The organism is Polyangium sp. y55x31, assembly GCF_029946505.1.
Lineage (GTDB): Bacteria > Myxococcota_A > Polyangia > Polyangiales > Polyangiaceae > Polyangium.
In genome coordinates this window covers 1-57,671 of sequence record NZ_JARZHG010000047.1, presented here as the reverse complement: position 1 = coordinate 57,671, position 57,671 = coordinate 1, and the positions used below count along the sequence as shown (strand labels likewise).

At 70.0% G+C, this 57,671-nt stretch carries 46 protein-coding genes (1 of these 46 running past the window's edge); 26 read left to right on the top strand and 20 right to left on the bottom strand.

Features of this window, described 5'->3' with window-relative positions; genetic code table 11:
* The 5 genes from QHF84_RS44180 to QHF84_RS44160 all read left to right on the top strand — a co-directional run.
* Positions 1-315, top strand: the 3' portion of a protein-coding gene (locus QHF84_RS44180; RefSeq protein ID WP_281319629.1) for a metal-dependent hydrolase. Its footprint begins 501 nt before the window's first position; only the last 315 of its 816 coding nucleotides appear in the window; its start codon lies beyond the left edge, outside the window; the stop codon is at positions 313-315.
* Positions 312-959, top strand: coding sequence for a hypothetical protein (locus QHF84_RS44175; protein ID WP_281319628.1), 648 nt, complete (start codon positions 312-314; stop codon positions 957-959). Before QHF84_RS44180 ends, QHF84_RS44175 begins: the two co-directional genes overlap by 4 nt.
* Positions 959-2,566 carry a hypothetical protein gene (locus tag QHF84_RS44170; RefSeq protein WP_281319627.1) on the top strand — a complete coding sequence of 536 codons (1,608 nt, stop codon included), beginning with the start codon at positions 959-961 and terminating at the stop codon, positions 2,564-2,566. The genes QHF84_RS44175 and QHF84_RS44170 overlap by 1 nt, the downstream gene beginning before the upstream one ends.
* A gap of 9 nt (positions 2,567-2,575) precedes the next feature.
* Positions 2,576-3,064 (top strand): hypothetical protein, encoded by a 489-nt coding sequence (locus tag QHF84_RS44165; protein WP_281319626.1) that lies wholly within the window; start codon positions 2,576-2,578, stop codon positions 3,062-3,064.
* Between the two features lie 127 nt (positions 3,065-3,191).
* Positions 3,192-3,620, top strand: coding sequence for a hypothetical protein (locus QHF84_RS44160; protein ID WP_281319625.1), 429 nt, complete (start codon positions 3,192-3,194; stop codon positions 3,618-3,620).
* A 51-nt stretch (positions 3,621-3,671) separates the two neighbouring features.
* On the opposite strand, the gene QHF84_RS44155 is transcribed toward QHF84_RS44160, so the two are convergent.
* From QHF84_RS44155 to QHF84_RS44145, 3 genes are read right to left on the bottom strand one after another with little or no spacing between them, the layout of a single operon-like run.
* Entirely contained in the window at positions 3,672-4,997 is a 1,326-nt protein-coding gene (locus tag QHF84_RS44155; RefSeq protein WP_281319624.1) for a hypothetical protein, read from the bottom strand.
* A gap of 56 nt (positions 4,998-5,053) precedes the next feature.
* Positions 5,054-6,373 carry a hypothetical protein gene (locus QHF84_RS44150; RefSeq protein ID WP_281319623.1) on the bottom strand — a complete coding sequence of 440 codons (1,320 nt, stop codon included), beginning with the start codon at positions 6,371-6,373 and terminating at the stop codon, positions 5,054-5,056.
* A 43-nt stretch (positions 6,374-6,416) separates the two neighbouring features.
* The gene (locus QHF84_RS44145; protein ID WP_281319622.1) at positions 6,417-7,190 is read right to left on the bottom strand and encodes a dienelactone hydrolase family protein; all 774 of its coding nucleotides are present in this window, start codon (positions 7,188-7,190) and stop codon (positions 6,417-6,419) included.
* Between the two features lie 56 nt (positions 7,191-7,246).
* Here QHF84_RS44145 and QHF84_RS44140 point away from each other — a divergent pair, with 56 nt between their 5' ends.
* A complete protein-coding gene (locus QHF84_RS44140) occupies positions 7,247-7,729 on the top strand; it encodes a hypothetical protein (RefSeq protein WP_281319621.1) in 483 nt (160 codons plus the stop codon).
* On the opposite strand, the gene QHF84_RS44135 is transcribed toward QHF84_RS44140, so the two are convergent.
* Positions 7,719-9,020, bottom strand: coding sequence for a hypothetical protein (locus QHF84_RS44135; protein WP_281319620.1), 1,302 nt, complete (start codon positions 9,018-9,020; stop codon positions 7,719-7,721). The two genes, QHF84_RS44140 and QHF84_RS44135, sit on opposite strands and share 11 nt — an antisense overlap.
* A gap of 63 nt (positions 9,021-9,083) precedes the next feature.
* Positions 9,084-10,427, bottom strand: coding sequence for a malic enzyme-like NAD(P)-binding protein (locus tag QHF84_RS44130; protein WP_281319619.1), 1,344 nt, complete (start codon positions 10,425-10,427; stop codon positions 9,084-9,086).
* A 487-nt stretch (positions 10,428-10,914) separates the two neighbouring features.
* On the opposite strand from QHF84_RS44130, the gene QHF84_RS44125 reads away from it, so the two are divergent.
* Positions 10,915-11,652: a hypothetical protein gene (locus QHF84_RS44125; RefSeq protein WP_281319618.1), complete on the top strand. Its 738-nt coding sequence runs from the start codon at positions 10,915-10,917 to the stop codon at positions 11,650-11,652.
* Between the two features lie 43 nt (positions 11,653-11,695).
* Here QHF84_RS44125 and QHF84_RS44120 read toward each other — a convergent pair whose 3' ends face one another.
* Entirely contained in the window at positions 11,696-12,988 is a 1,293-nt protein-coding gene (locus QHF84_RS44120) for a matrixin family metalloprotease (RefSeq protein ID WP_281319617.1), read from the bottom strand.
* Between the two features lie 1,116 nt (positions 12,989-14,104).
* On the opposite strand from QHF84_RS44120, the gene QHF84_RS44115 reads away from it, so the two are divergent.
* Positions 14,105-14,272, top strand: coding sequence for a hypothetical protein (locus tag QHF84_RS44115; protein ID WP_281319616.1), 168 nt, complete (start codon positions 14,105-14,107; stop codon positions 14,270-14,272).
* A gap of 274 nt (positions 14,273-14,546) precedes the next feature.
* On the opposite strand, the gene QHF84_RS44110 is transcribed toward QHF84_RS44115, so the two are convergent.
* The 3 genes from QHF84_RS44110 to QHF84_RS44100 form a co-directional block, all read right to left on the bottom strand.
* Positions 14,547-15,728, bottom strand: coding sequence for a hypothetical protein (locus tag QHF84_RS44110; RefSeq protein ID WP_281319615.1), 1,182 nt, complete (start codon positions 15,726-15,728; stop codon positions 14,547-14,549).
* 302 nt (positions 15,729-16,030) lie between these two features.
* A complete protein-coding gene (locus QHF84_RS44105) occupies positions 16,031-16,522 on the bottom strand; it encodes a hypothetical protein (RefSeq protein WP_281319614.1) in 492 nt (163 codons plus the stop codon).
* A gap of 1 nt (position 16,523) precedes the next feature.
* Positions 16,524-19,976 carry a hypothetical protein gene (locus QHF84_RS44100; RefSeq protein ID WP_281319613.1) on the bottom strand — a complete coding sequence of 1,151 codons (3,453 nt, stop codon included), beginning with the start codon at positions 19,974-19,976 and terminating at the stop codon, positions 16,524-16,526.
* A 130-nt stretch (positions 19,977-20,106) separates the two neighbouring features.
* Here QHF84_RS44100 and QHF84_RS44095 point away from each other — a divergent pair, with 130 nt between their 5' ends.
* From QHF84_RS44095 to QHF84_RS44075, 5 genes are read left to right on the top strand one after another with little or no spacing between them, the layout of a single operon-like run.
* Entirely contained in the window at positions 20,107-21,957 is a 1,851-nt protein-coding gene (locus tag QHF84_RS44095) for a hypothetical protein (protein ID WP_281319612.1), read from the top strand.
* Between the two features lie 30 nt (positions 21,958-21,987).
* Positions 21,988-23,013: an AAA family ATPase gene (locus QHF84_RS44090; RefSeq protein WP_281319611.1), complete on the top strand. Its 1,026-nt coding sequence runs from the start codon at positions 21,988-21,990 to the stop codon at positions 23,011-23,013.
* Positions 23,010-25,112, top strand: coding sequence for a hypothetical protein (locus tag QHF84_RS44085; protein WP_281319610.1), 2,103 nt, complete (start codon positions 23,010-23,012; stop codon positions 25,110-25,112). Before QHF84_RS44090 ends, QHF84_RS44085 begins: the two co-directional genes overlap by 4 nt.
* Positions 25,109-26,332 carry an ATP-binding cassette domain-containing protein gene (locus QHF84_RS44080; RefSeq protein WP_281319609.1) on the top strand — a complete coding sequence of 408 codons (1,224 nt, stop codon included), beginning with the start codon at positions 25,109-25,111 and terminating at the stop codon, positions 26,330-26,332. Before QHF84_RS44085 ends, QHF84_RS44080 begins: the two co-directional genes overlap by 4 nt.
* Positions 26,329-28,047 carry an ABC transporter permease gene (locus tag QHF84_RS44075; protein WP_281319608.1) on the top strand — a complete coding sequence of 573 codons (1,719 nt, stop codon included), beginning with the start codon at positions 26,329-26,331 and terminating at the stop codon, positions 28,045-28,047. The genes QHF84_RS44080 and QHF84_RS44075 overlap by 4 nt, the downstream gene beginning before the upstream one ends.
* Positions 28,048-28,067: 20 nt before the next feature.
* Here QHF84_RS44075 and QHF84_RS44070 read toward each other — a convergent pair whose 3' ends face one another.
* Entirely contained in the window at positions 28,068-30,080 is a 2,013-nt protein-coding gene (locus tag QHF84_RS44070; protein ID WP_281319607.1) for a von Willebrand factor type A domain-containing protein, read from the bottom strand.
* The gene (locus QHF84_RS44065) at positions 30,077-30,604 is read right to left on the bottom strand and encodes a sigma-70 family RNA polymerase sigma factor (protein ID WP_281319606.1); all 528 of its coding nucleotides are present in this window, start codon (positions 30,602-30,604) and stop codon (positions 30,077-30,079) included. The genes QHF84_RS44070 and QHF84_RS44065 overlap by 4 nt, the downstream gene beginning before the upstream one ends.
* 128 nt (positions 30,605-30,732) lie before the next feature.
* Here QHF84_RS44065 and lepB point away from each other — a divergent pair, with 128 nt between their 5' ends.
* Positions 30,733-31,512 (top strand): signal peptidase I, encoded by a 780-nt coding sequence (gene lepB / locus QHF84_RS44060; protein WP_281319605.1) that lies wholly within the window; start codon positions 30,733-30,735, stop codon positions 31,510-31,512.
* Here lepB and QHF84_RS44055 read toward each other — a convergent pair.
* Positions 31,509-32,051, bottom strand: a complete 543-nt coding sequence (locus tag QHF84_RS44055) for an MYXO-CTERM sorting domain-containing protein (protein ID WP_281319604.1) — start codon at positions 32,049-32,051, stop codon at positions 31,509-31,511. The two genes, lepB and QHF84_RS44055, sit on opposite strands and share 4 nt — an antisense overlap.
* Before the next feature lie 105 nt (positions 32,052-32,156).
* On the opposite strand from QHF84_RS44055, the gene QHF84_RS44050 reads away from it, so the two are divergent.
* From QHF84_RS44050 to QHF84_RS44035, 4 genes are read left to right on the top strand one after another with little or no spacing between them, the layout of a single operon-like run.
* Positions 32,157-32,714: an NADAR family protein gene (locus tag QHF84_RS44050; protein WP_281319603.1), complete on the top strand. Its 558-nt coding sequence runs from the start codon at positions 32,157-32,159 to the stop codon at positions 32,712-32,714.
* A 30-nt stretch (positions 32,715-32,744) separates the two neighbouring features.
* Positions 32,745-34,265 (top strand): serine/threonine-protein kinase, encoded by a 1,521-nt coding sequence (locus QHF84_RS44045; protein WP_281319602.1) that lies wholly within the window; start codon positions 32,745-32,747, stop codon positions 34,263-34,265.
* Entirely contained in the window at positions 34,262-35,278 is a 1,017-nt protein-coding gene (locus QHF84_RS44040; protein ID WP_281319601.1) for a hypothetical protein, read from the top strand. Before QHF84_RS44045 ends, QHF84_RS44040 begins: the two co-directional genes overlap by 4 nt.
* Positions 35,278-36,576, top strand: coding sequence for a hypothetical protein (locus tag QHF84_RS44035; RefSeq protein WP_281319600.1), 1,299 nt, complete (start codon positions 35,278-35,280; stop codon positions 36,574-36,576). Before QHF84_RS44040 ends, QHF84_RS44035 begins: the two co-directional genes overlap by 1 nt.
* Positions 36,577-36,593: 17 nt before the next feature.
* On the opposite strand, the gene QHF84_RS44030 is transcribed toward QHF84_RS44035, so the two are convergent.
* The gene (locus QHF84_RS44030) at positions 36,594-37,172 is read right to left on the bottom strand and encodes a 2OG-Fe(II) oxygenase (protein WP_281319599.1); all 579 of its coding nucleotides are present in this window, start codon (positions 37,170-37,172) and stop codon (positions 36,594-36,596) included.
* 106 nt (positions 37,173-37,278) lie between these two features.
* Between QHF84_RS44030 and QHF84_RS44025 the strand changes: the two genes are divergently transcribed.
* Both QHF84_RS44025 and QHF84_RS44020 read left to right on the top strand, forming a co-directional pair.
* Positions 37,279-39,891, top strand: coding sequence for an AAA family ATPase (locus tag QHF84_RS44025; RefSeq protein WP_281319598.1), 2,613 nt, complete (start codon positions 37,279-37,281; stop codon positions 39,889-39,891).
* Between the two features lie 273 nt (positions 39,892-40,164).
* On the top strand, positions 40,165-41,589 hold the full coding sequence (locus tag QHF84_RS44020) for a serine hydrolase domain-containing protein (RefSeq protein WP_281319597.1): 1,425 nt from the start codon (positions 40,165-40,167) through the stop codon (positions 41,587-41,589).
* A 64-nt stretch (positions 41,590-41,653) separates the two neighbouring features.
* On the opposite strand, the gene QHF84_RS44015 is transcribed toward QHF84_RS44020, so the two are convergent.
* Complete coding sequence (locus QHF84_RS44015) at positions 41,654-44,314, bottom strand: hypothetical protein (RefSeq protein WP_281319596.1); 2,661 nt, start codon at positions 44,312-44,314, stop codon at positions 41,654-41,656.
* Between the two features lie 265 nt (positions 44,315-44,579).
* Here QHF84_RS44015 and QHF84_RS44010 point away from each other — a divergent pair, with 265 nt between their 5' ends.
* From QHF84_RS44010 to QHF84_RS44000, 3 genes are read left to right on the top strand one after another with little or no spacing between them, the layout of a single operon-like run.
* Complete coding sequence (locus QHF84_RS44010) at positions 44,580-45,476, top strand: DUF58 domain-containing protein (RefSeq protein WP_281319595.1); 897 nt, start codon at positions 44,580-44,582, stop codon at positions 45,474-45,476.
* Entirely contained in the window at positions 45,477-47,471 is a 1,995-nt protein-coding gene (locus QHF84_RS44005) for a VWA domain-containing protein (protein ID WP_281319594.1), read from the top strand.
* Complete coding sequence (locus tag QHF84_RS44000) at positions 47,468-50,611, top strand: VWA domain-containing protein (RefSeq protein WP_281319593.1); 3,144 nt, start codon at positions 47,468-47,470, stop codon at positions 50,609-50,611. The genes QHF84_RS44005 and QHF84_RS44000 overlap by 4 nt, the downstream gene beginning before the upstream one ends.
* A 10-nt stretch (positions 50,612-50,621) precedes the next feature.
* Here QHF84_RS44000 and QHF84_RS43995 read toward each other — a convergent pair whose 3' ends face one another.
* Positions 50,622-51,722, bottom strand: a complete 1,101-nt coding sequence (locus QHF84_RS43995) for a CehA/McbA family metallohydrolase (protein WP_281319592.1) — start codon at positions 51,720-51,722, stop codon at positions 50,622-50,624.
* A 59-nt stretch (positions 51,723-51,781) separates the two neighbouring features.
* Positions 51,782-52,312 carry a hypothetical protein gene (locus QHF84_RS43990; protein ID WP_281319591.1) on the bottom strand — a complete coding sequence of 177 codons (531 nt, stop codon included), beginning with the start codon at positions 52,310-52,312 and terminating at the stop codon, positions 51,782-51,784.
* Between the two features lie 152 nt (positions 52,313-52,464).
* Here QHF84_RS43990 and QHF84_RS43985 point away from each other — a divergent pair, with 152 nt between their 5' ends.
* Positions 52,465-53,052, top strand: coding sequence for a hypothetical protein (locus tag QHF84_RS43985; RefSeq protein WP_281319590.1), 588 nt, complete (start codon positions 52,465-52,467; stop codon positions 53,050-53,052).
* Here the strand turns inward: QHF84_RS43985 and QHF84_RS43980 are convergent.
* From QHF84_RS43980 to cysT, 3 genes are read right to left on the bottom strand one after another with little or no spacing between them, the layout of a single operon-like run.
* The gene (locus tag QHF84_RS43980; RefSeq protein WP_348652935.1) at positions 53,049-54,125 is read right to left on the bottom strand and encodes a sulfate/molybdate ABC transporter ATP-binding protein; all 1,077 of its coding nucleotides are present in this window, start codon (positions 54,123-54,125) and stop codon (positions 53,049-53,051) included. The two genes, QHF84_RS43985 and QHF84_RS43980, sit on opposite strands and share 4 nt — an antisense overlap.
* Positions 54,126-54,131: 6 nt before the next feature.
* Positions 54,132-54,968 carry a sulfate ABC transporter permease subunit gene (locus QHF84_RS43975; RefSeq protein ID WP_281319588.1) on the bottom strand — a complete coding sequence of 279 codons (837 nt, stop codon included), beginning with the start codon at positions 54,966-54,968 and terminating at the stop codon, positions 54,132-54,134.
* Entirely contained in the window at positions 54,961-55,803 is an 843-nt protein-coding gene (cysT, locus tag QHF84_RS43970) for a sulfate ABC transporter permease subunit CysT (RefSeq protein WP_281319587.1), read from the bottom strand. Before cysT ends, QHF84_RS43975 begins: the two co-directional genes overlap by 8 nt.
* A 391-nt stretch (positions 55,804-56,194) precedes the next feature.
* Here cysT and QHF84_RS43965 point away from each other — a divergent pair, with 391 nt between their 5' ends.
* Positions 56,195-56,431 carry a hypothetical protein gene (locus tag QHF84_RS43965; RefSeq protein WP_136927744.1) on the top strand — a complete coding sequence of 79 codons (237 nt, stop codon included), beginning with the start codon at positions 56,195-56,197 and terminating at the stop codon, positions 56,429-56,431.
* 5 nt (positions 56,432-56,436) lie between these two features.
* On the opposite strand, the gene QHF84_RS43960 is transcribed toward QHF84_RS43965, so the two are convergent.
* Positions 56,437-56,880: a universal stress protein gene (locus tag QHF84_RS43960; protein ID WP_281319586.1), complete on the bottom strand. Its 444-nt coding sequence runs from the start codon at positions 56,878-56,880 to the stop codon at positions 56,437-56,439.
* A gap of 406 nt (positions 56,881-57,286) precedes the next feature.
* Here QHF84_RS43960 and QHF84_RS43955 point away from each other — a divergent pair.
* The coding region (locus QHF84_RS43955) for an RNA-binding protein (protein ID WP_281319585.1) at positions 57,287-57,671 on the top strand (385 nt) is incomplete at its 3' end.

Sequence of the window (57,671 nt, the reverse complement as noted above, 5' to 3'; positions counted from 1 at the left end):
GAGCACCGCGCCGTCGCATTCGACGTCCTCGGCACCGTCGCGCCGAGCTACGGCCTGCGGGTCGCCGGCATGGCCCTCGCCGCCTCCACGCTCGCGGCATTCTGGATCGCCGGGACGCTCGTGCTCCTCGATCAGGACCGCCGCCGCGGCGACGTCGATCTCCTGGCCGAGCTGCGCAAGCTTCGCGAGCATCCGATCGGCCAGCGTGTGTTTTTGCGGGGCATCAAGTCCTATCTCCGGCGTGATTTTCATCCGCTCGAAGCCGAGATCGACGGCCTCGCGCGGCAATGGCTCGAAGCGAAGGGCATGGCATGACGTTGCCCGTCGAATCCGGCCCGCGGATCGAACGACGCGTCCTCTCGATCGACAGCGCGTACGACGAGGACACGGTCGAGATCCAGCGGATGCGGGATTCGCTTTATGCGGGCCTCGGCAGTCGCGTCGTGCGCTTCGGGCGCACGCTCACGGAGCGCAGCACCGTCCTCGCCGCCCTTCGTGCCGCGGCGGAAGAGGAGCGGCCTTACGGGGCGATCCTCGTGACCTCGCACGGCGAGCCGAGCCGCGTCCTCGACACGAATTCGCCCAAAGGCTTGCTCCTCGCCGACGACTTCCCCGAGGACGAGCTCAGGCTCTGGGCTGACAATCGAGCTTTGCATTTCATGTGCTGCGACACGGGCGCGGGCCCACTTCTTTCGCGGCTCGCGGGGCTCGGGGCGCGGCTCGTCGTCGGGTTCGAGGGCAAACCGCGCTGGCATTCGCCGGAGGGGCGGCAGCGGTGGCGCGCGTTCGACGCCGAGACCGTGCGCGCGGTCGTGGATACGCCCGATCCGAAGGTGGTGGACGAGATTCGCACGCGCTGGCTCGGCCTCGTCGAGGAATGGCTCGTGACGGCGCCGCCGGGGTATGCGCAGGATCTGCGAGACATGCGGCAGACGCTCGGGACGATGGTGATTCTCTGATGCGATTCGAGGAAGCGAAACGCGCGGCACGGTTTGTCGTCCTCGGAGCGGCGCTCGCCGTGCTGCCGGCCTGCGGGGGCACGCGTATGATCGGGAGCGGGCCACACGCGTACGGGGAGGCCGCGCCCGAGGGCATTCGGTATCATTTGCCGAAGACGCTCGTCGAGGTCGGCGTCCGGACCACGCTCACGTCGCGGCGGAGTGTTTCGTACGAGAAAAACGACGCGGGGCTGTACGAGTTCAAGGTGAAGAGCCTGCCGTTCGACGTGGAGCAGAGCGCGGCGACGGTCACGGTGCTTCACGTGCCGGACACGCGGGAGTTTTATGCGCTCCACCTCGAACCGGGCCGCACGTCCGATGATTCGTTGACCGTCGAGACGTATGGTAGCGGGCTGCTCGCGTCGATCAACATGGAGAGCACGGGGCAGGAGGGGCAGGTCCTCGCCGATACGCTGGAAGCGGCGGCCACCATTGCTGGATTTCTCGTGGGGCTCGCGGATCGCGGGACCGAAGCCGCGCGGACGTTCGTTTGTGGAAAGCTCCGCGCCGATCCCTCGGCGGCGAAGTTCCCCTGCGAGGACCTCGAAGGTTTGCCCATGCAGACCTTGTATTTCCTGGGCGCGAATGCGGAGGGCCGAAAGCTCTTCCTGCGCGGACACGAGCTCGACGCCATCACGAGCGAGCGCAGGAAAACGAAACGGGAGATCGAGGACAAGATCGGCCCCGCGGACGCGAAGGAGCTCGCGGCGCTCGAATCGAAGCGCGCCTTGCTCGACGCCTCGCTCCGCGCGGCCCTCGAGGAGCGCAAGGAGGTGTCGACCGCCTTCGAGGCCCGGCTCCAGGCCTTCGCGGAGGAGCAGCGGTTCGCGCCGGAGTCGATCACGCGGGACGTCGTGCGGGTCTTCGAGGTCGCGGAGATTCCCGATGAGGCCACGCTCCCCGAGGGCACGAAATCGGCCGACGTGCCGGCGAAGCTCGCCAATCACCCGGCCATGCTGGAGCTTTGGAACGCGACCCGCATTGCGATCGCCTTGACCCCCGACCGCGGCGCGCCGCCGAAAACCCCGAAGAGCGTGGCGCCAGCCGAGGAAGAAGAAGCGGAAGGGCGCGTGTTTTATCGTCCGTCGCGCGCGGCCACGCTGAGGCTGCTCTCGCAAGGGAAGATCGCGGATCCGGACGAAGGGCGAATCGGGGAGTCGTACGAGGGGATCCGTATCGTGGACGCGCGGAGGATCGACGTGATGGATCCACGCGAGCCTCCGGCGACGATCTCGTTCGATCCGGCCGCCTTCGCCAAGCGCAGGCTGGCGCTCGGGTTCGACACGAAAGGCCGCCTCGTGCGGCTCGAGCAGAGCAGCGCCTCGACTTTTCCGAGCGCGTCCGGCGCGGTCGCCGACGGGCTCGCCAGCGCGAGCAGCGCGCTCGGCGTCGCGAGCGTGGTGGACATCGCCGCGAAAGAGCCGGATCTCTCCACGGTGGATACGCTCGTGCAAATCGAGCGGCTACGAAGGCAACGGCAGACGCTCGACGCGCAGATTCAGACGCTCGAAGCGGTGAAAGGTATTGAAAGGACGCGCCCGCTGGAACGGCCCGCGCAGCCGCGATAAGGGTGCCTCATGAAGCACCTGGTGATCACCCTGGCCGCCGTTGCGTTCCTCGGTTGCGGAGGCGCCGAGCCCGAACCCGCGATGCCCGACTTGCCCTCCACGCCGCCTCCCGACGATGCGCCGGTGGAGCAATCCGAGTGGACGGGCGGCACCATCACCGGGCTCGTTCGGCTGGCCGAGAATGCAAAGCCGATCGAGTCTCCCGATTTCGAGCTCATCCTGACGCTCTCCGGCGGCAACATCCGCAAGACCGAGCGGGTGGAGCTCGGGAAGATCAAGAAGAAGCTCTCGGGGCCGGCGCCGTATGCGTTCGAGATCCAGGCCGATCAATCGAAGTTCGACCCGTTCGACAATTACACGATCAGCGGCTTCATCGCCGCGCCGGACGGCAATTTCTGGTATTCGGTCATGAACCAGCCACGGGTCTACGTCAAAGGGCAGAAGCCCGGCCCCGTCGTGGTCGAGGTGATCCCCGTGGATCCGAGGGCCGGGAAGTAAGCTCGTCGCGCGGGGACGGGACGACCGGCCGATACGCGCTCGCGAGAGCAGACGCCTTGCCACAGGGGGGCGCGTCATCGTAGTCTGGGAAATGGTATCTGGTGTGACCACTCTCCAGGAGGACACGATGCGTCGATATTCGTCTCGTTTTATGGGGGTCGTTTCGCTGGCCCTCGCCGCGCAGGGGTTGCTCGTCGCCGCGTGCGCGGTCGAGCCGCCGCAGGAGATCGAGGCCCCCGCTGCGGAGCCGCTCGACCCGACGCTCCCGAACCCGGAGTGTTGTCTTCATCCGGGCACCCATTCCTGCGGCGAGTGTATCGAAGGCAGCTACTGCGACGCGTGTTTGTGCTGGGCCCCGATGACGCCGATTTCGCGAGAAATGTGTCACTACAATCCGCCCGAGTGCCCGCTGCCGCGGAACGTCAAGCACGAATGCCCCCAGGTGTCTGCCTGGGCGAAGGATCCCGTGACGGGTCTGTGCTGCTACTACAGCCTCTCCTGCAGGGCGCCCGTCGAGTGGGACCAGTTCTATTCGTACGACGCGTGTATGCAGTGAACCGTGCCCCCGCCGCGCAGGCGGGCGACGCGGGACAGCCCGAACCGGCTTTCAACGCTTCTTCTTTTTCTTCTTTTTCGGCGGAGGCGGCGGTCGCGTCTTGCCCGGCGCGACGGGCACCCACGGGGCGCTCCGATCCACGGGCAGCGGCGTATCCGCGGGCAAGGCTTGCTCTCCGGCGCGCTTGATCGTGAACGAGGAGCTCACGACGTTGTACATGTGGGCGCCGAAGTTCGAGAGGTCGCCCCCGCCGGCGATGCCGATCGGAATGCAGAAGCGGGTTTTGCGCTCCTCGTCGAGATCGCTGTACGGGATGAACCGGCCCTGATCGTCGCGTATGCCGCGCGTGTAGCCACCGCCGCCGCCCTGCGACATCCCGTCCTGGATCGCCTGCGCGAGCTGCTCGATGACCTCGTTCGCGCAGAGCGGCTTGATCTCGCCCTTCACCTTGCTGCCGGCCGGATACTGGACCTTCGACTCGATCTTGACGACGACCGTGACGCCCTGTTTGTCCGGGCCCATCTGCAAGGACCGCGCGGAAAGGCCGCTCTTCACGGCCTCGACGACGCCGGTCCAGTGGTTCGCATTGGCGTCCGTGGTGCTGACGAGGCGGACCCCCTCGACTTTGCCTTGCGCGTCGAGCTTGACCTCGAACGTGGCGCGGGCGTCCTTGACCGCCGAGGCGCGGACGGCATTCGCAATGGTGGAGGCGACCACGCCGGCCGCGGGGACGTCGATGCCGGTGGATTTGTCCTTGTTGTGAAGGGTGCCCGTGAGGACGCGGCTCGCGGCATTGGAATCGACGGGGCGCGGGGCCTCGATGGTGGTGGGCGCGGGCCGGGCCGCCGGCGCATCGGGCACGACGCCCGGGACGGCCCAGACGGGCGAGCCCAGACCGGGAAGGGCGCCGACGACGGGCGCGGGCGCGGGCGCGCCGCCGTATTCGTCAACGGGAAGGCTCGGCGCGGCGGGCGTGGGCGCGGGCGCGGATTCGGGAGCGGGAGCGGGCGCGGATTCAGGCGCGGGCGCGGGAGCGGATTCGGGAGCGGGCGCGGATTCGGGAGCGGGAGCGGATTCAGGCGCGGGCGCGGGCGCGGATTCGGGCGCGGGCGCCGGTACGGGCGCAGGTGCACGCACGGCCACGCGGGCCGATTCGGGCGCAGGTGCCTGCTCGGGCGCGGGGGCCGGCGCGCGTGTCACCGTGCCGGGCGGGCCTTCCTCCTCGATATCGACCGTCGTATCCGCCGGAGGCTCGACGCGGAGCGGCGACAACTCGGCCCCCGGCGCCGGGCTGCGCGGGGCGACGGCGAGGAAAAGCACGTGCGCGACGATCGCGATCGCGACCGCCCCGAGCTCGCGCCCCCGTTCCTTCGCCACGCGCTGAGGCTAGCACATCCCCCGGCGCGGTTGCACCTCGGCGGATAACGGTTCCCTCACCGCGTCACGTAGAAAAACGCGATGCACATCTCGTCCTCGGTCCCTTCGCCCTGTTTCGTCACGGTGTCCCGACCCGTCGTGTCGTAGCCGCAGGTGATCCGGATCGTGTCGCCGCCCTGCACCTTCGGGGGCGTCTCGTACATCGAGAACGATTGCCAGTGGAAATCCCAGTTCCCCACGTCGAGCAAGCATTGCTTCTGCCCGTCGTGCTCGGCCTCCACGTGCATGATCTTCCCGGTCCCGTGCATGTGCGGCGCCACGCCCCACATCGTCACCGTGCCGGCCTGCGCCGGGACGGGCTCGTCGTTCGTCACGGTCGTCATCGGCTGCTGCGGCGGAAGGTTGATCCCCTGCGCCGCGACCCGCGAAATGGTGGCCTCCTTGTCGACCGAATCCTGCACGACCGCCGCAATCCGCGTCTGGTCGGGGAACGCGCCGCTCGCGAGGTTGTAATGGACCTGCACGACCATCTTGCGCCCGCCTTCGAGCCTTAGGCCCGTGCCCGCAGGGAATCGCGTGGGTCCGCCGCCCGGGGCCCAGCCCACGACGAACCGCGAGGCGCCGACGCCGGGACCCCCGAAACACGTGTATCCGGGGCCCGCCTCGGCCGCGTCGAGCGCTTCGGCTTCGGCCTCGGCCGCGGCCGTATCGAGCGCGAAGGCGATGACGTGGTGGACGACGCGCGGATCACCCGGGAGGACCTCGTACGCCGTGAGGAATTTGTCGGACGTGATGCCCGGATCGACGATGAAGCAGCGGTAATCGTCGACCTTCGAGCCGTCGGGCGTGTAGGAGACGCCCATGTCGATCGTGAGGTTCGCGTCGGCGAGGCCCGTGGGCGGCGGGGGCGGCGTCGGGGCTTTCGAGAGGTCGCCCGCGGGGCCGCCGGCCTCGGCCCACGCGGAGATCGTGGCGATCTCCTCGGACGTGAGCCACCGGGCGTCCTGGAATTTGTTGCAATCGCCGCAGTTGTTCGGATTGAAGGGCGGCATCTCGCGCGCCGTGGTGCGCTCCGCGATGAGGGCCGCGAGCGGGCTCGTCTGCTCGAAGTCGAGGAGCGGGAACGGCGCGATTCCGCCGTTCGTGTGGCACGTGGCGCAGTTCTTCATCAAGATCGGCGCGACATCCTCGGCATACGTGGGCGTCTTCGAGACGGTGGCTTCCACGCCGCAAACGGGGTCGAGGACGGTCACGGGGGTGTTCGGAGGAGGCGTCGTTCCCGAGCTGCCGGAGCTACCGTCTCCGCCCCCGCACGCGGCGGCGAGGACGGCGAAGAGGCCGAGCGAGAGAGAAACCACGAGGATGGATCTACGCATGCGGCCAGAGACACCGGCCGGGCGCGTTCCGTAAAATGGAAAGTCAGTGGCTGCCGAGGAAAGCGAGCGCCTTCTCGACCTGCTCGTCCGTCATCGCGTGGCCGGCGCGGGGACGCCCGATCTCGAGGTGCGGCCAGCGCATCCGCTTCAGCATCTTCGCGAGCGCCTTCTGCTTGTCGTGCGAGGGATCCCCCGCGCCCCACGCGACCACGATCGGCGCCCGTTTTTTCGTCCCCTTCGCCTCCGTCTCGTGATACGGCGCGCCCGAGCCGCCCGCGAAGAGCGCATACCCCGCGACGTCGAGCCGGCCGCGCATCGCCAGCGAGGTCGCGTAATACGCGCCGTTCGAGAATCCGAAAATGTAGACGCGCTCGAAAGGTTTGCCCGCGGCTTGCTCCAGCGCGGTTCGCGCGGCCGTCCATTCCGCGACGAGCGCGTCCTCGTGGATCCGGCGCGCGTCCATGCTCGTCGGCCAGGCCCACCACGACTCCATCGTCTTCGGCCCGATCCCGCGGCGGCCCCGGGGCATGATCACCGTATGGCCGTACGTCGCGCCCACCCGCGCGGCGTTGCGCTGCGAGTTCCATTGATCGTTCGTATCGGGCTGGACGACGCCGTGCAGGTGAATGATGAGCGTGCGTGGTCCGGGCGCGGGTTTTTCGGGGACGAAGTAGCAGACCTCGTTCGGCAGCGCGGCAAGCTCGGACGCACACCAGCGGCGCTTGTCGGGGGCGGTCTCCGGGGGCGCCTCGGCGGACGCCGGACGCGAGCCCGCCGCGAGGAGGGCGAAGAGGAACGCGAAGGCCGCCGGGCGCATGCGCCGACCCTACCACGGGTCGCTCGCCGCGGGCACGTTCGTGTATCGTGGGCCCGATGGACGAGACGCGCGGAGACGAGGATGTACGGGCCGCACAGGCAGAGCTGCTCACGGCGATCGCGGGGCGGCTCTCGAAAGGGGACGCGCCGCTCCCCGTGGATCTCATGGCCAAGCTCGCGGAGGAGCTCGCGCTCCGCATCGACGACGAGGCGATCACCGAGGCCTGGGCCGAGAACGAATACGAAGAGCCGACGTCGTGGCGAGGCAGCGCGGCGCGCGCGAGCCGGCGGGGGCGAGGGCGGGACGTCCGCGACATCGAGCTGCTCGCGCGCGCGGTGCGAGACCTCGATGCGCTCGGGCCGACCGAGCGGGAGGACGTGTCCCTGGAGATCGACGCGCTCGCCTTCGACCCGGTGCCCCGCGGGGTGACGGCGCTCTACGGTCGAAAGGATGGACACCTGCAAAACCGCATCGGCGCGCGGCGATTGCTTTACAAGGTGCAGGGGACCCTGGTGACCATCGTGGCGATCACTCGCTAGCCTGCCAGCACTCCTCCTGTCGCATCCACGCCTCGAGGAGCCCGGGTTTTCCGCCGAAACCCTGGTAGTACTCGGCATTCAAGCATTTCACGAGGGCTTCCCGCTCGGGCACGGAGAGGTCGGTCGCGCCGAGCGGCATCTTCTGGTGATTCACGACATAAAAGCTCACCAGCGTCTCGCCCTGGGGCTGCAACTGGATCCCGCTCGGATGATTCAGCTCGCCGCGCTGGTGGCCATCGTGGCAACCGGCGCATCGCATGACCTCCGCGAGCCGCGCGAGCCGCGCCGGCTCGACCCGTCCGGCGGAGCATGCGGCGAGGAACTCCGGCGTTCGCAGCGGCGAGGTGCGGGGACCCATCGGCGGCCCGTAGGCCGAGCGCGTGAATCCGTCGAGATCGATGGCGCCATGGCTCGCCATCCGCGCGTTCACCCTGCGAAGCTTCGCGCCGAAGCGGTCCTCGTCGAATGCGCGGGGATCGGGCGTGATGGGGAGGGTGGCCTGCTTGTGACAGCGGTAGCAGTTCTCGACGACGCCGGTCTCCTCGAATCGTGTGCCGATCTCGATCCTTTCGCCGTCGCGCTTCCGCCAGAAGTCCTTCAGCCTCGCGCGCGGCGTTTCCAGCGCCAAACCCGTTCCTGCTTCCGTTTTCTGGACGGCCACGACCGAGACGCCTCTGGGCAGCTCACCGGCTGGATCCTGCTGGAGCCCGAACTGGATGTACTGGTCGAAGTCTTCGTGCGGAACGTAGACGAAGAACCGGCCGAGCGCGCGTGTGCCGTCGGGGGTGGGCAGATGCTGCGACTGGTAAATGAATGCGATCCATTCGAATCGCGGGTCCGGGATCGTCTCGTTGAGCCCATCGATGTACCCGAGCGCGCTCGTGATGGATGCGTCGTCGTTTTCGTCGAGCCACCGCAGGAATTGCTGGTCCTTCAGCGCCTCCGGGAGCTCCAGCATCTCGGGATACGGCATTTCGGAGAAGTATTGCTCGTCCGGCATCGAGGCGCCGAGCAGGTGGCCGCCGAGCAGCCTCTCCCGCGTCGTCGCTTCGAAAAAGCTCGAAAAATGGCTCATGCATTTCCGGGCGACGGGGACCGCGTCGAGTTGCGGCTGGCAGCGTCGCAGCGTCGCACCGGTCTCGAGGAGGATGTCGTCGTCGAGATTGCTGGCAAAGAAGGCGCGCGTCGTCCGCTCGTGCCAGTCACGAAAGCTGGGAAGGTCGGTGGGGCAGGGCGCGATCACGGCCGGTGTGGCCGCCAGGTACAGGATTGCCCAGGGTAGCGCGCGCATGGTCCGCCCTCCGCGTCTCTCGACGGTCGCAGGAAGGCAAGAGGCGTGCAGCGAGGAGGGGGATCAGCGGCTGCGCGTGAGGCGCGCCGTGCCTTCGAGGCCCTGGGCGCGGGCGGCCTCGACGACGGCCTCGCAGACGGCCTCGTGCACGTGCGGCAGGAGCGGCGAGGGGACGACCTCGCCCTTTTCGGCGCACGATGCGATCGCGCGCGCCGCGGCGATACGCATCTCCGGCGTGATCGCGCGGCTCTCGATGGCGAGCGCGCCGCGGAACAGGCCCGGGAACGCGAGCGCATTGTTGATGCTGCGTCCGTCGGTGCAGAAGGCCGCGCCCGCCGCGAGCGCGTCGACCGGCTCGATCTCGGGGTCCGGGTTCGACAGCGGGAAGATGACCTGCCCCGGCCGGATCCATTTCGGATCGATGAGCCCCGGCCTCCCCGTCGCCGCGATCACGATATCGGCCTCGCGCATGAGCGTGGGCAGATCGACCGGGTGCGCGCCGAGGCTCTTCAGCCACGCCATCGCCTCCTCGGACCGATCGGTCACGAGCACGTCGCGCGCCCCGTGCGCCATCATGAGACGGGCGATCGCGCTTCCGGCCGCGCCGAGGCCGATCTGCCCGACGCGCGCCTTCTCCAGCGAGACGCCCGTCATTTTACACGCATTGAGCAGCGCGGCGAGCGCGACCGTGGCCGTGCCGTGCTGATCGTCGTGCATGACGGGTTTGTCGAGGCGCTCGATGAGCTCTTCCTCGATCTTGTAACAATCCGGGATGCGGATGTCCTCGAGGTGAATGCCGCCGAACGTGAGCGAGAGCCGCAGGACCGTGTCCACGAACTCCCGCGGATCGAGCGTGTCGACGAGGATCGGCGAGGCGCTGATCCCGACGAACTTGTCGTAAAGGACGGCCTTTCCTTCCATGACCGGCAGCGAGGCGAGCGGCCCGACGTTGCCGAGGCCGAGGACGCGCGTGCCGTTCGTGAAGATACCGACCGAGTTGCCGATCCCCGTGAGGTGCCGCGCGCGCTCGGGCTCGCGCTCGATCGCCCGCGCGACGCGGGCCACGCCCGGCGTGTAGATGTAACGCAAATCGCGCTGATGACGGAGCTCGATCCGGCTCGTCATGTGCAGCTTGCCGCCCTTGTGCATGTCGAAGACGCGGTCGATCGTGTCGAGCAGCTCGACGCCGTCGACGGAGCGCACGGCCTCGATGACGCGGTCGCGCTGCTCTTCGTCCAGCGTCTCGACCGTGACCTCACGCAGCGTATCGCTCTCCATGCTGCGTAAGGTGGTGATGTCACCAAGCAAACCACCCTGCTCGGCCACGGCCGTCGCGAGGCGGGCGAGCTGGCCCACGCGATGTTTGCATTTGACGCGAAGTACGGTGTCGAGGCTGGTCTTCCTCATGGGGGCGCGGACCATACCACGAAGCGGCCGAGGTGGAAGCCCGGGGAGAAGCAGGCAGGCGAGAGAGGCCCCACGATCACCATCCCTGCGTTATCCTGCGGCGTAGCCGAGCGGATCCGGGGCTTCTGCGGCAGTGTATGGGATTGAAGCGGTGAATGACGCGCTGCTGCATCAGCCGCGGTGGCCGAGCGCGTACGCCGGTCGCGTCCGGTCGGAGACGTGCGGGGCCGCCCAGACCGTCCGGCGGCGCGTGCCTGCGCCGGCCCCCATCTGCTGAGGGGTCGGGCATGCAGAGGAGCCCGTCGCGCCGGATCCCGATCGACGAGACGTGCGGTTTTGGGCGGGATTTCGCGTGTGAATCGGGTGGCACGGGCGCTGCAATGGGCTCGGGTGTCGCGGACGGCGGGCTCGCCAAAGGAGGAGCTGGGGCGCCGCGCTGCACGTCTTCAATCGGGAGCCCTCGGCTTTCCCCGGAGGAAACAATTTCATGATCCGACATCTCTCCGCCGCTTCGATTCTCGCGACCACCCTCCTCTCGTGGGGGTGCGTCACGGCTCCGGACGACGACACGAATGACGCGCTCGCCGCATTGGACGAGGCGGCTGCCTTGTCGACCACGGATCTCGACGACCCCCCCGAGCTCGAGCCTTGCAGGTCCGTACCCGCGGACGCCACCTTGACGCTCACCTCCGGGACCCACGGCGTCTCTTCCAATCAGGCTTGGCCCACGGACGCGTCGCATCCGGGCTGCGTCGGGTACATTGCGGACTTCGTGGCATCCGGGAGCTCGACGTATTCGGTCGTCCCGAGCGCGACGCACCTCGTCTCGAACCCCGACGCGAGCATCATCGGGTGGCCGCAGAGCGAGGACCTCTGCAAGGCGACCACGGCGAGCATCGCGATTTATTCGAAGGCCACGCCGCAGAGCCTCTATACGCACGACGCGACGTTGAGCTACAAAGGCAACTGGAAGCGGATCGGGCTGACGAACAACTTTTATTGCGAGGCCATGGAGGTCTATGGCCAGACGATGCCGGCCCTCGTGAATCGGTCCGCCGTCCGGCTCGTGGTGGGCGCCAAGGCGCAGAAGATCTGCTGCTGGGAGACCTCCGTATGCTCGTACTCGCCCGAGAACATCGGCTCGTGCGAGAACACGGGCGTCATCCCCGCCCCCGGCATCGTGGTCGGGCGCGCCGAGATCGGCGCGCTGTCGATCGAGCTCTGAGGCGCGGCGGCGACCCGGGGGGGCGCCGCCGGTATCGCCTCCCTCAATGGCAGCAGGTATTGCTGGCCCAGGCCACGCCGCCGCCGGTCCGATAGATCACGACGTTGCCGTCGTTCTGCACGGCGAGGTTGGCATAATAATTTGACGACCCGGCCGTGCCCGAGGCCCACACGGGCTGGCCCGTGGACTTGTAGATGACGAGGTTGCCGTCCTCCTGCATGATCGCGCGGTCGCCGCCCTTTCCATTCGTGCCCGAGGCCCAGAGCGCGCTGCCGCCCTGGTAGAGCACGAGGTTGCCGTCGCCCTGGAACTTGAGCTGGAAGCGGCCGTCGCACGACCAGACCGATTGCTCCGCCCCGAGCCCCTGGCCCGAAGAAAGCGAGCCGCAGCCCGACGGCGACGCATACGAGGCATAACGAGACCAGATGCCCGCGCGATCGTCGTCCGCGAGCGAGGTGTCGACCCCGCTGTAATACGCGTACATGGTCGCGCCCGAGACGCTCGAATGGCCGAGGCCGAGGGAGTGCCCGACCTCGTGCAGGGCGACGGTCTCGAGGAACCCGGACGACCAGCCCTCGGCGTCATCGAAATGCACGTCGCCTCCGAGGCCGCCGCCCGGCGAATAGGCGTGGGCGAGGACGCCGGACGAGCCGTCGAATGCATCGGTGCAGCCATGGCTGCCCGTGTAGAACCCGAACGAAATGTTCTCGCCCGAGCTCACCTCGGAGAAGCTGAAGCTCGAGGACGAGGTCCACGAGAAGAGCGCGTTCTGGATGGCGGAGCGGACGGAGGCCTGGCTGAAGTCCGAGGTGTAATTCGCGAATCGATAGGTGAGGGCCGTGGACGACCAGGTCCCGCCGAATGCGGTGTAGGGGTTGTCGATGTCGAGGGTCGGCACGACGCTCGGGGGATCGTAATAATCGGGGTGGCTGCAGCGCGGCATCTGCATGATTCGCTGCATCTCGGCGTCGACGACGCCGGTCACGGGCAGGCCGTGCTGGGCCTGGTAGAGGCGCACGCCTTCTTCGAGGGCCTCGTCGAAGAGCTCCGGATCGGCCGGCTCGCGCGAGACGGCGGGGCTCCAGTCGGGGTAATGCTCGGCGAGCTCCTCGTTCTGATAATAACCGTACTTGCGCAGGTACTCGTAGACCGCGCGGACGTCCTTGCCCTGCGCGCCGAGCCCGAAGCCCGCCGAGGCCTCGGAATCGAGGGCCGCGTCGTCGCCGAGCGTCGTGACGTCGTCGCCCACGCATCCCACGAGGGTCGTCGAAGCGGCGAGGGCGAGAGGCGCGAGCAGCAGTGCGAAGCAGGAGTCGAAGCGGTTCGTCGAGGCCATGGGATTCATTCTCCGTATGCGAGGGATGCCGACCCCTATCGCATCAGGCATGCCAGCCCGGCGGGGTGCGGGTGTGGTGGGTGTAAGTTGTCGGAAGGAATGGGGGTTTTCGGTTTGGGTGCCGGGGCCGCCGTGGCGGGGCGCGTCGAGACTTGGCGGTGCCAGCCTCCAGGCATGGAGGTGGGAACCGCCAACGGGGGGGCCGTCCTCTCGCGAAAGCGCGTGGTGGGGCGTCGATCAGGTCAGGACGCGCCGTGAAGCGGGCTGGTGAGGGCGGTTCAGGGCAGGACGGGGCGCGCTCGGGGGAAGGTGAGGCGTCGACAAGGTGAGGTCACGGCGTGCGCGGGGGTGGATCGGAATGAGGTGGGCGGGCGCAGGGCGCGCGCGCGGGAGGGCGGGGGTGATCCGGGGCGGCGCGGGGCGTGGGCGGGGGGAGGTGAGGCCGAAACTTGACGGTTCACGCGCCGGAGCTGGGGAAGGCGAGCGCTTCCGCGAGGTCCTGGCAGGCATGCAGGTTCCAGACGAACCACATCATCGAGCGCCCCGCCCCCGGGGTCACGACCATCGAGCCCGCGCCGATCCGAGAACGGCGATGATTTGCATGGAAGGCGATGTGTTTCTCAGGTCGCCAGCCGCCCCTCGAGTTGCGCGCTCGGCCGTAGTTGACGTACGCGCGCCGTTCACAATGTAATTGGTAGAGCTGGCTCGGTGCAAGATACGGTCGCCGGCGGGCGGATCCCTCATTGGCGCAGCACTGCGCCCGGAAGGAGCAAGGGGACATGAAAGCATCGCGAAGCCTTGTGTTGGCCGCTTCGGCCCTGACAGCGCTGTTCGCAGCGAGCTGCACATCGTCGTTCGAATCTGGAAATGCTGGGGACGATACCCATATCGGCTCGGTTCAAGAGGCGGTTCCGATCCGATCGTGCGACTACGAGGGGGCCGTCTGCGCCACAGCTCTGGGTTCGACGAATTCCAAGCTGCTCTACATTTGCAGGGACGGCCAGGTGGTGCAGAGTGTCACGTGCCCAGCCGCCTGCGTGTCGGGCGATTGGGGCGAAGAGGACCGATGCATCTGAGCGTGTTGGCGATTGTCATGCCGCGCGCGCCGTCGAACTCGTGCTCCCCATCCGCGCCGAGGCCGTGGTCGCCGTGCGGAACGAGCGGCTCGATGCGCTGACCACACGTTTCGCCGCGGCCACGCGTGCCTTCGCCGCACCGCTGCTCGGCAAGCTCTTCGGGGATACGACGCCGGGGCAGTTCGTCCGCAAGGGGCTCCGGGTGTAATGCGAGAAGACGCGCGACGTCATTCTGCCCGAGATCGGAGACCGAGGAATGGAAGGAGGGCGTCAACGCCCTGCGCACCACCGTCTACGCGGAGCTGCTCAAGATCGCCGTGGCGAACAAATACCCGAAGTCCTGGGTCGAGTCGTTCTTCCGCGCAGCCGCCGCGGAAGGCGCTGAGGACACGGCCGAGTCCGAAGCCGCCGCGTCCACAGGCTGAATTCCCCCATCCCCGACAGGGGAGGCTTTTGCTCCAGCAAAAGCCTCCCCCTCGCCACTACTGGCACTCGCCGAAGTCCATGTAGCCGGGGATGGAGTACGGGGAGCAGGACTTCCCCCCGGAACAGGCGTGTGCGTTGTCGCAATAGGCGACGCAGCGTTTGTTGCCGTCGGCCTGGGAGAAGTCGACGCCGCACCGGGCATTCACGCCGCAATCGGCGTCCAATTTGCAGATCCCGCCGACGGGCACGGGGCCGGCGTGGCCACACGCGAAGCCGCCGGCGCCGGAGGTGTCCACGATTCCGTCGTTCGTGAGGGAATTGCGGTCGCGACACGTCGAGCCCGCCTCGCAGCCATTGCCGAAGGGCGTACACGTCGGGATGCAGACGCCGGCCAGGGGCGAACCGGTCCAGTAGGCGAGGCAGAGCTCGCCGGCGTCGCAATCACTCGCCTTGGCGCAGTACTCCCGGCAGGCGAAGTTGTTCGGCGCCTTGGCGTCGTCGGTGCAGAGCAGGCCCGGGGCGCAGTTGTCTTCGCCGAAGGCGGTCCGCGTGCACGCGGCGCCCTCCGCGACGGCGCCGCCCACGGCCTCGCACACCGAGAAATAGGTCTTCTTTTCACCCGCGGGGTCGACCAGCGTGCATTCGCTGCCGGCGCCGCAGTTCTGTCCCACGAGGTCGCAGCAGGCGCTCGTGGCGCCGGCCGGGAGGGCCTGCTCGGGGAGCGCGATGGCGCAGGTGCTGCCCGTCGTGGTGACGGTGCAATTCAGCGCCAGGCTGCCGTTCTCGAGCTTGGCGGTGCATTCGTAGGGAAACTTCGTGGGGAGGTGGGAGAGCTCGCCCGAGAAGGTGGCGACATCCCCGTCCACGGTGCCGGTCATCACGCCCATGTTGGTGGAGACGGTGAGTGTGCAGCCGGTTTGCGCGACGCATGTGCTCTTGAGCAGCGCCCCCATGGCGCACGGGGCCTGCTCCGTCACGACGTAGGTGCCATTGAAATTGGCGCAAGCGGGGCCACCGCCGCCCGCGCCGCCGGAACCACCGGAGCCACCCGCGCCGCCGGAACCACCGGAGCCGCCGGAACCACCGGCGCCGCCGACGCCGCCGACGCCACCCGCGCCGCCGGAGCCGCCGACACCACCGGAGCCGCCGGAGCCGCCGTTGTTGGTCTCCGTGCAGCCATAGGCCATGAGGGACGTGAGGAGAAGGCTGGCGAGAAGAACGCGATTGCGAGATTGCATGTTGTCGATGAGCTCCAAGGTTTGCCCCGCCGTCGGGACCCGTGGCCGACCACGGGGCGCGGTGCGGCGTGCCCTTGGCAAACTCCGCACCACCGCGGAATCACAGCAACTTTTCGTCGGGAGGCATCACGGAAACGTGGGGGATCGGGCGGCTCGGCAGGTGAACGGGGCGCCCCCGGAATCTCCAATGCTTGCGCCAAGCTGCGCCGGAGGATGTGCCGGACGGACAGGCGCGTCGTGGCATGTGTCGAGCCCACCCCAGCTGCCCGCCGAAGCAGGTCATGACGGCCAGCGTTCTCCGATCAGAACCGACCCAACACCACGATTCCCTGCTGCTCCCCGCTCAAAAGGGGTGCAATGGCGACCTTCGCAGGCGCCGGCTGCGAAGAATGCGTCTCGGGATTGACCCACGCGAGCACCAATCCGAGAAATACACCCGCCGCGCCCACGCCGAGCGCCGTGGTCGCGACCCGCCCGTCGGCCGTCGCCTTCGCGCGGAGCGAATACCCCTCCGCGTCGCACTTGTCCAGATCCGACGTGAGGCAATGCTGCTTCGTCGCCGCGCTCGCCTCGTCCGAGCGCGCCGCATACACGCCGCCCGCCACGATCGCGCCGAGGCCCGCCCCCACGACGAAAGACGCCGCAATCCGAGGACCGGTCCAGAACGGGGCCGGCGGAGGCTCCGGCGGCGCGGTCGGGGCCGGCGGAGGCGCGGGCGCGGGCGCCGCGGGCGGTTCGGCCCAGGCGATCGAGGGGAGCAGGAGCGTGGCCAGGAAAAAGGGCAGGGATCGCATTTCAGAGATCGAAGAGCTCGTCGTCCTGGCCGGCGTCCTCCTCGGCGAGGAGCGCCTCCGCGTGCTTGGCGACCGATTCGAAGAACTTTTGCTCGGGGGATTTCGGAGGCAATCGGGAGGCGGCTTCCCGGGCCTGCGAACGGAGGAGCGTCTCGCTGCGATCCGCCCGCGCGCCCGAGCGAGGTCGCGCCTGGCCCGTGACGACCGAGAAGAGCGCGCTCCGGACCCGCTCGAAGCAACCTTCACCCGTCGCGTGCGCGCGCCTGAGGAGCGTGGCGACGAGCTCGAGGTGCGCGAAGAGGAAGGTGGGCGGCGCCTCTTCGAGGAGCGCGGAGATCGCTTCGAGCTCGCTCTCGCCGCCGTCCTGCACCCACTCGGAGAGGACCTCGACCGTCGGCAACGCAAACGAGCGCGAGGCGTCGTGGAAGAGGCGCGCGGCATGGAAACGGACCCAGCCGATGCGGGCCCGCGCGAGGTGGCGGATGCGGCGCAGGAGCGAGAGCCACTCCGGCGAGCGCGAGAGGCCCGAGAGGATCGCCGCGAGGCCCTCCGGCGGGAGCGGCTCGTACTCCTCGGCCCCCGCGACGATGCCAGACGCGGCGCGCGCGATGCGCTCGATGAAGAGGCCCGTGACGTCCTCGGGCATGCGCTTGCCGGCGTGGTGGAGGAAGCGCATCGTGGAGTGGCCGTCGAGGCTGCGAGCCGCGCCGAGGCGCGTGAGGAAGAGGATGATCTCCTCCTCGGAGAGCGCGCCCTCGGAGAAGAGGCCACCCGCGTCGAGCGCGCCGAAGAGGGCCTCGGCGACCTCGGGGCCCTCGGAGAGGTCGACGCCGACCGCGAGCTCGACCGCGTCGCGCGGGGAGGATTTGGCCAGGGTGCGGAGCGCCCCGAGCGCCGCGCGGCGGACGAAGCCGTCCCGGTGGCCGAGGAGGTGCCGGAGCGCCTCGCGATCGCCCGGCAGGGGCTTTTCGACCCAGCGATGGAAGACCTGCGCGAGCGAGGCGCAAAGCGTGGCGTTGCCGCCCGCGACGATGCTGCCGACGAGGGACTCGGCGCGCTCGGGCGCGGCGTCGCGGAGCGCGTGGAGCAAGGAGGCGACGTGGGGTCCGAGCGGGCTCTCCGGCGCGCCCATGACGGCCTCGCAGACGGCCGCCGCCGATGCCGGGTGCATGCGGGAGAGGACGTGCAAGAGGAGGCGAGGCGAGCCGGATTTGCCCGCGAGCGCGAGGGCTTCGAGCGCCGCGCCGAGCCACTCGGCCGTCTGCGCAGGCGGGCGGCCGTCGGCGAGCATCTCGTCGACGACGGCGCGACACGCGTCCGCCGAGCGGCGCTCCGCTCCGCCGCGATCGATCTCGCCCGAGCCCGGGATCTCGCTGGCGGGCATGTCGATCAAGCCGCGCTGCGCGGGCGAGCGTTGCGTGAGCGCCTCGTAGAGCCTGCGCTCCGTCGAGGTCGGGACGTCGGCGAGGGCCATCTCGGCCGCAGCGCGGACCTCGGGGGAGCTCGCGCGCCGGGCCGCGCGGCGAAGGGCGTCGGCGACGGCGAAATGGACGAGCGGGTCGCCGGAATTCGTCGCGGCGGCGCCGAGCATCGCGAGGATGTCGAGCCGCTCCTCGTCGCGCCACCCAGGCTCCATCCGATCGCCGAGCGAGCCGCCGGAGCCGTCGGAGAGGACCCGCTCGAGGCCGCCGACACCCGAGAGGGCCGCGCTTCGTTTCGAGGAGCGCGCGCAGCCGGCGAGCGCGGCGAGGGCCTGCTTCCGGAGGCCGCGGCGGCGCTCGTCGGACGGGCCGGCATCGATGGCGCCTTCCGAGAGGAAGGTGTCGATCACGTCGAGCGGCGAGTGCTTGTGGTCGTGCGCGTCGTCCGCGCCGAGCCAGCGATCGACGGCGTCGAGCAAGGCCTCGTGGACGCCGAGCGGGCGCGCGGAGGAGCGCGAGGCGAGCTCGCGGAGGACGCGCATGGGATGGTCGGGGTGCGGGCTCTGGAGGCGGAGATCGTCGCGGCCGAGCTCCCAGAGGAGGTCGGCGGCGCGCGGCAGGTGTGCGAGGTGCAGGCCCACGCGGCGCAGGATCGCGGGCAGCTCGTAGAGGACGGACGCGGCGGAGAAGAGCGCGCCCGGGCCCCGCGCGGACTCGGTCTGCGCAGGCGTACGAAGGACCGCCGCGGCGAGGTCGAGCATCGCGGCGGGGTGATCCGAGGAGAGCTCGCGCAGGCCGGCGAGCAGGCGGCATCGATCGGCCGCCGAGGCCGCCTCGACGCTCGCGCGGACGTGGCGGAAGAGGGACGTGACGATCTCGCCGGTCGCGCCGTCGGGGATGGAGGGGCCGTCGAGCTCGCCGGCGTTGCGGATGAGCGGGACGACGGCGTGGGCGCCGAAGCGCTCTTCCAGCGCGCGCACGCGATCGTCGAGCGAGCCCGCGAGGTTGCCCGTGGCCACGGGGCCGACGAGGGCGCGGTGGAGCGCGTGATCCGAGAGGGCGCCCGGGACCACGCGCGCGCCGTGCGGGCCCCGATCGACGACGCCCGCCGCTTCGAGCGCGCGGAGGGCCGAGACGAGATCACGACGGCGACAGCCGAGCAGATCCCCCGCGCCCTGGAGGAAACGCTCGTCCGAGGTGCGCACCGGCGCGAGGAGCGCGACGAGCGCGAGCACGCCGGCGAGGAGTTTTGGGTCCCCCGCGGCGGCCGAGCGGAGGAGCAAGAGTTCGTGCCCACGATCGAGCGCGCAGGCCGCGAGCTCGCCCTTGCCGAGCGCGACCGGATGGATGGCGCCTTCGCGCATGAGCCGGCCAGAGAGCGCGATCACGAACGGATGCCCCTCGGCGAGCTCGGCGAGGCGCGCCGCGTGCTCGCCCGCGTCTTCGCCGAGCGCGTGCCGCGCCGTCGCCTCGGCCTCGCTCGGCGAGAGCGGGCCGAGCTCGGGCAGCACACGCACGACGTCCGACGAGAGCCCGACCTGCGCGAAGAGCGCCGAGAGGCGCGGCAGGCCCGCGGGGCGTGTCGTCAGCACGAAGCGCACGTCGCGGCGATCGAGCGCCATGGGCAGGAGCGTCGCGGGCGCGGCTTTGCGGCCCGCGTCGTCGATCACGAGCACGCACGGGCCGGGCGGCAGGCGCGTGGTGGTCGGCGCGCCGGCGGCGGCGACGTCGGTGGCGAAGCGGAGCATCGTGCCGACCCGCTGCGCGGCGAGGGCATCGGCGAGCGCGGAGAGCAGGCTCGTCTTGCCGGAGCCGCAGCGTCCCGGGAGCACGGCGACGCGGGCCGGGCCACGCGCGCTCGCGAAGTCGACGAGGGCCGCGAGGATCTCGGCGCGCCCGCCGAAGGGCAGCGCTTCCTGGAAGGGGCGGCCTGCGGCGAGCGCGCCGCCTTCGAACTCGCTCGGGCCGAAGAGCGCCACGCCGTGCTCGACGTGGGCGTCCGGAGGAGTGGGGAAGCCGAGGGTCGTCTCCATGGAAATCGAGCGCGCCGCGGGGCGAGCGCGCGAAGCCTACCACGGGGGGCGGCTCGCTCGGCGAGGGACGAAAAACCGGATCCTCGCCGCCGTGGCGCCGCAGCCTGGCAAAAGGTAAAAGTAAGCTGCCATGAGCAAGCGCCCGCCTTCCCCCACGGATCGCTCCTTCCGCGACGCGTTCCGGAGTTTTTCCGGTCGCGTGCGGCGGCGCCTCGCGCTCGAGCGGATGCTCTCGGGCGCGGCGATCGGGCTCGTGCTCGGCGCAGGCGCGGCGGCTGCGGCGTGGCAGACGCGGCACGGGGCGCTCCGGCCGTGGATGGCCGCGGGCGGCGCGATCGGCGCGGTGGCCGGCGCGATCGTGGCCCGGCGCAGGCGCTGGCGGGATGAAGAGGTCGCGCTGTTCCTCGATGGGCGCCTCGGCGGCAAGGAGTCGATCTCCACGGCGATCGAGCTCGATCGCGAGGACGAGCGGGACGATCCGGCGCGCGCGGTCGTGCTCTCGCAAGCGACGACGGTGCTCGAAAAAGCGAACCCGAAGGACGCGCGCCCGCGGTTCGTTCGGGCGCATCACCTGGCGATCCCGCTCGGGCTCGCGGCGATCGGCTACGTGTCGTTGATCCCGCTGCCCGCGCTCCCGCCGCCGCCCGCGCCTCCGCCCGGCGCCGAGCAGGTCAAGCTCGCGGACATCAAGGGGCTCGACAAGATCATCGACCTCGCGAACACGAACGCGCGCGACGACGCCCAGAGAAAGCGGCTCGACAAGATCGCCGAGGACGCGAAGAAGCTGCGCGAAAAGCTTCGTCAGGGCATGGAGAAGCGCGAGGCGCAGGCCGAGATCGGAAAGCTCAAGGACGCGATCACGGCCGAGCGGCTCTCGCTCGGCGACGGCGAGCAGCGTCAGGGCCTGGAGAGCGCGCTCGGCAAGCTCGCGGAGAACCCCGACCTCAAGGACGCGGCGAAGGCGCTCGGGGATCGGGATCTCGTCTCGTTCGACGACGCGATGGAGAACCTCGCGAACAAGCTCGAAAAAGAGGACCGCGACCGCGCGAAGAAGACGCTCGAAGAGGCCGCGGAGGCCGCGCGCAAGCAAAACGCGCCCGACGTGGCGAAGGCGCTCGAGGAGCAGAAGAAGCGCCTCGAAGAGATGGCCAAGAAGAACGAGAAGCTGAAGGAGCTCGGCAAGGCCCTCGGCGAGGGATTGTCCGAGGACGCAAAGGAAGCGCTGAAGGATCTCGACAGCGGCAAGGGCGGCGGAAAAGAGCAGCAGAAGCTCGCGGAGAAGCTCGAAGAGGCGCTCGGCAAGCTCACGCCCGAGGAGCGCAAGCGGCTCGCCGAGAACATGAAGAAGCGCGCCGCCGAGATGAACGGCGAGGAGGCGCCGGGCGAGGGGCCGAGCAAGGAGCAGCTCCAGGAGCTCGCCGAGGAGCTCGAATCGGAGGAGGGCCAGAAGCGGCTCGCCGAGGAGCTCAAGAAGATGGCCGAGCCCGAGCCCGAGGGCAGCGAAGAGGGCGAGCGGCAGAAGCGGCTGGAAGATGCGCAGAAGGGCCTGGGGGAGGCCGAAGGGCAGCTCGGCGCGCCGATGCCGGTGCCCGTACCGGGGCAAGGGCCGGGGAAACAGCCCGGGAACAAGGCCGGCGAGAAGCCCGGCGGGAACAACGGGAGCCCCGGATCGGGCGGCAAGGACGACGGGCAGCCGTACGCCGGTCATAGCGAGGGCGGCGGGCCGGGTGATCACAAGGGCCAGACCGGCGTGGTCGACGGCCAGGGCGTGAAGGCCCGCGCGACCGGCCCGATCAACAAGGGCAAGCCCATGCCCGGGCTCGTCATGGGACGGACTTCGGGGCGAGCGGGTGAAACGGCGAACATCCAGGGGACGGGCGCGCTCGGGCAGGCCGCGGCAGGGGAGCTCGGGGCGATCGAGCGGAGCGACGTGCCCGAGGAGTACCGCGAGCAGGTCGGGCGCTATTTCCAGCCCAAGTGACGGCAGAGCGCGAGTACGCTCTCGCGCTGCATGACGACGACGGGCGACTTTCAGAAGAGGCTCGATCGAGCCCGCGAGGCGAGCGCGCGCCTCAAGGACGCGATCGGGCAGGTGATCGTGGGCCAGGGCGAGGTCGTGGAGCAGGCGCTCTGGGGCCTCGTGGCCGGCGGGCACGTGCTGCTCGAAGGCGCGCCGGGGCTCGGCAAGACGCTGCTCGTGCGCACGATCGCGAGCTGCCTCGACCTGAAATTTTCACGCATCCAGTTCACGCCCGACCTCATGCCGAGCGACGTGACGGGCACGAACATCCTCGTGACCTCGGCCGACGGTTCGAGGCACTTCGCCCTGCACAAGGGGCCGATCTTCGGGCAGGTCGTGCTCGCGGACGAGATCAACCGCGCGACGCCGAAGACGCAGAGCTCGCTGCTCGAGGCGATGCAGGAGCACGCGTGCACGATCGGCGGCGTGCGGCACGCGATGGAAGAGCCGTTCTTCGTGCTCGCCACGGAGAACCCGATCGAGATGGAAGGGACGTACCCGCTGCCGGAAGCGCAGCTCGATCGGTTTCTGCTCAAAGTGATGGTGCCGAGCCCGACCGAGGACGAGATGACCGAGATCCTCGCGCGTACGACGGGGCAACCGAAGGACGCGCCGCCGCGCGTGCTCGATCGCGACGAGGTGCTCGCGATCCGCTCGGCGTGCCGCGACGTCGCCGTGGCCGAGCCGATCATGCGCTTCGCTTCGCGTCTCGTCCGCGCGAGTGATCCCACGACGCAAGGCGCGCCCGACCTCGTGAAGCGCGCGATCCGCTACGGCGCGGGCGTGCGCGGCGCGCAGTCGCTCGTGCTCGCGGCCAAGGCCGTGAGCGTGCTCGAAGGCCGCGCGCACGTCTCGTTCGGCGACGTGCAGCGCGTGGCCAAGCCCGTCCTGCGCCATCGCCTCATCCGTTCGTTCGAGGGCGAGGCCGACGGGATCACGACCGATCAGGTGGTCGACGCGCTCGTGGAGAGCGTGCCCGCCCGGCCGGAGAGCGTGGAGCAGGCGATCCGTCGATGAGGCTCCGCGCGCTGTCCCTGGTCCCGATCCTCGCGCTCGCGCCGGTCGCGACGCACGCCGAACCTGCGCCGAACCTCGCCGCCACGTCCATCGCGGAGGTGCCCCCGCCGGGGCGAGCGAACGTGTCCTTCGAGGTCGCGCCGCTGCTCGGCTCGACCTCGCCGACGCCCGCGGGCTGGAGCGGGTTCCTCGTGCGGGTGCAGAACAACGAGGCGAAGCCGCTGCGGGGCGAGGTCGAGGTCCTCTCCCGGCTGCACTCGGACCAGATGCGCTTCCGCGCGACGGCGCCGTTCGTCGTCGGCGCGGGGACGAGCGTGATCGTCCGGTTGCCGACACACGGAAGCGTGTACGGCGAGACCACCGTCGTCGCGCGGGACGACGCGGGCACGGTGCTCGGCTCGCACACGGCGGCCGTGACGAACATGCAGGAGGTTTTCCTGCTCGACGTGAGCGAGACGTCGCGGATCAAGGGCGCGTTGCACGACGCCGCGATCTCGCCGCTGTTCTCGCCCTGGGGTGGCTACGGCGCGTATGGCGCGGGGCCGCAGCTCAAGGTGGGCGCGCCGCGCTTCGATCCGGCGACGGGGGATCCGATCCTGCCCGATCGCGCGGCGCTCTACGCGCCTGCGTCGGCCGTGCTCATGCGCTCGGACACGCTCGTGAAGATCGGCGCGGCCGAGCTCGAAGCGCTGAGCGGCTACGTGCTTGCCGGCGGCACGCTGGCCGTCGCGCTCGCGCGCCCCGAGGACATCCGGAGCCCGATCCTCGCCGCGTTCGCGGGCGGCGAGATCACGCAGACGTCGGTGCACTCCGAGACGCTCCGGGAGCTCGTCCTTCCTTCGGCGCCCTCGAACGCCACGAAGACGATCCCCTTCGCCGAGGCGGCGAGCGAGGAGGTCGCAAAGACGCTCGCCGGTTTCTCCGGCGGCAACCTGCGCGGCAGCCGCTACGGCGCGTCCGCGACGTACGGGCTCGGCGAGGTTCACCTGCTCGCCTTCGATCCCACGCGCAAGCCCGCGGTGGACGACCCTTGGGCGCAGGCGCGCGTGCTCGATCTCACGCGCAAGGCCTTCGATCGAAAGAGCTCGATCGTCTACCGCCAAGGCGGCTCGCCCGGCACCGTGGATCTCGATCGCGTGCGGCAGGAGCTCGATCCGAACGAGAGCTCGCGCTGGGGGATCGCGGTCGCCGCGCTGCTGCTCATCGTCTACGCGGTCCTCGCGGGGCCCGTGAACTTCACGATGCACGCGAACAAGGGCAAACCGCTGCGCGCGCTCGTGTGGTTGCCGATCCTTTCGGCGATCGCGTTTTTCGCGGTCGTGCTCCTCGGCCTCGTCGCGAAGGGCCTCACGGGCCGGTCGCGCCACCTCACGCTCGTCGAGGCGGGCGCGGGCATGACGAAGGGCACGGCGCGGCGGTGGCGCGGCTTCTTCACGCCGCGATCGAAGGATCTCACCGTTCGCACGAGCGACGGGTCGAGCGTGGTCACCACCGCGGTCGTGGCCGCGCCCGCGACGATCGACGATCACATGCTCGTCGATCGCGACGGCGCGCGCCTCGTCGATCTCGCGATCCTGCCCTGGCAAACCGTGGTCGTGCGCGAGGACGGGTTCGCCGACGTGGGCGAGGGGATCTCGATCGTGCGCGAGGGCGACAAGGACACGGCCGTGACGAACCGGAGCGGCCACGATCTGCGCGCCGCCGTGCTCGTCTTGCCGGGGCTTCAGCCGCGGTATTTCCCGACGATCAAGGACGGCGAGCGGGTGCTCGCGAGCGCGGGCAAGGACGTGAAGGCGTCGCCCCAGGGGACGACCTGGGTCCGGCAGATCGGCGGCACGCGGCGCGCGGGAGGTCTGGATCTTCATCCGCTCGCCGGGCACTACCTGGGCACCTTGATCAACGCCGACGCGCCCGGGCTCAGCGACGCATGGATCGCCGTCGAGAACAGCGCGGGCGGGCTCGTGGACTGGTTCCCCGAGGACGTGCCGGTGCTCCTCGGTCAGCTCGACGGAGGCGAGGGCAAGACCTCGGACGCGGGCCTCAAGCTCGAACGAGATCGGCTGCTCGTGCGGATCGTCGGATACGGAGGTCGGCCGTGAGCGAGCCCGTCGAGACGCCGCCCGCCTGGGAGCGATCGCCGGCGACCGCGGTCGAGCCGCCTGCGTTGGTCGTGCCTGCGCCGCCGACGATCCGCGTGCGCCACCTCTGGCACCGCTTCGCCAACCGCGACGTCCTGCGCGACGTGACCTTCGACGTCGGCGCCGGCGAGATCTTCGGCTTCATCGGGCCGAACGGCGCCGGAAAGACCACGACGATCCGCGTGATGGCCACGCTGCTCGAGCCCATGGCCGGGCGCGTGGAGATCGACGGGATCGACGTCACGCTCGACCCCGAGGCCGTGCGCAAGGTGATCGGCTACATGCCGGATCACGCGGGCGTCTACGATCGCATCACGGTGCGCGAGTACCTCGAGTTCTTCGCGGACTCGTTCCGCGTGCCCTCGATCAGCGTGGTCGACGCGGTCCTCGAGCTGACCGACCTCGGCAAGCTGCAGGATCGGCTCGTCGCCGAGATGTCGAAAGGCATGAAGCAACGGCTTCAGCTCGCGCGTATCCTCCTGCACGACCCGAAGGTGCTCATCCTCGACGAACCGGCGAGTGATCTCGATCCCCGCGCCCGCATCGAGATCCGCGATCTCTTGCTGGAGCTGCGTGGCCTCGGCAAGACGATCTTCCTCTCGTCGCACATCCTCACGGAGCTCAGCGACGTCTGCACCTCGATCGGCATCCTCGAACGTGGCCGCCTCGTCGTCGCAGGTCCGATCCACGAGATCTCGGCGCGCCTCGAAGCGATCCGCGCGGCCGAGGCCCACGGCCACGCGCCGCCGCCGCGGTACGTGCCGCCGGGCGTGCGCGCGCTCGTGCCCACGCCCGCGCCCACGCCCCCCGGGCAAGCCGCGCCCGCTTCGCCCGAGGCCGCGGGCGCGCCCGTGCCCGCGATCGATCCGAGCGCGAGCGCGGCCCCACCGCAGCCGCACGTGCCGGCGCCGGTCCCGCCCACGCCGAACGTTCGTCGGGTGAAGCTGCGTGTCCTCGGCAATCCCGAGGCCGCTGCGTACTTCCTGCGCGGCGGGCCCGGGATCGTCGAGGTCAGCGTCCTCGGCGGCGTCGTGCACGTGGGCTACCAGGGCACGGAGACGAAGATCGCGGAGATGGTGACCCACCTCGTGCACCGCAACATCGGCATCGTGGGCGTGGAGCCGGAGAGGAACGAGCTCGAGCGCATCTTCCTCGAAGTCACGCGTGGAGACGTGCAATGAGCGCGCAGACCGGAACCGCCCCGAACGCGGGCGCCTCGCGCCTGCGCCGCCTGCTCGACGATCCGAACCCCATCTGGATCCGCGAGCTCCGCCAGTCCGCGCGCCTCGTGCGCACGCCGATCATCCTTTGCGTGCTCTCGATCCTCGCGACGCTCGCGATCGCCTCGATCGGCGGCCTCGTCTCGATCAACGAGAGCCCCGCGACCACGGGGTACGTCCTCTTCCAGGTCTTCTTCTCGCTCGCGTACTTCGTGGTCACGTTCGTCGGGCCCGCGGTCGCGGCGAACGCGATCGCCTCGGAGCGCGAAGGGCGCACCTGGGAAGCCGTGATCCTCACGGGGCTGCGACCCGCGGTGATCGCGCGCGGAAAATTCCTCGCCGCGTACACGTCGATCAGCATGTACGTGGTGATGCTCGCGCCCGTCGGCGCGCTGCCGTTCCTGTTCGGCGGCGTCACCGCGACGGAGACGATCGTCGCGTTTGGCTTCTTGTTCCTCATCGCGGCGCTCGCGGTCGCCTTCGGGCTCGCGGTGAGCTCGAAGATGAACAGCCTGCGCGCCGCGCTCGTGGTCACGTTGATCTGCGCGGTGATCGTCTCGCTCAACGTCTACGGCTGGCTCGGCGTGGGGCTCTCGATCCCCGCGCATCGCGCCTGGCCCGGCGTGCCGGACGGACCGCCGGTCTGGCTGCCGACGGCGTACGCGCGCGCGCCCTTCGACCTCACGTACGTCCTCTGCTTGATCCTCCTGCCGATCGTGGCGACGGCGTTGCCTGCGTGGTTCCTCTACGAGGTCACGATCGCGAACCTCACGAGCATCACGGACGATCGCTCGACGGGCCTCAAGCGCTGGTTCCTCGTAGCCGCGCCGGTCTTCGCGCTGTGCACGGCTGCGCCGATCGTCGCGGTCGACTCGTACGACGAGACCGCGGTTGCCATCGCGGGCATCTGCGTGCTCCTCGTCTTTCTGGTGGGCTCGGTCTACCTCTTCCTCGGCGACTCGCTCGGGCCCTCGCGGCGCGTGCGATTGCACTGGGATCGGCAGGGCGTGGGCCCGCTCCGGAGGCTGCTCGGGCCGGGCATCGTCGGCACGTCGATGATGCAGCTCGGCGGGGCCGCGTTCGCGTTCTTGCTGCCGGTCGCGGTCGGGCTCATCGCCGTGATGAACAACGGGAGTCCCACGGAGAACAGCAAGCAGATCCTACTCGTCGCGCTCTACGCGGGGTCGTTTTACCTGTTCTCCGTGGGGTTCGGCGCGTTCTTGCGGGCGCGGTCGAGCACCGCATTGCTCTCGCGCATCTTGCTCCTCGCGGTGCATTTCCTCGTCGCCGTGGGGCCGTGGATCGTCGCGGCGATCGCGGGCATCTTCGCGTCGACGGCCGGTCGCAGCGCGCTCATCGTGGCCGCGCCGTCGCCGATTTACGTCTTCGTCGCGGTGGGCGCGGTGGAGACGAGCGGCGAGGAGATGCTCGTCGCGGCCGCGGTGGTCGCTTCGGCGGTGTGGGGCCTGCTCGGGCTCATGTTCTTCGCGCTCGCGCGGAGCCGCGTGAGGCGCGTCATCGCCGCGCACGAGGCCGCGCTCGGCGAGAGTGATCGCATCCTCGCCGAGGAGGACGCCGCGGCCGTGCGCGCGATGGAGGAAGCGGCGGCCGCCGCGGCGGCGCAACCTGCGGCCGTCGCACCCCCGGCCGAGCCCGAGCCCCAGGCTGCGGGCTGAGCGAGGGCGCGCCGGCCTGATCAAAGGTCGCTGCAGAGCGAATCTCCGGGCGGGCACAGCGACCCCTTGCGGCGCGGCGGCTTCTTGGGTGCTGCCTGCATCGCTGCAACCCCGGGCGTGAACTCCACGAGCTCGAGCAGGTTCACGAAGCGGGCCCTGTGCCCGCCGGGATCCGCGCCGAGGTTTTTTCTGGCCATGGTCACCACGTCCGCGAGCGTCAGGTTCCCCTTGTACGGCGAATCGCGCAGGAGCAGGCCAAACCCCGCCACCGCCGCGGCGAAGTAGAAATCCGTGCTCACCTCCCGACGCCATTCGTCCCGGAGCGGCACCTCGATCTCCTGGGTTTGCCCCGACGCATCGTTGTAATGGACCCGCAGCGTGAGGAGGTACGGCACGGGCGGGGCCTCCGAGCCCCCCGAGTCGTCGGGCCTGGGTTCGAGCTCGTAGAGCGCCGTCACCGCTTGCCCGGCGTACAGATCGACCGGGCCTTTCCAGGCATCCAGGAACTCGCGCTCCGGTCCCGTTCGATCCTCGTTCCCGATCAGCCGGAACGACCGCACGTACCCAGGAGCGAAATCGACCTCGACCCGCACGTCTCTCGCGATCGGCGTGCGCGCGCCCAGGGCCACGTCGACGAGCTCCCTGCGCGCGGCGTCCGGGCTCGTGATCTGCGCGAAGCTGCCCTTTCCCTCCTCGGCCAGGGCCTTCAAGGTTTGTCCGACCGGGCCGTCCATCGGACCGAATCCGAGCGTCGAGAGCGAAATGCCCGCAGCCGCCTTTTCGCGGATCAGCGCCGTGAGCCGGCCTTGCTCCGGATCGGCTGCGAAATGGTCGTCCGTCGCCAGGAAGACCCGGTTCACGCCGCCCGCGACGAAATGCGCCTGCGCCTCCTTGAAGGCCCGCTCCATGGAACCGCCGGAACCCCCCGCCCCGCTCGGCGCGAACTTGTCGATGGCGGTGAGGAGCCGGGGTTTGTCGTCGCCCGGCGTCGGCGGCAGATGTGGCTCGTCGGAGGCGCCTCCGTACGCGATGAGCGTCAGCCGATCCCGATCGTCGAGCCGCGAGACCAGCCTGCGCAAGGCAGCCTGGAGCAGCGGCAGTTTGTCCGGGTCCTTCGCAAAGCCCTGCGATTCGTCGATCACGAAGACCAAGTTTGCCTGGGGTCGGATCGACGGATCGACCGGCGCTGTTTTCAGCGCGAGGCGCACGAGCCTGTTCGAATGGTTCCACGGCGCCGTGTCGACCTCGGCCCGGGCGGCGATCGCCGCGTCTCCGACCGGGTCCGGGTCCTCGTAGGGGAATGCATTGACGAGCTCGTCGACGCGCACGAGGCTCGACGGCGGCCTCCGCCCGGCTTCTTGGAAGTACCGCGCGACGAGCGAATACGAGGCCGTGTCCACGTCGAGCGGGAAACTCGCGCGCGCGATGCTCGTCGTGTAGATGAACGGGTTCTCGTCGGCCCTCGGCTTCGATCGCGCGGAGAGCCTGCGGGGCTTCGGGATCCTCGCGGCAACCTCGCTCCCCTGACGCGCCCGCTCCTCCTGGAGCATTTTCAGGGCCTCTCGCCGCGTCGCCTCGTCGATCTTCGTGTCGTCCTTCGGGGGCGGCGCCGTCGACTTCTTCTTTTCCTTCGGTTGCGGCTCGGGCGTCCCGAAGTCCGGCAGCGCTTGCTCCTTCGCGACTTCCGTTTGGCGACGCTGCTGCATCACGCCGAGCGAAATGGCGACGAGCGCGGCCGCGGCCGCCGCGAGCAACGTCGGCCGCAGAAAACGCCTTCGAACCGGCGCCACCTTTGGTTTTTCCGCCTCGCGCGTGGCCTCCTCCAGCACCTTTCGTTGTATTGCCGGGAGCTCCTTCGGCGCGCGCTCCGCGAGACCTTCGCGCAGCATCTCCGCCGTCATCCGCAGGGCGTCGAGCTCCGCACGGATCTCCGGATTCGCGTCGATGGCCGCCTCGATTTCGCGTGACTCCGCCTCGTCGAGCTCGCCGAGCACGTACGAGAGCAGGCGCGGATCGTCATTCGAGAGTGTCATCGGCTCCTCCTCTCGGTTTCGCGGTCCTTCTTCTCCACGTGCTCCCGCAGTGCGCGCAGCGCCGTATGCAAGAGGAATCCCACGTTCGAAACGCTCGTTCCGAGCACCTCCGCGATTTCCTGATAGCTCAGGTCGCCGCTGAATTTGAGCAGGACCGCCTCGCGTTGCCGCTCCGGCAGGGTATCGAGCGCGCCGAGGACGCGGCGCATCGCCTCGCGGCGTTCGAGGGCCTCCGACGGCCCGGGGTGATTGTCCGGCATGATCTCGTCCACCTCCGCCACGGATTCGACGTGTCGTTTGTCGCGCCGAACATCGAGGGCCCGGTTCCGGCAGACCGTGAAGAGCCAGGCCCGGAGGTGCGGCTCCACCGCCGCCTGGTCCTGGTTGCACAGGCGCAGGAACGTGTCCTGCACCACGTCGGCTGCCTGGGCGGATCCCACGATGGCCGTGGCGTAGCGGAGCAAAGGGGCCTCGTAGCGCGAGAGCGCGAGAAGGACCCAGTGGCTCGTAGGTTCGCTCGGCATGGGCGCGAAGAGTCGTCGATCGCTCGAAGAACGGGGGGGCGGGAGGTTTCTTAGAGAAAAAATGAACGGGCGCGGCGTGGCGTCGTGGGCGGCTTCTCGCCGGGCGCGGATCGGGGTAAGGGCTCGCCATGCCCGACTCCTCCCCGGCCCGCAAGAAGCGCTCGGCGTGGTGGGCCTATGTGATCCTCGGCCTCCTCGTCGCGAGCTTCGTCGTGCTCCGCGTGATGGTCAAGGTGTACAAGGTCCCGTCCGGGGCGATGTTACCGACGCTCGTGCCCGGCGACTACGTCTCTGCGACGCGGGGCGGCGAGGTGCATCGCGGCGACGTGATCGTCTTCCCGTTTCCCGAGAACCCGGATCAGCTCTTCATGAAGCGGGTGATCGGGATGCCGGGGGACAAGCTCGAGTTCGTGGACGGACGGCCGATCATCAATGGCTTTCGCGTCCCGCAGTGCCGCGTGGGCCGGTACGATTGGGAGGGGCGGACGTTCGAGCTCTTCATCGAATGGCTCGGCGATCACGCCTACGGCGTTTTGCTCGACGGGCCGGTCGACGGAGGGTCGTGCGAGAAGGACAGCGATTGCAGCGCGATGCAATCGTGTCGGGGCGGGATTTGCGGCGCCGTGCAGGGACCGTGGGTCGTGCCCGCGGGCGAGGCGTTCGTCATCGGCGACAACCGAATGAACAGCCACGACTCGCGGAGCTGGAGAGGCGGAATCGGGCGCGGCATGCCGATCTCCACGGTCCTCGGGCACGTGGCGATGATCCTGCTCGGCGGTTTTTCCGGCCGCGCCGCCGCGCCCGTGGACGGGCCGCCCATTCTCCCGGCGGGCGCGGCGTCGCTCGGGCCGGCGATGGAAAAGTGCTTGAAGGAAAAACCCGCCGTGACGACGCCGCCCGCGCGTTAATGCGGGCGCCGCCTTCGCGCCACGGCGATCCCCGCGCCGACGGCGACCATGGCGAGCCCGAGCCACGGCGCGGCGTGATCGCCGACCGCGCTACACGCGCAACCCTTCACGGCGATGTCGTCGTCGCCTCCGCCATCCCCCGCGCCCGCGCCGCTCCCGGCGCCGGTCCCCGCGCCGCTTCCCGAGGTCGGCGATATCGATCCGCCCACGCAGACCAGGGTCTTCTTACACGTGCCGCCCATCGGGCACGCGCCGGTGGCGTCGCAGGTGCCCGCGACGTGCGTCACGGGAGGCGCGTCGATCCATCCGCCGGAGCAATTGATGTCCTCGATGCAGAGCTCTTTCACCTTGCACGTCCCGCCGCCCTGGCAATCGGCGTCGGACGTGCAGGGCAGAGGCGCGCAGCGCGGGGGACCGTGGCAGAGCTGGCCCAGGCTTCCTTCGGGGCAGTTTTGCGGCGGCTCCGAGAGGACGTCGGCGGACGCCGGGGCCGAAGCGAGCAGCACGGTAGCGACGAAAAGCAAGACAGGTGATCGCATGAAGCTGACCCTCCGCGAGGTACGGTACCGCCGCGGCGGGCCGAGGGCCAAGGCGAATGGCGACGAGGCTTCCCCGCGCGCTTCGGGATGCGCTAGGCTGCCGCCATGGACGTCGCCACCCTGATCACGCGGCATGAACGCGGCGAACCGCTCGATTTCCTGTTCTTCTGGGGCCATACGCCGAGCAAGGACGGGGCGCTCGGTCCTTTCATCTTCAGCCAATGGTATCCCGCGCCGTTCGTCGTGCGCGGGCAGAGGTACGCGGCGGCCGAGCATTTCATGATGGCCGAAAAGGCGCGGCTCTTCGGGGACGAGGCAACCCGCGCGAAGATCCTGGCGACGGAGGATCCGGGCAAGGCGAAGGCGCTCGGGCGCGAGGTGCGTGATTTCGACGAGGCTCGGTGGCTCGAGCACCGGTTCGGCATCGTGGTGGAGGCGAGCCTCGCGAAGTTCGGCCAGAATGCAAATCTCGGTGATTGGCTGCTCGGGACGGGCTCGAAGATCCTCGTCGAGGCGAGCCCGAAGGACGCGATCTGGGGCATCGGGCTCGCCGCGTCGGATCCGCGCGCGACGGACCCTCGGGCCTGGCGGGGGCTGAATTTGCTGGGGTTTGCGCTCATGGAGGCGCGCGAAGGCCTTGCCGGCGCGGCGCGTCCTCGATAGGCTCGGCCCCCGAGGCGACGTGCGCGGCTGATGAGTAGCGACAGCGAGATTGAGCTTCCGGTCAAGGCAGGCGACGTGATCGCCGGGAAATACCGCGTCGATCGGGTGCTCGGCGTGGGCGGCATGGGCGCCGTCGTCGCCGCCGAGCACACGGAGCTCGAGCAGCGGGTGGCCATCAAGTTCATGCTGGAGGCCGCGGCCAAGAACGAGGTCGGCAAGAAGCGCTTTTTGCGCGAGGCGCAGGCCGCGACGAAGCTCCGGAGCGAGCACGTCACGCGCATGCTCGACTTCGGCACGCTCGACGACGGCGTGCCGTACCTCGTGATGGAGCTGCTCGAAGGCAGAGACCTCGACGAGATGATCCGCGCCGCCGGCAAGCTGCCGATCGAGGAGGCGTGCGAGGTCGTGCTGCAGACGTGCGAGGCGCTCGCCGAGGCGCACGGGCGCGGCATCGTGCACCGCGACATCAAGCCGGCGAACCTGTTCGTGACCCGGCGCGCGGATGGAAGTCCCGCCGTGAAGGTGCTCGATTTCGGAATCGCGAAGCACCAGGATCTGGCGGCGATCGACGGGACGGCGCTCACGCGTAGCAACGCGCTGCTCGGCTCGCCGATGTACATGTCGCTCGAGCAGTTCCGGGCGGCGCGCGAGGTCGACGCGCGCAGCGACATCTGGTCGCTCGGCGTGGTCTTGTACAAGGCGCTCACGGGGGTGATGCCATTCGTCGCCGATTCGCTCGGGGCGCTCATCATGGTGCTGATGACCGAGGATCCCGAGCCGCCGGGGCGCCACCGCGAGGACCTGCCGCCGGAGCTCGGCGAGGTCGTGCTGCGTTGCCTGCAAAAAGAGCCGGCCGGTCGATTCCAGACCGTGGCCGAGCTCGCGGACGCGCTCGCCCCGTTCGTGCCCGAGCGGTCGCGGGCGCTGCTCGATCGCATTCACGCGCACCTCGCCGCGCCGCGTGAGGCGCAGGGCTCGCTGCCCGAGGCGCCGGCCGGGAAAACCGGCAATACATCGCCGGGACAAACCACGGGCTCGTCGCTCCAGAAAAAGGAGCGTTCGTCCGGAGGAACGACGGGCGACGGGGCGCGGCCGAGCGGAGGGGGCGAGCGGGTGTCGACGCCGCCGATGGGGAAGACGGCGTCGACGTGGTCGCAGACCCAGATGGGCGCGCCGTCGCGATCGGGGAAATGGTTCGTCCTGACAGGCGCGGTCGCGTTGCTCCTGGGAATCGTGGGGGCGCGGCTCCTCGGGGGCCGCGAGGAGAAGGCCGTGACGGCGGAGCCGCCGCGGCCGCCGGCGATCGAGGCGCCCGCGCCGGCCGCGACCCCGACGCCTGCGCCGAGCGCGACGGTGGCCGCCCCCGCGAAGGCGCCCGAGGCGACCGCCGCGCCTCCGACCGCGTCCGCGAGCGTGGCGCCTTCCGCGAGCGTGGCGGCGCCCAAGGCCGCAGCGCCCGTGAAGACCGGCACGACGAAGCCCGCGGCGACCGGAGCGCCGAGCGCGGCCCCCACGACCGGACTCGTCCCCGATTTCGGAGGCCGGAAGTGAAGCGCGCCGCGGGGTTTTTTCTCGCCGTGGCGCTTTTCGGCGGAGCGCGCCCCGGGTTTGCCCAGCAGGGCGACGCGGCCGCGGCCGAGCACCTCTTCAAAGAGGCGCTCGCCCTCATGGAAAAGGGCGATTACGAGCATGCGTGTCCGCGGCTCGCCGAGAGCCACAAGCTCGATTCGGGCATCGGCACGTTGCTTTATCTCGGGGATTGCCAGGAAAAACTCGGCAAGCTCGCGACCGCGTGGGCCACGTTTCACGAGGCGGCCGACGCGGCGCGCCGGGCGGGTCAGCCGGAGCGGGAGAAGATGGGGCGGGCGCGGGCGGACGCCCTCGAATCGAAGCTCTCGCGCCTCGTCATCGAGGTGCCGGATTCGATTCCGCGCGAGGGTCTCGTCGTGCGTCGCGATGGAAGGGAGGTCGGGGCCGTCCTGTGGAACACCGGCGTGCCCATCGATCCGGGCACGTACAACATCGAGGCGACCGCGCCGGGAAAAGTGCCGTATGTGACGTCCGTGGTGATCGAGCGTGGATCGACGACGACGACCGTGACCGTGCCGAAACTCGAAGACGCAAAGGTCGAGCCTCCACCGCCGCCGCCACCACCGCCACCACCGCCACCACCGCCACCACCGCCGCCTCCTCCGCCTCTGCCGCCGAAGCCCCAAGGAATCGGCGCGCTCGGGATTGCGGGCCTTGCAGTGGGCGGCGCGGGCTTGCTCACGATGGGCGCGTCGCTTGGCGTGGGGCTCCTGGCGCGCGCACGGTTCGACGAGGCGGCGCCCTATTGCGACGCCATGTATTGTGATCGGGAGGGCGTCGCAATCCGGAAGGACGCCAAGGATCTCGCGGGCGTCGGGACGGTGATCCTGGTGCCCGGCGCGATCCTCACGGCCGCGGGGACCGCGCTTTTCGTCGTCTCGCTCGCGACGCGGGGGCCGTCGGACGCGGCGCCGAAGACGAGCGTGACCTTGACGTTCGGACCCGGGGGGATTTTCGCGCGAGGGAGTTTTTGATGCGCGTGCGTCCTGCCAATCTCGTTTGTGTCTTCGGGGCGCTCGCGTGCGCGGGCGCGACAGGTTGCGCCGCGGTCTTCGGCATCGAGGAGGGCGTGCTCCGCCCAACCCTCGAGGTCTCCGGCTCGATTGGCAAAGATACGACGTGGTATGCGGATCAGACCACGATTCTCACGGGATACGTGGTGGTCGAGTCGGGGGCGACGCTCACGATCGAGCCGGGGACGAAGATCCTCGCCCACGCGGAGGCTGGGATCCTCGTGAGGCAAGGCGCTCGTATCGTCGCGCGCGGCACGAAGGAAGCGCCGATCGTCTTCACGAGCGTCGAGACCGAGCGCGCCGAGGGGGATTGGCGCGGGCTCGTCCTCTGTGGTCGCGCCCCGATCAATGGCGCGCCTGACGGCCGTTGCCTGGATTTCTTTCCCCCCGAGATCGAGGCCACCTGCGGCGGGACGGCCGAGGACGATAGCAGCGGCGAGCTGCGTTTCGTGCGGATCGAATTCGCGGGTCGGAACGACGGATGGCCGGGGTCGCCGGGCGGGCTCCGTTTGGAGGGCGTGGGCAGCGGCACGGTCGTCGACCACGTGCAATTGCATCGCACCGAGGCCGACGCCATCGATCTGCGGGGCGGGACGGTGTCGGTGAAGTACATCCTCGTCACGGGGTACGAGGACGACGGCTTCGACTGGGCGCTCGGCTGGCGCGGCAAGGGCCAATTCATCGGGATCGTGATGGGCGACATGCAGGGCGACACGTGCATCCAGGCCGGCGAAGGCACGAGCGACGCGGAGGTCGACGGCGCGGGAACGGCTCCTTCGGATCCTTTGTTGTACAACGTGACGGCGGTCGGAATGGCCGACCAGTTCGGGCCGAACCTGAAGCTGCGGGGCGGGACGCGCGGGCGGATGTTCGACATGCTCGTGGCGAACGCGGGGAAAACGGGCCTGGCCATCGACGAGACGAAGGCGCACCAGAATGCGAACGCGGGGTTTCTCGACATTCGCCATTCGATCTTCGCGAACGACGACAACTTCGAGGACGGCGAGGCGGACTTCGCGGAGTCGGAGTGGGCCACGGATGCGATGCGGAAGAATCGCGCGCTTTCGGCAGACGAGAGTGGTTTGCCGCTGTTCACGAACGGCCCGGTGTATCTGTCGCTCACGAGCGGGGCGGAGGGGCTCTCGGGCGCGATTGCGCCGCCGGACGACGGTTTTTTCGATCCGACCGCGCTCTTCGTGGGGGCCTGCGGCGAGGTGTGCCCGGATTTCGAGGGGTGGACGGCCTTTCCGGACCGCTGAGACGTGGTAGAGTGCGGTCACCCCCGCCGATACATCACATCCGTTCGGAGCACGTATTTCGTCCCCTCGATGACCGGCGCTCCCCGGTGGTACATCGGGTGCGAGAACACGAGCGCCATTCCGCGCCGCGGCGCCACGCGGATCGCGTCGTCGCTCACGTGCATGAAATCCGTCGTCCCGCCGACGCAGCCTTCGTTGAGGTAAAACATCAACGTCAAGAGGCTCTGCTCCTCCGGCGTGCGGATGAACGCGCCGTCCATGTGCCAGTCGAATTGCTGGCCCGGCGTGTAGCGGTAATACCGGAATCGCTCGTTCAGCCCCACGGGGCGATATGCGCCGAGCTCGTTCGGCACGTGCGGCGCGACCCGCGTCCAGAGCTCGGCCGCGAGGGCCGGGTCGTCCTGCATCACGCGCCGGTTGTTGCGGATGTCCGGCGCCATCCTGAACTTGTTCGGGCCCACCGTGATCGGCGCGTCCGCGAAGCCGTGGGCCTCGGCGCGCCGGATGAGGTCGTCGCACTCGGTGGGGGCGAGGACGTTCGAGAGCGTGAAGAGCTCCCGGTCGGTCGAGAGCAGGCGTTTCTCGATGGCGTTCATGCCGGACACCATGCGGCCGCGCCGGGCGGCTGAACAGGGCAGAACCGGGCAGGAACCGGGCGGACCGGGCGGGTGGACAGGAGGGCGCGCCGGAAGGATGATGCGCTTGGCGAATCGAATGGCGCAGCGGTTCCACCACGAAGCCTTGCTGCGGGCGCGCCTCGAGCTCGAGCTCACCCAGGAGGAGCTCGCTGCCTCGGTCGGCGTGGACGTGCGCACGTACCGTCGGTACGAATCCGGCGAGGTCAACGAGGGCGGCTTCTCGATCCGGCAACCCGCGCGGCGAAAGCTCCTCGAACGGCTCTCCGCCGAGCTCGGGATCGCCGCGGCCGACCTCGTGATCGAAGCCGCGCCCGAGCCTGTCGAGCCGGCCGCCGCACCGACGCCGAAGCTCTTTCCGCCCGAGCACGTGCACACCTTGCAACGCGCGCCGCATTTCGTGGGGCGTGAGGAGATTCTCGAAGAGCTGTGGGCGTGGGCGTCGGCGCCCGAGAAGGGCGAGGGGCCGGGCGTGGTCGCGCTCGTGGGCGTCGGCGGCGCCGGGAAGACGGCCATTGCGGAGCGGCTCGTGACGCGGATCGGCGACGCGTCGCGGCAGGGCGGGCTCTTCGTGTGGAGTTTTTACGACGATGAACGGACGGAGGCATTTCTGGCCCACGCCGTTCGGTATTTCGCGGGGGCGGAGGCGCAGGCCGGGGAGCGGCTGGAAAAGCTGCTCGTCGCGCTCGGGAGTGGGCCGCCGCATCTGCTCGTGCTCGATGGACTCGAAACCGTGCAGGCCGCGGGCGGGGCCTCACGCGCGCACGGCGAGCTCGAAGATCCGCTGCTCCGGCGCTTGCTGGTCGCGCTGGCGCGCGGGCTCGGGGCGGCGCGGGCGCTCGTCACGTCGAGGTTTTTGCTGGGGGATCTCGCGCCCTGGGCAGACGCGGGCGCGCGCACCGTGAAGCTCGGGCCGCTCTCACCGGTCGACGCCGCGCGTTTGCTTCGATCGTGGGGCGCGGATGGCGATGGCGAGGCGCTCGCGCGGGTCATTCGCGCCTCGGGTGGGCATGCGCTCTCGCTCGCGGTCGCGGGCTCGTATGCGGGGGCGTTCCTCGGCGGTGATTTGCGCCCGCTCGATCCGCTCGACCTCGCCGAGGCTGCACGTGACGATCCGCTGGCGCGGCGTCTCGCCCGGGTCCTCTCGGCCTATGCGGCCGCGTTGCCCGACGCCGAGCGGGATCTGCTCGCGCGCCTCTCCGTGCTGTCCGCCGGCGCCGACGAGGACGCGCTCCTCGCGCTCGCCTCCGCTTCCCCGCGTGTCGCGGGCGCGCTCGCCGGGACCTCCGCGGAAGGCGTTCGCCGCGCGCTCGCCCGCCTCGAACGGCTCGGGCTCGTGTTCCGCGCCGGCGGTGAGCCGCCCCGCTGGTCTTCACACCCGTTCGTCCGCGACCATTTCCGCGGATTGCTCCCGATCTCGCCCTCGGCCGTGCAGGCGGCCATGATCACGCCGTCCGAGGGCACCTTGATCTTCGCGCCCAGGCAAAAACCCCGGGATCGCAGCCGCCTCGACGCCGTCGAAGAGGTGATCCGGACCCTGCTTGCTGCGGGCCAGCCGACCGAGGCATATCGGGTGTATTCGCAAACCCTGGGCGGATTCTCGCACCTCGGGCTCGTGCTCGGCGAAATGAGCCGTGGGGCTCGGATTTTACGAATGTTTGGCGAGACAACCGATCCGGGATCCCCCGCCGCATCGCTTGCCTCGAGCTTTCGTTCCGCGATGCTCTACGAGCGCGGGCTGTATGCCGGGGCGCTCGGGGATCTCGCATTCGCGAAGCGCTCCTACGAGGCGCACAACACGCTCGTCGAAAAGGCGTCCGAGGTGTCGCACCTCGTTACGGGATTGCGCACCTTGGCATACACGGAGCGGCTCGCCGGCGCGTTGTCGGCCGCGCGGGCGCATGTGTCGCGGTCGCTCGCAATGGCGGAGTCGGCCGGCCTTCCCACGCACATGGCGCGAGGCATCGCGCTGCTGGCCTCGATCGCGCACGACCTCGGGGACATCGAGGCCGCGCGGGCGGGTTTTTCGAGGCTCGCCGCGATGGGGGACGCGCGGGTGGCGCGGCGCGGGCTCTGGGAGGCGGAGCACCTGTTCGCGCTCGGGCAGCGAGAGGAGGCCGTGCAGATGACCGAGGCGAACGTCGCGGCCTGCGAGGGCCTCGGCTGGGCCGGGCACGCGGCGCAGGGGCACGTGCTGCTCGGGCTCGCCGTGGTGGACGAGGATCCGGCGGAGGCGTCGCGTCGGCTTTCGGCGGCGCGGGCGTGGGTCGCGGTCTCCGGGGAGGTGGAAATGGCGGCGCGCGTGCACGAGCTTTCAGCGCGGATTGCGCTCGCGCGCGGGGCGCTGTTCGAGGCGGCGCGGGAGGCGCTCGCGGGCGAGCAGCTCGCGGAGGCTTGTGGGCTCGGTCCGTTCCGGGCGCGGCTCCTCGCGCTCGGGCTCGAAGTCGCGCTCGCGCGGGGCGACGAGGCGGCGATGGCGCGGGCCAAGGACGCGCCGGATCGGGTCCTCGGCGAGGACGCCTGGGGGCGCGCAGACGTTTTGCATTGGGCTGGGCTCTGCCTTTCGAGCGTGGGCGTGGCGGAGATTGGCAAGCGGTATCTCGAAGAGGCGCTCGTATTGCGGGAGCGGATCGGCCATCCCGGGCGCGAGGCGACACGCGAGGAGGTGTGTCGAGGCTGATGTCGTTTTGTCTCGTACGGATGCAAATCGTGGCGTATCGGAACGTGCCAGGATTCACAAGCATCCAGAAAGGCAACTATCCTTGTAACGCCCCCGGATTGTCGACGAGTGCGCGTAACGAGAGGCGTACCCACGCCGAGCCATTTGGAGGCGACGACCGCGGCCCCGGCGCGGCGTCGACCCGGAGACCCACGCAACGTATCGAGCGCCGCCACGATCCGAGGAAATACCCCCGGGGCACCCCAGATCCTTTCTCCCTCGATGGAGGAACCCATGAGACGTCTCGCCTTCGCGGCGCTTTTTACTTCGATCGTCGTGGCACCGGCCCTCGCATCCGCGGACGCTTCCAGCGCCACACAACCGTACAGCTTGCAATACGCGGTGTCGCCTTCCCAGGTCTGCATGGACGCGGACTACCTCTCGCTGGCCTCCGCGCACGTGCAGAGCGCGGTGAACACCGGCAAGATCGATGGAGCCGTCCTGCTCGTCGCGCGTCACGGCAAGGTCGTGCTCCACAAGGCGTACGGCAAACGTGACGGCAACTTCGCCGGCCCTTCCGCGCAAAACCCGTCGATGCCCAAGGACGGCATCTTCGATCTGCAGTCGATCACCAAGATCTTCACCGCGTTCGTGGCGATCGATCTGCACGACGACGGCAGCCTCGATCTCTCCGATCCGGTCGCGAATTACCTGCCCGAGTTCGCCACGCCCGAGAAATCGGGCGTGCTCGTGGCCGACCTCGTGCGGTTCACCTCGGGCCATTCGGTCGACGCCGCCGCGTCGCTGCTCGGCGATCCCGCTCCCTGGAGCACGATGCTCGCCGAGAGCCTCGCATACACGCCGAGCACGGCGGTGCTCTACAGCGACATCGCGTATCGCCTGCTCGGTCGCGTCGCCGAGGCGGCGGGAGGCGCGCCGCTCGACGTGCTCGTGAAGAACCGGATCACGAGCCCGCTCGGGATGAAAGACACGGCGTGGCGGCCGCTCGTGACCATGCCGACGAAGTCGAGCCGCTTCGTCGGCACGGGCTACTCGACGGTGCGCGAGACGAACGGCGCGCCCCGGTACATGCGCGGCGAGGTCGCCGACGAGCAGGACTACTGGATCGAGTCGAACGGGCACGGCGTGACCGGCTGTGACGGCGCGTTCTCCACGGCCTGGGACCTCGCGCTCCTCGGGCAGATGTTCCTGAACCGCGGCGCGCGCGTCGTCGGCAATACGAGTTATGGCTACTGCACGCCGTGGATGTGGACCTGCGGCATCGACTTGCTCGCCTCGCCGACGCTCGTCGAGGGGATGATGTCGCTCCAGTCGAAGAACGCTTCCGGCGCGCCGCTCGGCATCTCCGGCGCGACGTCGAGCTGGCTCGACGACCTGCTCTTCGCGAACAAGGGCCACGGCTGGGAGCTCGCGGACACCGTGGCCGGGGCCCACGTCGTGACGGGCCTCTACTCGACGCCGTACGCCGTTTCGAAGATCGGCGCCGCGGGCACGTTCCTCACGGTGGACCCTCATCCTTCGCGCGACCTCGTGATCGTCCTCCTGACGAACCACGGCCTTCCGACGCTCGCCGGGCCGGACGGCATTCAGGCCGACGCGAGCGGGAACCTCATCTGGCCGAGCTACGAGGGCATGATGAACGGCATCGCGCCGGACGTGGTGAACGACCTCGTGCATCTCTCGATCGTGGGGCCGTGACAAAAAGCTCGAGGGGGCGCGTGCTTCGATTTCAGCGCTCGCCCCCTCGCTTCTTTTCAGCTCTTCACTGCGGATTCGGATAGCAACAGCCGGTGATGCAGCTCTCGCCGGGCGGGCAGGGATCCTGGCCGGCCTGGCCGCACTTCTGCACGCCGGTCGGGCAGAATTGCTCGACGCAGCCGGGCGGCAGGTCCGGCTTGCCGATGCAGACCTCGCAGGTCTCGCAGGTGTTGAGGCACGCGCTGACCTGGGTGCAGGGCTTGCACTTCGTCGGGTCGTTCAGCGTGTTCACGTTGCAGCTCCCTGTGCCGGCCGGGTTCTCCGAGCCGAGCCAGATCGTGTGATCCAGGCCGGGCAGGGCGCAGCAGCCGAAGCAGTCGCAGCCGTTCGGCGTGAGCGGGCCGCAGTAATTGAGGCAGACCTGCGATTGCGTCGTGTACGCCGTGGCGCACGTCCCGTTGTACCCGGCGATGTTCGCGTTCGGGTTGTACGCGCACTGGCTGCCCTCCGGCGGGTAGTTCGGCGCGACCTCGAGCGGATCACACTTGTGGCTCCAGTAGCAATCGTCGTTGCCGGCGCCCGTGTCCTGATCGAAATAACAATCGGACTTGCAGGGCGAGTTGTTCTGGCCGGGGATGCCGCCGTAGAAGCTCCCCTCGGTGTTGTCGCAGGGGCCGAGGCACTGGCTGTCGGCCGAGTCGGTCTTGCAGTCGCCGTCGTTGTCGATGCAGTCGCCGCAGGCGTAGGTCTTGCCCTGGCAGGTCGCGACCTGGCAGAAGTTGCCGCAGCCGCCCTGCGCGGGATTGCACGTCTCGCCGCAGCCGCAGAGGTTGTTGTTCGGGACGCCCTTGCACGTGTCGAGGATCGGGTCGCAGACGTCGGTCGTGCAGGCGATGCCGTCGTTGCAGACGGGCGGCGAGCCCGCGCTGCAACCGGAGGCCCCGCAGGTCTCGTAGCCATTGCAGAAGATGCCGTCGTCGCAGATGTAATCCTGCGGGTAATGCGCGCACGTGCCCGAGGGCTCGTTGCACTGGTCGTACGTGCAGGCGACGCCGTCGTTGCAGTTGACGGGCGTGCCGCCCATGCAGCCGACGAGCGGGTTGCAGATCTCGACGCCGTTGCAGGTGCTGCCGTCGTTGCAGACGTTGTTGTTCGGCGTGTTCGAGCACGCGCCCGTCTGCGGGTTGCAAGCGTCGACGGTGCAGGGGACGCCGTCGTTGCAGTTGACGGGCGCGCCCGCCTTGCAGACGACGTCGCAGTACTCGATGCCGTTGCAGGCGTCGTTGTCGTTGCACTCGGCGTTCGTCGTGCAGGGCTTCGCCGTGGTGCAGCCGCCGACGAGCGGGACGCAGAGCTGCCCCGCGGGACACTTGCTGCTGTCGGCCGAGGAGCTGCAGGTGCCCGACGGCTCCTGGCAGGTCTCGTTCGTACACGCGATGCCGTCGGACGGGCAAACCACGGACGGGCCCGCCTTGCAGCCGGTCATGGCGGCGCCGCCGGCCGGATCGCAGACCTCGACGCCGTTGCAAGCGAGGCCGTCGCTGCAGGCCGCGTCGTTCGGCGCGAACACGCACTTTTTGAGCGCGTTCGAGCAGCTATCGGCGGTGCACGAGAGGTTGTCGTTGCAGACGACCGGGTCGCCGGCCTGGCAGCCGAGGCCGACCTCGCACGTCTCGGCGCCGTTGCAGAAGTCGTTGTCGTCGCAGGCCGCGTTGTTCGGCGCGTGCGCGCAGGTGTCCATCGCCTCGTCGCAGGTGTCGGCCGTGCAGGCGAAGCTGTCGTTGCAGTCGACGGGCGTGCCGGGCTTGCAGCCCGCGACCTTGTCGCAGGTCTCGGCGCCGTTGCAGAACGCGCCGTCCGAGCAGTTGCCGTCGTTTTCGACGTGCTTGCAGCCGCCCGACGCTTGATCGCAGAAGTCGTCGGTGCAGGCGACGCCGTCGTTGCAATCGAGCGGCGTGCCCGCCTTGCACCCGAGCACGCCGCACGTCTCCACGCCGTCGCAGGCGATGCCGTTGTCGCAGAGGGCGTTGTTCGGCGTGTTCATGCAGCCGTCGAACTGCTCGTTGCAGGTGTCGACGGTGCACGAGATGCCGTCGTCGCAGGGGGATCCGGAGCTCGGCGTGCACCCGGTGCCGGGCGCGCCGTTTTCGGGGTCGCAGACCTCGACGCCGTCGCAGAACTGGCCGTTGTCGCACATCATGCTGTTCGGCAGGTGGACGCATGCGCCGGACACGCAGGCGTCCGCGGTACACCCGATGGCGTCGTCGCAGTCGGCGTTCATCACGCATGCGGGCCCTCCGCCCGAGCCGCCGCTGCCGGCCATCATGCCGCCGGAGCCGGCCATGACGCCGCCGCTGCCGCCGAGGCCGCCCATGCCGCCGGAGCCGGCCATGATGCCACCGCTGCCGCCGCTGCCGGCCATGACGCCGCCGCTGCCGCCGAGGCCACCCATGCCGCCGGAGCCGGCCATCACGCCGCCCGCGCCGCCGAGGCCACCGGAACCACCGTTGCCGCCCGAACCACCGATGCCACCGCTGCCGCCGTTGCCACCGATGCCGCCCGAACCGCCGTTACCGCCGTTACCGCCGTTACCGCCGTTGCCGCCGTTGCCACCGGAGCCGGCCATCATGCCGCCGATACCGCCGTTGCCGCCGGAGCCGGTCGTGCTCGCCGTGGTTTGAGGGGTCCCACCGTCGCCGCTGCAGCCGATCGCGGCGAGTGCCACCAACGCGAACCAACAACGTCGTAACCTTCGCCGCTCCAGCATCACCCTCTCCGTCGCAAGAAGCCGTCCGATCGGCACAGCGTAAGCGAAAAACTTCAACGTCGGAGGATGGTAAATGTTGTTACCACTCCATTCTGTATTCGTTGTTGCTCAAACTACATAGATCGGTGATCAGGACCACCTCGCGCGTGAGCTCGGGCCGTGGGTGCACGTGCGGGGCGGGACGCTCTCGACGCCGCGGCGGCGCTGGGCCAGAAGGGCTCGGATGCAGGAGACTCGTCCGGGGATCCCCTCCCGGCTCCTCGATCCCGCCTTCGTTCGCGAGCTCGAGGTGCTCAGGCGCAGGCTCGAGATCCGCGCGCGCTCCGGCGCCTCGGGCGAACACGCGGCGCGGCGGCGCGGCGGCTCGGCGGAGTTCCAGGAGCACAGGCCCTACAGCCCCGGCGACGACCTGCGCCGCATCGACTGGGCCGCCTACGCGCGCACCGACGAGCCCGTGCTGAAGCTCTTCCGCGCCGAGGAAGACGTGATCGTGCGGCTCCTCGTGGACACGTCCGCGAGCCTGGATTTCGGCGAGCCGCCGAAGTTCGAGGCCGCATGCCGCATCGCCGCGGCGTTCGGCTACATGGCGCTCGCGGCCTCGGAGCGGGCGCAGGTGATCTCGGCCGGGGAGGGGATTCAACGCGAGGAGACGCCGGTGCGGGGCCGGAGCGGCCTGCCGGCGCTGCTCCGCGCGCTCGGAGGGATCGCGCCGCGCGGCGGGACGGACCTCGCGCGGGCCATCGATCGGCTGATACAAAAGAACAAGCGTGCAGGGATGCTCCTCGTCGTCTCCGATTTCCTCGACGGCGGGCCGCTCGGCCCCGCGCTCAGCCGCGCGGCCGCGGCCGGGCACGATCTCGTGCTCGTGCAGGTCGTCGCGCCCGAGGAGATCGAGCCTCCGTACGAAGGCGACTGGGCCCTCGAGGACGCCGAGACCGGCGCGGTCGTCGAGGTGACCATGGATGCCGCGGCGATCGAGGCGTACGTGCTGCGTTTCGCGGGCCTCTGCGAGGAGCTCCGGCAGATGGCGAAGCGGCTGCGCGCGACGTACGTGCGGGTTCGGACGGACGAACCCTTGGAGAGCGCGATCCGGCGGATCGTCGCGAGGAGCATCGACTGAATGTCCTCGCCGCTCGATCTGCTCGCGCCGAAAGGACTCGCGCTCCTCGGGCTCCTCGGCCCGCTGGTTCTCCTCTACATCCTGAAGGTGCGGCGGAAGAGGAAGCGCGTCGCGTCGACGTGGCTGTGGGCCTCGGCGAAGCGTGACCTCATCGCGCGCTCGCCGTTCCAGAAGCTCATCGCGCAAGTGCCGCTCATCCTGCAGGCGCTGGCGCTGCTCCTGCTCGCGTTCGCCCTCGCGCGGCCGGCGACGCGCGGAAGGGCGATCACGGGCGATCACCTCGCGATCATCGTGGACGCGAGCGCGTCGATGTCGGCGCAAAGCGTGGCCGGCCCGGAGACGAAGACGCGGATGGAGCTCGCGCGCAAGGTCGCCGAGGACATCCTGTCGTCGCTCGGTCCGGGCAGCGACGCGCTCTTGCTCGAAGCGGGGCGCGACGCGCGTGTGGTCGCGCCGCTCGATCGCGACGCGGTCCGGCTGAAGGCCGCGCTGAAGACGCTGCGCGTGCACGACGTGGAAGGTGATCTCGGCGCGGCCGTGGCGCTCGCGGTGGATCGGCTGCGGCAGCTCGGCGGATCGCGGCGGATCGTGGTGATCACGGACGGCAACCTCGCCGCGCCGGCGGCGCTCTCGGGAGCGTCCTTGCCGATCGAGGTGATCACCGTGGGCACGCCGGTGGACAACGCGGCCATCGTGCGCGTCGACGTGCGATCGGGGATCGAGCCTACGCTGAAGCGCGAGCAGGTGCAGGCGTTCCTCGTGATCGCGAACTTCGGCAAAGCGCCGCGCGAGCTCTACGTGACGATGCGCGAGGACAACGCGTCGGACGTGCTCGCATCACGAAAGATCCTGGTCGCGCCGGGCGAACGCCAGGCCGTGGTGCTCGACTTCCTGCCGGCGCCCGGCGACTACCGGCGCGGGCTCATCTTCGACATCGCGCCGCACGACGCGATGGAGGTCGACGACGCGGCCTTCGCGCGCGTGCCGGCCGGAGACAAACTCCCGGTGGCGTACGCGGCGTCCGATCCGCAGAAGATGTCGCCGTGGATCGAGCGGGCGATCATCAGCGATCCGGCGACGACGCTGAAGACGCTTTCGGTGACGGAGCTCGCGCAGCCGGCCGCGGTCGAGATGGACGCGTTCGTCGTGGTGGAGGGCGCGTGCCCGGACTTCGTGCCGGGCGGCGACCTCCTGATCGTCGCGCCGCCCGCGGGTCGATGCTTCGGCACCGTGGTCGGCAGGACGCTCGAAGCACCGTCGATCACGTCGTGGGAGAGCGGCGACGCGCGCATGCGCTTCCTCTCGCTCGACGGCGTGTCGATCTCGCGCGCGGCCGCGCTCAAGCCCGAGGGCCCCACGCAGGAGCTCATCCGCACGCAGGACGGCACGATCGCGACCGACATCTCCACGCCGACGCGCACGGGCACGCTGCTCGGCTTCGACGTCGGCGACAGCGACTGGCCGCTCAAGGCGAGCTTCGTGCTCTTCATGCGAAACCTCCTCGAGCAAGCGCGCATCCACCGCGCCCACGGCATCACGGGGCCCGCGCGCGCCGGCGAGCCGCTCCGCGTGCGTTTGCCCGCGTCGGCGAAGGACGTCGAGGTGAAAGGCCCGACCGGCGACAAGCTCGACGTGTCGTTGCGGGGCGGGCTCGCAGTCGTGCCGGAGATCTCGAAGGTCGGCCTCTATCAGCTCTCGTGGCAAGGCCCCGAGGGCGGCGCGCTCGTGGCCCCGGCGAACCTGACGAGCGCGGCCGAGAGTGACCTCGGCAGCGTCATGGCCCCGGCCGGATCGGGCAAGGACGAGATCAAGGTGACGGCCGCGGGAACGGAGCCCGACGCGCACAACGAGTGGAGCTGGGTGCTCGCGCTCGTCGCGCTTGGCTTCGTGGTCTTCGACATCTGGTACCTCACGCGCAAGCCTCGCCTCGCGCCCGCCGCCGCGCCCGCCGCGCCGAAGCGCCCGCCGGCGCCGGAGAGGAGGGCCGCCGCGTGATCCCGACGCATCTGCGCCCGTACGTGCCCTTCGTGGTCGTCGGCCTCGGCCTGCTCGTGTTCGTCCTGATCGCGCGATGGGTGATCCGCGAGGCGGGGCTCACGAAACGCAAGATCTTGCTCGCGGGCATGATCGTCGGCGCGCTGCCGGCGCTTTACGTGGGCCTCGTCTGGACGGGCCTCGTCCCCGGCGGCTACCTGCGCCTCGCACGGCCGCAGATCGCGCTGCTCGCGCTCGCGTCGACCACGTTCGTCGCGTACCGCATGGCGACGGGCTGGACGAACCAGGGCCCGCTGCGCACGCGGCTCGGCGATCTGCTCGCGCAGCTCGCCACGTTCATCGCAGCCATGGCCGCCGCCGGGCCCGAGCTCGGGCGGCCGCTCGATCGGCTCACCGTGCTCGTCGCGATCGATCGCAGCCGCTCGATCGACCTCGTCCCGAACGCCGAGCAGCGCATCAAGCAGGAGCTCACGGTGGCCGAGCTCGGCATGCGCGAGGAGGATCGGATCGGCACGATCATCTTCGGCGCGGACGCGGCGACGGAGGATCCGCCGAGGCCGAAGTCGGACCTGCCGGCGCCGCAACGCGTCTCCATCGGGCGCGACGGGACCGACCTCGGCGCGGCAGTCCGGCGCGCGCTTGCCGAGGTGCCCGCCGACAGCGCCGCGCGCATCGTGGTGCTCTCGGACGGCGTGGCGACGCGCGGCGACACCATGGCCGCGGCTGCGGCGGCCGTCGCGGCGGAGATCCCGGTCGACGTGGTCCCGCTCGAACAACGCTCGATCCCGGACATCCGCGTGGTCGCGCTGCGAGCGCCGACGCGCGCGGACGAGGGCGAGCCCATCGACCTGCGCCTCGTGACCTCGTCGCCGAGCCCGGCCGCGATCCAGATCCGGCTGCGTCGTGACGGCGAGCTCATCGCGGAGTCGGGCGCGAAGATCGCCGCGGGCGAGGACGTCCTGCGCATCCGCGAGAAAGCGCCCGGCCCCGGGTTTCACCGCTACGACGTGGAGATCACGGCGGCCGATCCGACGCTCGATCAATCACCCGAGGACAACGCGGGCAGCGCGTTCATGCGCGTGCGAGGTCAGGCCTCGGCGCTCGTGCTCGACGGGGACGCGGGCAAGACGGCGTTCATCGCGCGCGCGCTCGAGGCCGCGGCGTTCAAGGTGGACGAGGGCTCGACGAGCAGCGTGCCTGCGGACCTCGCAGGGCTCGTCGGGTACGACCTCGTCGTGATGGGCGACGTGCGCGCCTCGGATCTCTCGCCCGGCCAGATCGACGCGCTCGCGAGCTACGTGCGCGACCTCGGCGGCGGCCTGCTGCTCATGGGCGGCGATCGCAGCATGGGTCCGGGCGGGTACGCGCGTACGCCGCTCGAAGAGGTCTCCCCGGTTTCGTTTGACCTCAAACAAGAGCGGCGCCGCGCGAGCTTGGCCGAGGTGATCGGGATCGACATCTCGGGCTCGATGGCGGCCAACGCCGGCGCGCACACGAAGCTCGAGCTCGCGAACGAGGCCGCGGCCCGCAGCGCCGCGCTGCTCGGCACCGGCGACAGGCTCGGCGTGCTGCACGTGGACACCGAGGTCCACTGGAGCGTCCCGCTCGGCCCGGTGAGCGACAAGGCCGCGATCGACAAGGCGATCCGCGGCGTCGGCCCGGGCGGCGGCGGCATCCTCGTCGACATCACGCTCGAGGCCGCGTACGCCGCGCTCGCGAAGGAGAAGGTCAACCTCAAGCACGTGCTCCTCTTCGCCGACGGCTCCGACGCCGAGCAGATGGGCCCGTGCCGCACGATGGTCTCGAACGCGCTGCGCGCCGGCATCACGACGAGCGTCGTCGCCCTCGGCAACGGCGGCGACGTGCCCGAGCTCGAGACGCTCTCGCGCCTCGGCAGCGGCCGCTTCTACCTCATCGAGGACGCGAACCGCCTTCCCGCGGTCTTCACGCAGGAGACGATCCTCGCGGCGCGCTCGTCGATCGTCGAGAAGGAGTTCCGCGTCGCCCGCAGCGCGCCTTCGCCCATCCTCTCGGGCGTGCCGCTCGACGAGGCCCCCTCGCTCGACGGGTACGTCGTGGGGATCCCGAAGGGCCGCGCCAGCGTGCTCATGACCGGCCCCGAGGGAGATCCGATCCTCGCCGTGTGGTCGGCCGGCGTCGGTCGATCCGGCGCGTTCACGAGCGACCTCAAGGATCGCTGGGGCCGCCGCTGGACCACGTGGCCCGGCGCGGCGCGGCTCGTCGGCCAGCTCGCGCGTGACCTCACGCGCAAGGGCGAGGACGGCCGCGTGCGCGTCGAGGCCGACGCCTCGGGCGGCGAGCTTCACGTGCGGGCCACGGTCGTCGGCGACGATGGCCGCGCACAGTCGTTCCGCCGCTTGATGGTGCGTGTCGCCGGGCCCGACGGGTTCGTCCGCGAGACCGCGCTCGAAGCCACGGGCGCCGGCGCGTACGCCGCGTCGATCCCGCTCTCGCGCCCCGGCACGTACATCGCGATCGCCAAGGACGAGCAGTCGGGCGACGTCGTCGGCACGGCGGGCGCGGCGCTCACGGCCGGCGAGGAGCTCAGGCCCACGGGCTCCGACGCGGCGCTGCTCGGCCGCATCGCGGACCTCACGGGCGGCAAGCGCCGCGACACGCTCGCCGGCATCTTCGGCGACCGCGCCGCGCGGCGTTTCTCCTACCAGGACATCACGCCCGTGCTGATCGCGATGGCCGGCTTCGCGCTCCTCCTCGCGGTCGCGGCGCGCCGCTTCGCCTTGCCGGAGCCCGTCCTCGCGTGGGCCGCGCGCGCGCGCGCCGCGCTGCAACCGAAGCCCGAAGGCGCCCACGCGCGGCCTGATCCGCGCTCGCCCGACGCCGTCGTCGGCGCGCTCCTGCAAGCGAAAGAGCGCGCCGCCCGCGAGCGCGCCGCCCGTGAGGCCCCGCTCCCCGCGGCCTCGGCCGCAGCGCTCGCGCAGCCCTCTGCGCCGGCCCCGCACGCGCCTCCACCCGCGCCCGCGAGGCCACACGCAGCGGCCCCGATCGCGGCCCCGCAACCGCCCGCAGGTGCTGCGCCGCCCGCCGGCCCGCCGCAGCCCCGCGCGCTCACGGCCGCCGAGATCCTCCTCGCGCGCCGCAAGAACCAGCCGCGGTCCTGACGAACCGCGCTTACCGAACGACGCGATACGCCTGCGTCCAGGCCATCTTCCCGTCCGGCAGCGAGACACGCGCCCGCACCCAGGTCTCGTCGCCGCGGAGCTCGTACGTCGCGTCGCCCTCGGGACCACGTCCCATCTTCGCGAGCTCCTTGCCGCCGTCGCCGAGGAACACCACGACCGCGCCTTCTTCCTTCGGCCACACGCTCAGCTTGGTCTCGGTCACGCGGATCCGCGTCAGCGTCACGCCGGACGACGCGTAGAGCCGCCTCTTCGCGAGCCCCTCGCAGATGAGCGCTCGATCCGGCTTCTCCGCGAACACCTGAACCCAGCCCTTTCCGGGCCGCGCGGGCTTGATGCTCGGCTTCGTCAGGCCGAGGTGATGCGCGTCGTCGACGGCCACGCCCCCGATCGACCAACCCTCGTCGAGCAGCGTGTTCCACACGGCCTCGTGGGACGGCCGCTCCGCGTTGCCCTCCGTGTTCACGTACGGGTGGCCGCTCCAGATCTCGAGGAGCTCCGCGCCGCGGGTCACGCGCACGTCGTCCATCGTGAGCGCCCAGTCGAAGTTCGGGTGGTTCACGAGCGCGACGCCGCCCTGCTCGTGCACGCGGTTGATCCCGTGCAGGAGCGCCTCGCGTTTCGTGCTGAACCGGCCTCCACCGATCGTCTTCTTCGTGCAGAAGCCGTTGATGTGGACGGGTTTGCCCTCGGCCCACATCGTCACCTCCTCGCCCGCGATGATCACGAAGTTCTTGCGTTCGAGCGCGGCGAACGTCTCGGGGCTGACGCGGTTGTCGTGATCGGTGAGCGCGAGGAACGCGTAGCCGTGGCTGCGATACCAGGTGTAGACGTCCTTCGGGGGACGATCGCCGTCGCTCCACTTGCTGTGCGTGTGGAGGTTGCCGCGCTGGAAGGTGTTGACGTCGAGCGTCTCGGCGAACTTCGGCGGGTTCAGCGCGGGCGCGTCGATCTTGATCTTCAGCGTGAACGGCGCCGCGATGGCCGTGGGCTCGGGAGGGACGCGCGTGAACACGACGGCCGCGGCCACACCGATCGTGGCGACCCCCACGCCGAGCGCGATCCAGCGAAATTTGCCCGTCTTCGACCGCATCCGCCTTTCCCTGCCCGCGAGGATAGCTCCATACGCCGCGACGGCGGAAGCGCGCCCGTTCAGTCGAGGACGAGCCTGACTTTCACGGAGACATCGATCCCTTCCGTCGGCCACGCCAGGAAGTTCGGGTTCGTGCGGCCGGTCCACTCGACGCGGACCTTCTTGCCGTCCTCGAAGAAGGGACGCACGTCGCCCTCGTGGAGCACGTCGAGGATCACGTCGGGCTCCTTCGCGGGGAACTCCTTCTTCGAGACGAGCGGCGTGCGCCCCGTCGACGTCACCGCCTCGCCGAGGATCTCCTGCACGAACGTGATGTCCTCCGCAGGCGGCGCCACGGAGATCCGCACGAACCCGAGCCGGGCCGCGCCGTACGAGTTGACGTCGCTCTCCAAGGTGACCTCGTTCCACCAGAAGAACGTCCCGTCGACCTTGGGAGTCACGGTGAAGTTCGCGTCCACGTCGTATTCGCTCGTGATGGACGAACACCCGAACGTGCCCATGGCCATCGCGGCTCCGACGAGCAAAGCCCACCGCGCCCCGCGCCCGCTGCCCACCCTGTGCTCCGCGCCCGATTCGATGAAGCCATTCATTCTGAAAATGTAGCACGCCCGCGGCCTGGATCCCGCTCCGCGGGGCGCGCACCCAAGGGCGCACGAAACCGCGCGTCCAAGGGAACACCCTCGGCCGGGCAGCGCCTGGGGCGCCGCGGCTTGGGGCATTCAGACCGAAGGAGTCGTCGCGCATGGCCACGATGCAGGAGGGCGCCCTCCTCTTTTCGTTGAAGTACCTCGCGCGCCTGGAAGAGGCGCGCGTTCGTCCAGAAAACGAGGCCGCGGGGCGCCTCGAGCTCGAAGAGGCGGCGCGTCACGCGCGCGAGTCGTCCTCGATGAACGCCCGGATCGAAACCGAGCGCCGCGCGCGCATGGACGCCGAGCGCCGCGCCGAGGAGGCGCGCATCGAGGCGATCCGCGTCGCCGCCGTCGAGCGCGCCCGCGCCGAGGCCGAGGTGAACGCGCGCCTCGAAGTGATGCGGATCGTGCAGGAGCACGAGCGCGCCCTCGCCGCGCTGAAGGAAGACAAACAGAACCAGCGCCTCGGCCGCGCCGTGCGCCTCGGCGCCGTCGGCTCGATGGTCCTCTTCGCCGCGGCCTTCGGCTTCTACTTCGGCAAGATCAAGCCCGACGCCGAAGCCCAGCTCCGCGCCGAGCAGGCCGCGATCACCGCGGCCGACGAGGAGGCGTCGCGGCTGCGCCAGAAGCTCGCCGAGCGCGACGCGCGCATCAAGGAGGCCGAACGCGTGCTCGGCGTGCTCGGCCGGCCCGCTCGCTAGATCGAGTAATCCTGCACGAAGAGCTTCGCGTCGCGCAGGTTCACGAACACCTCTTCCCCCTCCGTGAGCCCGAGCTCGGCGACGCGATCCTTCGTGAGCTCCACCGTGAGCGGCTGATCATCGCCGAGCTTGAGCTCGATCCGCACCATCCAGCCGACCCGCACGAGACGTTCGACCCGCGCGGTCGCCACCTCCACGCTGCTGCGCTTCTCCACGCGGCTCGTCACGCCCACGAGCTCCACGTCGTGCGGCCGTACGAACGCGCGCACGCTCGTCCCGTCCCCCGCGCCCGGCGGCGCGTGCACCGCGAGGCTCCCGAGCGCCGCGCGCCCGCCGCGCACCTCGCCTTCGAGCTCGTTGATCGACCCCACGAACCCCGCGACGAACGCCGTCGCCGGCCGATCGTAAATCTCCTCCGGCGTGCCGATTTGCTCCACCTTGCCGCGGTTCATCACGATCACCCGATCGGCCACGCTGAGCGCCTCTTCCTGGTCGTGCGTGACGAACACCGTGGTGATCGCGCGCTCTTCGTGCAGGCGCCGCAGCCATTCGCGCAGCTCCAGCCTGACCTTCGCGTCGAGCGCGCCGAAAGGCTCGTCGAGCAGGAGCACGCTCGGCCCCGGCGCGAGCGCGCGGGCGAGCGCGACACGCTGCCGCTGCCCGCCCGAGAGCTCGTGCGGGTACCTCGCGCCAAACTCCGCGAGCCGCACCAGCGCGAGCAGCTCGCTCACTACGCGATCCACCTCCGCCCGCGGTTTGCCCCTGATTTCGAGGCCAAATCCCACATTTTCGCGCACCGTCATGTGCCGGAACAGGGCATAACTCTGGAACACGAAGCCGATGTTCCGCTCCTGCACGCGCACGTCCGTCACGTCGACGCCGCGCAAGAGCACGCGCCCTTCGTCCGGCGATTCGAGCCCCGCCAGGATCCGCAGCACCGTCGTCTTGCCGCCGCCGCTCGGGCCGAGCAGCGCGACGAGCTCGCCCGCTCCGATCTCGAACGACACCACATCGACCGCCCGCCCGCTGCCGCCCGGGAACCGCTTCACGAGATCACGCGCCACGATGCCCACGAGCACCTACCCTTCCGCCTGGCCGCGCGCGCCGCGCTTCCGTCGCACCACGTCGAGCAGCAAAAGAAGACCGATCGACGCGAGCGCGAGCACCGTCGCCACCACGTACGCGCCGCGGTCGTCCCGATCTTCGAGCGCCCGGTACACGAACACCGTCGCTGTCTCCGTCTGCCCCGCGACGCCGCCCGAGACGAGCAGCACCGCGCCGAATTCGCCGATCGCGCGCGCCATCGTCAGCGTCGCGCCGTACGCGAGCCCCCAGCGAATCCCCGGCAACGTGACCCGAAAGAACGTCACGAATGGCGACGCCCCGAGCGTGTACGCCGCGAGCTCCTGATCGGTGCCCATCTCTTCGAGCACGGGCCCGACCTCGCGCACCACGAACGGCAGCGTCACGAACGCCGTCGCCATCGCCATCGCCGGCCAGGCGAACACGATCTCCACCCCGAGCGCGTCCGTGATCGGCCGCAGCAGCCCGCCCTTGCCGAAGAGCGAGAGCAAGACGACGCCCACCGCCACGGGCGAGAGCGCGAACGGCACGTCGACGAGCGCGTTCATGACGCGCTTTCCCACGAACCGATCCCGCACGAGGACGAACGCGAGCGCCGTGCCGAGCGTGCCATTCACCACGACCGCGAAGGCCGTGAGCTTGGCCGTCATCACGAGCGCCGAGAGCACGTCGGGCCGCGCGAGCACCTCGGCGAAAGGCCGGATCCCGCCGCCCAGCGCGCCGCGCAGGAGCGAGGCGACCGGCAAGAGCACGAGGGCGCCCACGTAGAGCACGGCCGCCCCGATCAGGAGGGCGCGCACGTGCCTCCGTCCGCCGCCCGCCCGCTCAGCCATGGGCCCCCCGCTGCCGCGCCGACACGACGAGCACCACGCAGAACGCGATCGTCACGAGCACGAGCGACATCGCGCTCGCCGCGTGCACGTCGCCCGACTCGACCTCCCCGAACACGTGCACGGCCGCGGTCAGCGTCCGCCGCGGGATGTTGCCGGCCACCACGACCACCGACCCGAACTCGCCGAGGGCCCGCGCGAAGCTCTGGAGCGCGCCCGAGACGATGGCCGGCATGATCGCGGGGAGCGTCACCCGCCGGAACGTCGTCCACTCGCTCGCGCCGAGCGTGTAGGCGGCCTCCTCGTCGGCCCCGTCGAGCTCCATCAGCACCGGCTGCACCGTGCGCACCACGAGCGGGAGCGTCACGAAGAGCAGCGCGAGGATGATCGCCGGCGGGGCGTACACGACGCGCAGGCCCGCCGCCTCGAAGAGCTGCCCGAGCGCGGCGTGTGGCCCGAGCAGCGTGACGATCATCATCCCCGTCACGAGCGTGGGGATGGCGAAGGGCAGGTCGATGAGGACGTCGAGCAGCTTGCGCCCGGGGAACCGGTAGCGGACGAGCACGTACGCGATGAGCGTGCCCATCACCGCGTTCACGGCGGCCATCACGAGCGCCGTTTCCAGCGTCAAGAGGACGGCCGCGCGCGCGACCGGGTGGAGGATCGCCCGCCCGAGCTCGCCGAGGCCCTTGGAAAGCCCCTCCCGCGCGAGCGTGGCGACCGGCAGCGCCACCATGAGCAGGAGGTAGGTCCCGGCCGCCACGCGCAGGCCGAGCTTGCCGAGGGGCCGTCTTCGCGCCCTCGACCGGCCCCCCGGCCGCGCTCCTGACAGCTCCACCGTCGTGCTCAAGCGAGCTTGAGGATGGCGCGCCGTGGAGCTCGTCCGCAACGACGATCTGAAAGTTGCATCGGAAAGCTGCGACAATGTCCGTGGTGGTCATGCATGCGGGGGTTCGTCGCTCGTTCGGGCGGCCCGTGTTCATGCGGGGTGCTTGCAAAGCTGCCCGTGATCTGCAGTCGATCCGTGGGGGAGGTCTCCAGGGTTGCGGCGGCACGGCGATTCTGGTAACCACCTCGAACGTGATCGGTGCGATGAGTGGGAACCCACACGCCATTTCATCGCATCTACCGATCGCCCTTGCCCAGGCCGAGGGACACGTGGACCCCGACGTCGGGCGTCATCGCGCGACGTTCCACGGCTTGACGGAACGAGCGTAATCGCCCCCAACATGAGCCCGCCGGAAACACTCTTCGACAAGGTGATTGCCGCCAGTGGTCTTTCGGAGGTGTTTGCCCGAGGTACCATCAAGCGCGCGTGCTCGCGCGTGGGGGTGACGGCGGAGACGATGAGCCCCTCGGAGCTCGCGCGCGCGCTCGGCTCGATCGAGCAGGCGCTTTCCGTCTTTTTGCCGCCGGATCAGAAGGATTCGCGCATGCAAGCCATCCGCGCGCTCTCGCGCGGCTGAGCGTCTCAAGCCGCATTTTTGCGGATCGTCATCACGGGGATCTTCGAGCGGCGCAGGACGGCGGTCGCCACGCTGCCGAGCAGCACGCGCCCGAACGCGCCGCGGCCGTGCGTGCCCATCACGATGAGATCCGCCGAGATTTCGGCCGCGGCCTTGCAAATCTCGTCGGCCGAGCGGCCCTCGCGCAGCACGCCGTCGAGCCGGACGCCGCGGGCCTTTTGTGCCTCGACGACGGCGTCGAGCCTGCGCTGCGCGGCCCGCCGCACGGTCTCGGCGAGCTCGGACGCGGGGAGGTAGGAGCCGTCGGGGAAGCTGTAGACGATCAGGCTGTAGACATGCACGACGGTGACCCCGGCGCCGAGCTTCGCGGCGAGCTCGATCGCACGTTCGAGCGCGTGCGCCGAGGTCTCTTCGAAGTCGATCGGCACGAGGATCTTCTGGAACGGCATGGTTCCTCCTTGATGCGCCGATCCCGGATCGGTAAGCCTCGCGGCGTCGTCGTTCGTGTTCCCAGTCTGCTCGCTCGCGAGCCTTTCCCGGCCGAAACGAGGTCTCCCGGCGAGCGTGAGCGGATGCGGGCTACCCTGGACGGACGCGGTGACGGCGGGGAATCGGCTGCGGAAACCGGCGTTTATCGCGTCGCGATAGTTGCTTGCGCGTTGGGGAGCGGGGCGTTAGCCTCATGATCGCCCTAGGCCCGTTCGTCGTCGAACTCTGACAGCCCGCTTTGCTCGCGGTCGCTCGATCTGTATCGGCTGACGGTCGCTCGTCTGTGTGGTCTCGAAGCGATCCGATGCACGGCCCGGGTCGCATCCGGGGAAGGTCAGGAGAGGTCGTGCATCGGGTGGTCTGAGGATGAGCAAGCGACTGTACGTGGGCAATTTGGCCTTCCACTCCACCGAGGAGAGCGTCCGCACCGCTTTCCAGAGCGCCGGTGTGGAGGTTATCGGTGTCCAGGTCATGACCGATCGGGTGACGGGGCAATCGCGCGGGTTCGGTTTCGTGGACGTGGCGGGCGACAAGGAAGCGCAGGCTGCCATCGACGCGCTTCATGGCAAGAGCCTGGACGGGCGCACCCTGACCGTGAACGAGGCGCGTGAGCGCACGCCGGGCGGCGGCGGCGGCGGTGGTGGCTTCCGCGGCGGTGGCGGTGGCATGGGCGGCGGCGGCGGCGGCGGCGGTTACGGCGGCGGTGGTGGCGGCGGCGGTCGCGGCGGTGGCGGCGGCGGTCGTGGCGGCG

Coding starts and splice junctions, on each gene's coding strand:
- QHF84_RS44020 (WP_281319597.1), top strand. CDS start 40,165: ATGAGACGTCTCGCCTTCGCGGCGCTTTTTACTTCGATCGTCGTGGCA.
- QHF84_RS43995 (WP_281319592.1), bottom strand. CDS start 51,722: ATGCGGTCGAAGACGGGCAAATTTCGCTGGATCGCGCTCGGCGTGGGG.
- QHF84_RS44030 (WP_281319599.1), bottom strand. CDS start 37,172: ATGAACGCCATCGAGAAACGCCTGCTCTCGACCGACCGGGAGCTCTTC.
- QHF84_RS43965 (WP_136927744.1), top strand. CDS start 56,195: ATGAGCCCGCCGGAAACACTCTTCGACAAGGTGATTGCCGCCAGTGGT.
- QHF84_RS44055 (WP_281319604.1), bottom strand. CDS start 32,051: ATGCGATCACCTGTCTTGCTTTTCGTCGCTACCGTGCTGCTCGCTTCG.
- QHF84_RS44110 (WP_281319615.1), bottom strand. CDS start 15,728: ATGCAATCTCGCAATCGCGTTCTTCTCGCCAGCCTTCTCCTCACGTCC.
- QHF84_RS44175 (WP_281319628.1), top strand. CDS start 312: ATGACGTTGCCCGTCGAATCCGGCCCGCGGATCGAACGACGCGTCCTC.
- QHF84_RS44095 (WP_281319612.1), top strand. CDS start 20,107: ATGAGCAAGCGCCCGCCTTCCCCCACGGATCGCTCCTTCCGCGACGCG.
- QHF84_RS44100 (WP_281319613.1), bottom strand. CDS start 19,976: ATGGAGACGACCCTCGGCTTCCCCACTCCTCCGGACGCCCACGTCGAG.
- QHF84_RS44135 (WP_281319620.1), bottom strand. CDS start 9,020: ATGCGCGCGCTACCCTGGGCAATCCTGTACCTGGCGGCCACACCGGCC.
- QHF84_RS44140 (WP_281319621.1), top strand. CDS start 7,247: ATGGACGAGACGCGCGGAGACGAGGATGTACGGGCCGCACAGGCAGAG.
- lepB (WP_281319605.1), top strand. CDS start 30,733: ATGCCCGACTCCTCCCCGGCCCGCAAGAAGCGCTCGGCGTGGTGGGCC.
- QHF84_RS44125 (WP_281319618.1), top strand. CDS start 10,915: ATGATCCGACATCTCTCCGCCGCTTCGATTCTCGCGACCACCCTCCTC.
- QHF84_RS43960 (WP_281319586.1), bottom strand. CDS start 56,880: ATGCCGTTCCAGAAGATCCTCGTGCCGATCGACTTCGAAGAGACCTCG.
- QHF84_RS44090 (WP_281319611.1), top strand. CDS start 21,988: ATGACGACGACGGGCGACTTTCAGAAGAGGCTCGATCGAGCCCGCGAG.
- QHF84_RS44085 (WP_281319610.1), top strand. CDS start 23,010: ATGAGGCTCCGCGCGCTGTCCCTGGTCCCGATCCTCGCGCTCGCGCCG.
- QHF84_RS43975 (WP_281319588.1), bottom strand. CDS start 54,968: ATGGCTGAGCGGGCGGGCGGCGGACGGAGGCACGTGCGCGCCCTCCTG.
- QHF84_RS44105 (WP_281319614.1), bottom strand. CDS start 16,522: ATGCGATCCCTGCCCTTTTTCCTGGCCACGCTCCTGCTCCCCTCGATC.
- QHF84_RS43985 (WP_281319590.1), top strand. CDS start 52,465: ATGGCCACGATGCAGGAGGGCGCCCTCCTCTTTTCGTTGAAGTACCTC.
- QHF84_RS44150 (WP_281319623.1), bottom strand. CDS start 6,373: ATGCGTAGATCCATCCTCGTGGTTTCTCTCTCGCTCGGCCTCTTCGCC.
- QHF84_RS44005 (WP_281319594.1), top strand. CDS start 45,477: ATGTCCTCGCCGCTCGATCTGCTCGCGCCGAAAGGACTCGCGCTCCTC.
- QHF84_RS44045 (WP_281319602.1), top strand. CDS start 32,745: ATGAGTAGCGACAGCGAGATTGAGCTTCCGGTCAAGGCAGGCGACGTG.
- QHF84_RS44050 (WP_281319603.1), top strand. CDS start 32,157: ATGGACGTCGCCACCCTGATCACGCGGCATGAACGCGGCGAACCGCTC.
- QHF84_RS43990 (WP_281319591.1), bottom strand. CDS start 52,312: ATGAATGGCTTCATCGAATCGGGCGCGGAGCACAGGGTGGGCAGCGGG.
- QHF84_RS44065 (WP_281319606.1), bottom strand. CDS start 30,604: ATGCCGAGCGAACCTACGAGCCACTGGGTCCTTCTCGCGCTCTCGCGC.
- QHF84_RS44075 (WP_281319608.1), top strand. CDS start 26,329: ATGAGCGCGCAGACCGGAACCGCCCCGAACGCGGGCGCCTCGCGCCTG.
- QHF84_RS44145 (WP_281319622.1), bottom strand. CDS start 7,190: ATGCGCCCGGCGGCCTTCGCGTTCCTCTTCGCCCTCCTCGCGGCGGGC.
- QHF84_RS44165 (WP_281319626.1), top strand. CDS start 2,576: ATGAAGCACCTGGTGATCACCCTGGCCGCCGTTGCGTTCCTCGGTTGC.
- QHF84_RS44070 (WP_281319607.1), bottom strand. CDS start 30,080: ATGACACTCTCGAATGACGATCCGCGCCTGCTCTCGTACGTGCTCGGC.
- QHF84_RS44160 (WP_281319625.1), top strand. CDS start 3,192: ATGCGTCGATATTCGTCTCGTTTTATGGGGGTCGTTTCGCTGGCCCTC.
- QHF84_RS44120 (WP_281319617.1), bottom strand. CDS start 12,988: ATGGCCTCGACGAACCGCTTCGACTCCTGCTTCGCACTGCTGCTCGCG.
- QHF84_RS44010 (WP_281319595.1), top strand. CDS start 44,580: ATGCAGGAGACTCGTCCGGGGATCCCCTCCCGGCTCCTCGATCCCGCC.
- QHF84_RS44130 (WP_281319619.1), bottom strand. CDS start 10,427: ATGAGGAAGACCAGCCTCGACACCGTACTTCGCGTCAAATGCAAACAT.
- QHF84_RS44035 (WP_281319600.1), top strand. CDS start 35,278: ATGCGCGTGCGTCCTGCCAATCTCGTTTGTGTCTTCGGGGCGCTCGCG.
- QHF84_RS44170 (WP_281319627.1), top strand. CDS start 959: ATGCGATTCGAGGAAGCGAAACGCGCGGCACGGTTTGTCGTCCTCGGA.